This window comes from Neorhizobium tunisiense, assembly GCF_039631515.1.
Taxonomy (GTDB): Bacteria; Pseudomonadota; Alphaproteobacteria; order Rhizobiales; family Rhizobiaceae; genus Neorhizobium.
The window spans coordinates 1-56,758 of sequence record NZ_JBDIUU010000011.1 but is presented as its reverse complement, the minus strand read 5'-3'; the positions used below and the strand labels follow the sequence as shown (position 1 = coordinate 56,758).

Below are 56,758 nucleotides of genomic sequence, written 5' to 3'. Positions count from 1 at the left end.
TCCCAACAGAACGGCACGAGATCTTGCCACATCCGGCAGGCCGCACTCGAAATTCTTATAGAAGCCATACCAATCGGTGTTGTGGCCGATCCGCTCGCCGTTCTGGAAGACCACGGTATTGACGGCGCCTAACATCTCGGCATCCTCGGAAAGCCGCGTCAAGTGGACGATAACGGTCTGCTTGCAGGGATGAGTTATGTTGCTTCCGGCAAATCCCCGCCGCTCCTCTTCGTCGAGAAGTGCGGGGAGGGCGGATGCCGGCAGGCTGCGTTCCGTCAGATCGAGAAGCTCGTATCGGTAGTCGAGTCCCTGGTGCCGACCTTCCACTTCATGAAGCGCCGGCGATTTCGACATCTGGATATCCGCGCCTATAAGACCGACACGAAATTGCTGGTTGTTCATGGGGCATACTCTCTTCAGGCCGGCCTAATGATGAGCGAGAATTTCACCGAGGAAGGTCTTGGTGCGTTCATGCTTCGGCGATTTGAAGAAGATTTCCGGCTCCGCTTCTTCGATGATCTCGCCGGACGCCATGAAGATGACGCGGTCTGCCACCTGACGGGCGAAGCCCATTTCGTGGGTAACACAAATCATCGTCATCCCGTCGCGGGCCAGCGAGATCATCGTATCGAGCACCTCCTTGACCATTTCGGGATCAAGCGCGGAGGTCGGCTCGTCGAACAACATCACTTTCGGTTCCATGCAGAGCGCGCGGGCGATGGCGACGCGCTGTTGCTGGCCGCCCGAAAGCTGCGCCGGATATTTTTCCGCCTGATCGAGGATCCGGACCCGTTCGAGATATTTCCGCGCCAGTTTTTCGGCATCCGCCCGGCTTGTTCCCCTCACCCGCATCGGCGCCAGGGAGCAGTTCTGCAAAACTGTCATGTGCGGAAAGAGATTGAAGCTCTGAAACACCATGCCGACTTCGCGGCGGATCGCATCCACGGCCTTGCTGCTGCCGTCCAGCAACTGACCTTCAACGGTTACGCGACCATCCTGGATTGTCTCGAGCGCATTGATGCATCGGATCAAGGTCGATTTACCGGAGCCGGACGGTCCGCAAAGAACGATCTTCTCGCCTTTGCGGACCGACAGATCGATGGCCTTCAATGCATGAAAGGCGCCGTACCATTTCTCCACTTTTTCAAGTGAAATGAGCGTCGACTGGTCTATGACGGAATTGGCCACGGCACCCTCCTTACGATCTTCAGTTAACGGTGAACGGAATGTTCGGTACGGAATCCGGGAACTTCGGCAGTTCGATACCCATCCATTTTTTGGTAATCGCGGCCAGTTCGCCACTGGCCTTGATCTTGTCGATGAAGGCGTTGACCGTGGCGTTCCAGTCTTTTTCACCAAGCCGTGTTCCAACGCCGTTGTAGGTCGTCAGAAACTCGATCTTGCGCTCGTATTTCCCGGAGGCCGCCGCATCGAGCCGCTGGCCGTAGAACTGGTTGCCGCCGACTGCCTTGACCTGGCCGGAAATCAGGGCCTGGATCGTTGCGGCGTCGTCATCGAAACGACGAACGGTCGCGGTCGATCCGACGGCGTCGCTGACTGCCTTGTCCTGCGAACTCGACTTCGGCACGCCGATTTCCCAGCCCGCCAGATCGGCGACGGCCTGTGCCTTGTCGGCCTTTGCCGCGTAGAGAGCGATGGTGTTGGCGGCATAGGGCTTGCTGTACTGGATCGACTTGGCGCGCTCCTCGGTCATTGCCATCGTGGCGAACAGAATGTCCACCTTGCCGGTAGTCAGCGCCGGGATGCGGTTGGCGACTGCGAGCGGCTGGAACTGGACCTTGACGCCAAGCTCCTTGGCGAAAAGCGTTGCCACGTCGGCATCGAAGCCGTCCTGGGTGCCGCTCGAGTTGACGAAACCCCAGGGTGCGTTGTCGCCCTGGATGCCGACGACGATCGTGCCCTTGGACTTGATCTCCACCACGCTCGCGGCCGAGGCCGTCACCGTGCCAACCAAGGCGAAGGCCGCGGTTGCGAGCGTGATACCCATGAATTTCCTGCGATTGTATTGCATTTCATTCTCCTCCTCTTTGATATTGCTTCGTGGGAAGCTTCAGCGGACCGCCTTGGCCATCCGTTTCTCAAGGCCGGTCCCGAAATGGGAGAGGGGCCAGCAAATGATGAAGTAGATCACGCCGACGATCCCGAAGACGAGAAGCGGCCTGTAGGTCTGGTTGGATATGATCTGCCCGGCGCGGGCGAGTTCGATAAAGCCGACGATCGCTGCGAGCGACGTGCCTTTGATCAGTTGCACCAGGAAACCGATGGTCGCCGGCATGGAGATCTTGAGTGCCTGCGGCAGGATGACATCCTTCATCCGCGACACGTAGTGCAGTCCTAGCGCATTCGCGGCCTCGGCTTGCCCCTTCGGAACAGCCTCGATTGAACCGCGCCATATCTCGCCGAGAAACGCGCTGGCGTGGAGAGTGAAAGCGATCGCGACAGCAAGCCAGGCGCTAACATCGATGCCGATCAGCGCGACGCCGTAATAGACGACGAACAATTGCATCAGAAGCGGCGTACCCTGGAACAGGGCGATATAGGCAGCGGACGCGGCTCTCGCAGCGGCGTTTCGTGAAGTGCGGATCAGTGCGATCAGCATGCCGAAAATACCGCCACCGATGAAGCCGATGACCGCAAGTAAAGCCGTCCACTTGAGCCCTTGCAGAAGGAACAGGAATTCGTTGGCGCCGATAGGTCCCATGGTAGATTCTCCTATCGTGCCGGGTAGCTGAAATAGCGACGGGAAATCATGGCGAAAATGCCCATCATGACGCTCGATATGACGAGGTAGATCCCGGTGACCGAGAAATAGACTTCGAAGCTTCTGAACGTATCGGACTCGATCCGCTGGGCCGCCGAGGTCAGTTCATAAGCTGCAATAGAAGTGCAGACCGATGTCGTGAGCGTCAGCATGATGAACTGGCTTGTCAGCGACGGATAGATTGCGCGCAGCGCCGGCTTAAGCACGATGAGGCGGAATACATCAGCCTTGTGCAAGCCAAGCGCGTAGCCTGCCTCGACCTGACCCTTGCTGATGCTTTCGACGCCGCCCCGGATAATCTCGATCGCATAGGCGCCGCCATTGATGCCGAGCGCGATGATCGCCGTTGTCGTCGGATTGAGGCGGATGCCCATCAGGGGCAGGGCAAAATAGATATAAAAGATCTGCACCAGAAACGGCGTGTTGCGCACGATTTCGACAAAGGCGATGACGGGAGCCCGCGCGATTTTGTTATGCGACGTCCGGGCGATGACACCCAGAATACCGATCAGCAGGGCGAGCGCCATGCCGGCAAATGCAAGGCCGAATGTTCCTAACATCGCCCACAGCAATTCGGGGGCGCGCTCGAAGACCGCACCGAAGTCGAACTTATAATTCATGGAAAAGCTTTCCTCCTCCCGGTACGGCCTCCACCGCGCCAGACCAAGAACGTCCTAGTTTCCTGATTGCAGAATTTTCCGCGCCTTCAGATTGAGATTTGTTAGATGCGCCAGCGGAGCCACGTCTCCGACCAACGGAACCTCCACCGATATCGCGGCCTTGTCGGCAAGTTTGCTCAGCAGTTCTTTCAGCGCCAGCTTACCGTCACCTGGAGCCAATCGTCCGGCCCGCGCTTCATTGATCATATCTTCGGGGCGCTTGGGTGCCGGCCCCATCACGTCGCAAAGCTGGACATGCCGCACGATATCCACGTTGATGTCGTCAACGTTTCCACCGTTTCTGAAGAAATGGATGGCGTCGATCAAGGCACCTGCATTGTCCTGGCGACAGACCTCGACGAGTGACGCACTCTCGCTGTAGGTCTTGACTGCACGCCAGCCCATGTTCTCAAGGTCGACGGCCATGCCGTAGCGTCCGGCAAGTTGGCAAAACTCGATGAAATTGCCGATCAGGTGGTCGCGATCGTCGTCATCGCCGCAGGTGGACAGGCGTCTGGCTCCGATATCTGCCGCCGCCGCAACGATGTGTTCAACCGAGGCCGCATTGAAATCCGGACCGATGATGAAGAACTCGATATCGAAGACCTTCATGCCTTCACTGTCGAGCAGGGTTCGAAATTCCGATGCTGCCTTACTGCCCTGCGGCAGTTCGTAGTAAGGCGCGCCCGCGAAGGCGGGATGCAGCCGAAGTCCAACGGAATTGAATCCCGCTGTTGCGGCATCCTTTACGAATTGCGCCGGTGGCAACTGGATTGCGGAGAAATGCGCAACGCCGACCGGGATGTCTTTCATCTGGGTGGCATGTGTCATCTCACGACCCCCGTGCGGGTCAGGTGACCAAGCAGATTGGTCCCTGTGCGATGGATGTGTTGACGGAGCTGCTCTGCGGCGTAATCACTATCTCTGGCAACCGCCCCCTGCGCGATCTCACTGTGCTCCTGGTTTACGTTTCGGTCGCCAGACGTTTGCGTCAGGAATGTTCTGCGATAACGGTCATTGAGATTGAGCAGCGTTTTGCAAAAATGAAGCAGGAGCGGTTTCCCGCAGCCTGAAATAAGTGTGAGATGGAAGTCCCGATGGACCGCTTCCCAATGCTCCAGCGTTTCCGGCTTATTCGCATCTCGTTCCGCGCGGTTGAGCTTGTGAAGCATGCGCATGACATTGCTTTCCCATTCCACATCGCCAACCCTGATGGACTCCTTCAGGGCGAAAACCTCGAATTCTTCACGCAGGCTGGTAATTTCCTCGAGATTTGCGAGCGAAACGGGTGAAACGCGATAGCCGCGATTGTCCTCGAACTCCACCAAACCATCGGAGATCAGGCGCGCAAGCCCTTCGCGCAAGGGGCTCAGGCTCACGTTGAAGGACTGCCGTGCCCTGTCGAGATTGATCTTGCTGCCAGCCTCAAGATCTCCCGAGATAATCGCTTCACGCAGCCGGGATGCCAACTGGCTGCCGATCGTGTTCTTCCCGTCATCGGAAAATCCGCTGTTTCCAGCTTGCTCGTTGGACAGGTTATGGGCTTCCGGCTGGTGCTTCATAAAACCTCCCAGGCAAAAGTCGCCTGCTGTCGATGATCGATAAGATAAACGATTATTCTTGTCAACAGGATCAAGGTAAAACGCCTATGGCCTGCGTAACTTTTGTATCATTTTACGATATAATCTTTATATATCAATGATATATGCGTACTTAAGCCATTCTCGGCGGCGCCTTCAGCATTTTCTGCGTCAATGGCAGCTTGACAAATAATCGATTATTCTTGTAACGGTCCCCTATCGGGAGGTGACAAATGATCATTAAAACTGAAAGCGACGTAACGCCCGCCGTGGTTGCAGCGATGGGGCAGACTTCCGATCCCAGGGCTCGGGAAATCCTGATGGCGCTGGTGAAGCACCTTCATGCTTTCGTTCGGGAAGTGCGGCTGACAGAAGTGGAATTCCGGGAGGCGACGGCGATCTTGAACGAGATCGGCCAAATGCAAACAGACAGTCACAACGAGTTCGTCCTCATGGCGGGCTCCCTGGGTGTGTCGTCCCTCGTCTGCCTGCTCAATAATGGTGACAAGGGGCAGACCGAAACGTCCCAGTCGCTTCTCGGCCCCTTCTGGCGCCTGAATTCCCCAAGGGTTGAAAACGGCGGCACCATCATTCGGTCCGACACACCCGGCACGCCGCTTTTCGTTGAGGCTCGAGTCGTTGACCGTAAAGGCAAGCCGATCTCAGGCGCCGAGGTCGATGTATGGCACGCGTCCCCGGTCGGCCTCTACGAGAATCAGGATCCCGACCAGGCGGAGATGAACCTGCGTGGCAAATTTATGACCGATGAGGACGGGCGCTTCTGGTTCCGAACCGTGAAGATGGTTGGCTATCCGATCCCCGTCGACGGCGTGGCCGGACGCTTGCTCAAAGCCCAGGGCCGCCATCCCTATCGGCCGGCGCATCTGCATGCGCTGATCTTCAAGCATGGCTACAAGACCCTGATCTCGCAGGTCTTCGATCCCAGCGATCCTAATATCGAATCCGATGTGCAGTTTGGCGTGACTGCGGCACTGACCGGCGACTTCGTTCGCCATGATGAACCGCACCCGACCGACAGGGACGTTCAAAGGCCCTGGTTCTCGCTTGCTTATACCTATGTCATGGAGCCTGGCGTCGCCGTCTTGCCGCGCCCGCCGATCAAGTAACGCCATTTCCGGAGCCGGATCATGATTATCGAGGAACAACGCCAGGCGGCGGCAGATGCCATATTGAAGGCGGAGACCGAGCGGAAGCCGATCGTCCAGCCAAGCAAGACCTACCCCGCTCTCGATATCGAGGACGCCTATCGCATCCAGGCGCTCTGGGCGCAGTCGCGTGTATCCCGTGGGGCGCGGATCGTCGGTCACAAGATAGGCCTGACATCTCGCGCCATGCAGATGGCGTCCAAGATGACCGAGCCCGACTATGGCGTCATTCTGGACGATGCGCTTTACAACGACGGAGCGCAGATCAAGGCGGATTTGTTCATCAAGCCGCGTCTGGAAGTCGAGCTGGCTTTCATCATGGGGGAGGACCTCGAAGGAACGGGCACCCGGATCTACGACGTCATGCGCGCCACCGAGTTCATCGTGCCCGCGCTCGAGATCATCGATTACCGGACCGAAGTTCCGCGCGCGATCACCGACACGATTGCCGACAATGCAGCCTTCGGGGCGATCGTTGTCGGCGGACGGGTCGTTCGTCCCATGGATATCGATATCCGCTGGGTGGGTGCGACGCTTTCGAAGAACGGAATTATCGAGGAGTCGGGCGTTTCGGCAGCGATCATGGGCCATCCGGCGGCTGGTGTCGCCTGGCTTGTCAACAAGCTGCATGCCGTCGGTGGCGGTTTGAAAAAGGGGCAGATCGTCCTTGCGGGCTCTTTCACGAGACCGGTCGATATCGTCAAGGGCGACGTCATCCAGGCTGACTACGGGCCGGTCGGCTCGATCGGCGTCTCCTTCGTGTGAGGTTGGTGATGGATCTTCCTGTCAACAAATTCAAAGCGAAACTGCGCGCCGGGCAAAGCCAGATCGGGCTTTGGTGCGGGCTCCCGGGAAGCTATGCAGCGGAGATCGTAGCGCCAGCCGGTTTCGACTGGCTGCTGTTCGATACGGAGCATTCCCCGAGCGACGTGTTGACGGTATTGCCGCAATTGCAGGCGGTGGCGCCCTATGAGGTCGCGCCGGTCGTGCGGCCGGCGGTCAACGACCCGGTGCTGATCAAGCGTTTTCTGGATATCGGCGTTCAATCGCTGCTGATACCCTATGTTCAGAACGCCGACGAAGCGAAAGCCGCAGTGGACGCCACCCGGTATCCGCCCGACGGTATTCGAGGCGTTTCCGCTCTTACGCGTGCCACGCGTTTCGGCAGGGTTAAGAATTACGCGCAGCTGGCGGAGCGGGAACTCTGCGTTCTCGTTCAAGTCGAAACGCGGGCGGCCATGGCTCACATAGAAGCGATCGCATCGGTCGAAGGTGTGGATGGCATATTCATCGGTCCGGCCGACCTCGCCGCCAGTTTCGGATATCCGGGACAGCCCGGCCACCCGGAGGTGGTCGAAGCCATTGAAAAAGCAGTTGTTCTGCTCAAGTGCCTCGGGAAGCCGGTGGGAATTCTCACACCGGACGAGAAGTTCGCGGCCCGTTGCATAGAATTGGGAACGCTGTTCACGGCCGTTGGTGTCGATGTAGCCTTGCTGGCGCGCGGCGCTGAAGCCCTGGCAGGCAGGTTTGCGGAACGGGTGTGAACCATGGCGGTCCCGGACAAGGTTGTTTTCGAACTTGCACCAACGGGCCTAATCCGCGCTGCCGTGAATGTCGCAAATGCCGCACTTGCGCGTGTGGACAAGCGCACGGGTGCGCTTGTCGGGCCAAGTGTCGATCTGGCGAACGCATTGGCGGCAGAAACGGGCTGCGTCCTTTCGATACTGAAGTATCAATCGGCGGCGGCGATATTGGCGGCGGCGGATCGAAACGAATGGGACGTCGCCTTTATCGCAGCAGACCCCTCGCGCGCAGATCGCCTTGCGTTCTCGGCCCCCTATGCGTTCGTCACCGCGACCTATCTCGTTCCGGTAAAGTCAGATGTCTTCCGCGTAGCGGATATGGACCTCTCTGGCCGCCGGATAGCGACCGCACAAGGGGCCGCCTATACCAAACAACTCGAACGTCAGCTCAAGAACGCGACGATCGTCTATGCCGACAATCCATCCGCAGCGATAGAAATGCTGAAAGCTGGTCTCTGCGATGCGGCAGCGGGGTTGAAGGAATCTCTTGGACTGGCTGCGGAGAATAATCCGCAATTCCGGAAATTGGATGACGCATTTTCCGAAATCGCGCAGACCCTCGCCGTCATGAAAACGATGAAAGCTGCGGCGGCGTTTATAAGAAATTTTGTTGAACGTTACGTCGCAGCCGGTTGTGGCGGGCCGGCTACTTAAAGGCTTACGCCGATGCACCGGTGGATACTTGATATCTCCCGACATAGCTTCCTGATCATTCCACCTCAAACCGTCTACGTCATCGACGGCGGGTCGCCCTCACAAAGGCCATCCGCTCGTTGAGCGGAGCACGCCCTATGCCGATGACACGGAGCCGGCTTAAGCGGCTCGCCGTCCGGTCTCTTCAAATAATGACGCCCATATTCTTGATTATTGCTACCGCGCCGGCTGAAAAAGCTCGATGAGATTGCCGGCGGGATCGACGAGCAGAATCTGCGAGCCGCCCGGCCCGGTGACCACGTCATTGCGAAAGCTGACGCCTCTTGCGCGTAAACGCGCCACCTCGGCGGCCAAGTCATCGACGACAAGATGAATGCGGTTCCAGCCGCCCGGCGCCGGTTGTTCGCCATCGGGCATCGGCCGACCCGCCGAACTCATTGGACCGCTTAGGAGTAGCCGCAATGCGCCGCGCCTGACGTCTGCGAACGCCGGCGCCTGCTTTGAGATGAGGGAGAAGCCGAGATGGCCTACATACCATTCCACGGCGGCTTCCACGTTGTCGACCATATAACGGACGTTGACTGTTTCCTCGGCCATCTCTGCCTCACAAGGTTTGGAAGAAGCTCAGGGAGAATAGCAAAACGGTCGTGATTGAAAACGGGTAGACGCTCTCATGTTGGGAAGGTGATTCATCTCAATTGGGATATCACTGTCGCAAAACCGTAATGTCGCGTCTCTAGGTTTAGAACGGCTCTAAAGCGGGATGATTTTAGACCGTTTCAACCAGTGGAGGCATTCGATGGACAACCATATTTCGCAAAAGATTTTTCCGACGACCCAGCTCGAGGACGCCGATGGCGAAGGTCATAACACGAGCGCCAACCCGACGATGGGCGAAATCGTCAGCAAGCGTTTCTCGCGCCGGGATTTCCTGCAGGGCTCGCTCGCCGTCTCTGCCATCGCGGCTACGGTCAGCCCCTTCGCTCTGATGAGCGCCGACGAGGCGCGTGCACAAGGCAAGAGTGGTTCTGCATTCAAGTTCACCGAGGTGGAAGCCGGCGTCGATGCCAACCATCACGTCGCCGAAGGTTATAATGCCGATATCCTGCTGCGCTGGGGCGATGCTGTCCTGCCGGGCGCCCCGGAGTTCAGTCCGACCAAGCAGACCGCCGACGCCCAGAGCAAGCAGTTCGGCTACAATAACGACTATGTCGGTTACATTCCGTTCGAAGGTTCCAGCGAGCACGGCCTGCTCGTCGTCAATCACGAGTACACCAATCCGCACCTGATGTTCCCTGGCCTCGTCAAGGTCGTCGATGGCAAGATCAAGCAGGGCGCCCTCAGCAAGGAGCAGGTGGATGTCGAAATGGCCGCCCATGGCGGCACCATCGTCGAAATTCGCAAGCAGGGCGGCAAGTGGCAGGTCGTCACCGACGGCAAGTACAATCGCCGCATCACCGCCAATACGCCGATGGAGATCACCGGCCCGGCTGCCGGGAATGATCGCCTGAAGACCAATGCCGATGCGACCGGCACCCGCTCCATCGGCACGATCAACAACTGTGCCGGCGGCGTCACGCCCTGGGGCACCTACATCATGGCGGAAGAGAATTTCCACGGCTATTTCTCCGGAAAGCTGCCGGAAGGTCATGGGGAAGCCGCCAACTACAAGCGTTACGGCGTTCCGGAAGGCGGCTACGAATGGGCCAATTTCTACGATCGCTTCGATCTCGCCAAGGAACCGAATGAGCCGAACCGCTTCGGCTGGATCGTCGAGGTCGATGTCATGGATCCGACCTCCACGCCGAAGAAGCGCACCGCGCTCGGTCGCACGAAGCATGAAGGTGCGGAGTCGATTGTGGCCAAGAATGGCAAGGTCGTCTTCTATCTCGGAGACGACGAGCGTTTCGATTATGTCTACAAATTCGTGACCGACGGCACCTTCAATCCGAACGACCGCGCGGCTAATATGAACCTGCTCGATCGGGGCACGCTTTATGTCGCCAAGTTCAACGAAGATGGCAACATGCAGTGGCTGCCGATGGTTCACGGCCAGGGCCCGCTGACGGCCGCCAACGGCTTTGCCAGCCAGGCCGACGTGCTGATCGAGTGTCGCCGCGCGGGCGATGTGCTCGGCGCCACCAAGATGGACCGTCCGGAAGACGTCCAGCCGAACGGCGTCAACGGCAAGGTCTATGTCATGCTGACCAACAACACCCGCCGCAAGGCAGACCAGGTGAATGCCGCCAATCCCCGCGCGGAAAACGCCTTCGGGCACATCATCGAGATCGCTGAAAACGACGGCGATTTCACCGCGACCTCCGGCAAGTGGGAAGTGCTCCTGAAATGCGGCGACCCGTCGGTCGCGGCGGTGGGTGCGACATTCTCGACCGAAACCACCAAGAACGGCTGGTTCGGCATGCCGGATAACTGCGCTGTCGATTCCGCCGGTCGCCTCTGGGTCTCGACGGACGGCAACAACAACAAGCAGACCGGACGCACCGATGGCCTATGGGCAGTCGATACGGAGGGTGATGCCCGCGCAACATCGAAATTGTTCTTCCGCGTGCCGGTTGGAGCAGAAATGTGCGGCCCGCTCTTCGCACCGGATGACGAGACCGCCTTCGTGGCCGTCCAGCATCCGGCTGATGGCGGCGAGGACTGGCCAGGCCATGGCCGTCCGTCCTACTACGAAGACCTCTCCACCCGCTGGCCGGATTTCAAGCCCGACATGCCGGTGCGACCTGCAGTCGTTGCGATTACTAAGGTGGGCGGCGGCAAGATTGCCGTCTGACACTATCAACGCGGCGTCGAGCCGCAACAAGGGTGGGAGCGAGGCTGCCGCCTGGCTAATGCCGGCCGGGGTGAGTGCATCATCCCGGCCCCCATTTAATGAAACGCTCCCTGCGCCTGCTGGAGCGGCAGCCACCGCTTTGGTTTTCGACTAGACAGCGGCGAGGCCGACCGCCCCAAGCCCCATGCCGAGTACCACCAGCCAGGGCGGAACCTTCCAGACGACCAGCAGGAGGAAGCCTGTCAGCGCCAGCGCGAAGTCGTGGGCACTGAGGATTGCGCTTGTCCAGACCGGGTTGTAGAGAGCCGCCCCGAGAATTCCGACGACGGCAGCGTTGGCGCCGCGCATCGACGCCTGGGCCATAGGCTGTTTCCGGAAGCCGTCCCAGAACGGTAGAGCGCCGAGGAGCAACAGGAACCCGGGCACAAAAATTGCGGCAAGGCATATGGCGGCGCCAAGGATGCCATTCGGAGCAAGGCTCATGACCGCACCGAGATAGGCGGCAAAGGTGAACAACGGACCGGGGACCGCCTGAGCCGCACCATAACCCGCCAGAAAGGCGTCATTCGTTACCCAGCCAGAACTGACGACCTCAGCCTGTAGCAAGGGCAGCACGACATGGCCGCCGCCAAAGACCAGCGATCCGGAGCGATAGAAGGAATCGAACAGGGCGAGACCTTGAGAACCGACCGCCGACGCGACGATGGGCAGTCCGCCGAGCAGCAGGAAAAACGCAACAAGGCATCCGGTTCCGACAGTCCGTGAAACCCGGAAGGAAAGATGGGTTGTCCCCGTGACCGGACCGTTGCGGCACAGCGCAAGACCTGCCAGAGCACCGACCGAGATGGCCGCGATCTGGCCGACCGCACCGGCCGCAAACACGACGATAAGGACGGCGACGAGCGCGATGCCCGCCCGTTCTCGATCAGGAGTGAGGCTCTTTGCCATACCCCATACCGCCTGCGCCACGACCGCGGCAGCCACAACCTTCAGCCCATGCAGCAAGCCCGCGCCGACTGGCCCCTCAAATGCCGTTGCCGCCATTGCGAATATCACCAGCAAGATTGCCGACGGCAGTGTAAAGGCGGTCCAGGCGGCCAAGGCGCCAAGCGGGCCGCCGCGCAGCAGGCCGAGGGCAAAGCCGACCTGACTTGAGGCAGGACCGGGAAGAAACTGGCAAAGCGCCACGAGGTCGGCATAACCTGCTTCGTCGATCCATTTGCGGCGCACGACCAATTCGTCGCGGAAATAACCGAGATGAGCGATCGGGCCGCCGAAGGATGTCAGACCGAGCTTCAGGAATGCCGAAAAGACTTCACCCGGGGTGCCATGCGGATGCGGCCCGACTGTCTCCTCATGAATTGCTACCGCCGATGACCTCACGAAACAACTCCTTTGCCTTTTACCTGGCCAGTTCGAGAGCTGCTACTCCGTACGGTGTTGCGTTGTAAATCCTGCGATGCGTGCGGCCCACCCGCTCCGTCCGCGAGGTGAGATAGCCCTTCTTCTCCATGGAGTGCAGCATCGGATAGAGTGTTCCGGCCGAGACCTTGTAGCCATGATGCGCCAGTTCCTCGATCATCCACAGACCGTGCAGATCGCCTTCGGCCGCATGATGCAGGACGTGAAGCCGGATAAAGCCGCAAAGAAGATCCTGATGTTCCATCCACCATCATCAAATACCCCCACTCTCGAAAAACGATATCGGGAACCGATACTGGAGGTAAAGAGTTTGGCCTGCAACCGCCAAACGGATGGCGGTTCATCGAAACACTGAAGGCCATGTTCGAAACCGCAGCCGAGGTGCTGGGGGCACTGCAATTGTCATACTCGCAAGCCGGTTCTGGCCAAAACACGGCTCGTATCGAGGCCACGCATGCGGTCTTCGGTTCACATCCTATCAGAACCTTCAATCGTTCTTCATATCAACACCGTTATCAAGCGCGTTCAGGCAGCAGCAGTCCTAGATGGTTTGAGGCCAAGAATCCGCACCGCGTTATCGTAGAAGATCTTCTGCTTGGTCTCGGCACTCATCTCGATCTCATCGAGAAGCGTCAGGCACACGGCCGGATCCCAGCAGGGATAGTCGGTGCCGTACATGACATTGTCGGCGCCGAAATATTCGATCGCGAATTTCTGGCCGGCCGAATGCGGCGAAACCGTATCGGTGAACATCTGGTGCAGATAATGGCTGACCGGCTTCGCCAGGCCCGCGGTCTTGGAGTTCTTGTCCATGCGGCCAGACTGGTATGGCAGCGCGCCGCCCGTATGCGACATGACGATCTTGAGGCCCGGATGACGCTCCATCATGCCGGAAAGGATGAGCCGCGACGCTGCTGCGCTCACTTCAACGACGCGGCCGAGGCTCAAGTGCAGGGCATCATTATAGCCCTGCATGACATCGGCGAAAACCGCATCGGTCGGATGCAGAAACATCGGCAGGCCGAGTTCCGCGACCCGTTCGTAGAAGGGTTCCAGCCGGACGTCGTCGATCATGCCTTCCTTGCCGACGCTGCCGGGCAGGTTGACGCCCATCAGGCCAAGCCGGTTGACGGCATCGTCGAGCACTTCGATCGCAACCTTCGTATCGACGAGGGGAATCGCAGCCGATGCCCACACGCGGCCCGGATAACGGCGCTGTGCCCAGGCCATTTCCTCGTTCCAGGCAAGTGCCGCATCGCGACCTTCCTCGACAGGAAGCTCGGAAAAATAGATCGACAGCGGACCGATCGAGCAGACCACGGAAATATCGTGGCCGAGGCTGTCCATGTAGGCGAGCTGCTCGTCGAGGTCGAACCATTCCTTCCAGCTCGCCACCGTGCCACGGCGCCCGTTGGCGCCGTGATAGGTATAACCGCCGCGCGCATTCACCACCGCCTTCGGAAAGCCTTCGCGCTTCAGGAGCGGTTCGAAAATCGACCGCGGCCACCAATGGAAATGGGAATCGATGATCTTCATGGCATTGTCCTTAGATGTTCTTCAGCGGCTGCTATCGACACGCCAGGAATCGGTCTTGGTTTCCAGGAACGACAGGATCTGGGTCAGAACCACGCCGAGCACGATGACGATGACGATCGACACCATCATCTTGGTCGTCTGCATCAGCTGGCCGTAATAGGTAATCGCATAGCCGAGGCCGGCATTGGCGCCGAACAGTTCGGCCACCACGACACCGGTCAGCGCCCGGCCGACACCGAGGCGAAGGCCGGCGATCATCACCGGCACGGATCCCGGCAGCGCGACACGCAGGAAGATGTCGAGCGGCCTGGCACCGAAGGAGCGCGCGGCGCGGGCAAGGTCGCGATCGGTATTCTTGATGCCGGACAGCGTGTTCGCATAGATCGGCGTCAGCGCGAAAAGGAAGGCGATCGCGATGATCGTCGGCGTTCCATAGCCGAGCCAGGCGACGAAAAGCGGATAGAAGGCGACAGTGGGGGCCGAATATTTGAACCAGATGAACGGCTCCAGCGCCGATTCCACATCCGCGAACCAGCCGGCCAGCATGCCGAGGATGATGCCGACCACGGTGGCCAGACCGAGAGACCAGGCAAAGCAATAGAGCGTCGCCGCCACATTGGTGGCAACAGAACCGTCTTCGAACTGAGTGATGAATTCGGCGGCGACCTGGCTTGGCGTCGAGATGAAGAACGGATTGATGAAACCTGTATCGACGGCGATCTGCCAGAAAACCACGATGCCGATCATCGACAGGGTGCCGAGCACGAGCGCCTGGCGGCGATAGAAAAGTTCGGCGATCATTTCGACCTCCAGTCGCGGACCTTGTTCTCTACCGAGCGGACCAGGACGGTCAGCGTGTAGCCGAAGGCGCTGACGATCAGCGCATAGACGAGCAGGCGGTCGATGCGCATGGCGGAACCATAGAGATTGAGCTGGTAACCGATGCCCGCCTGCGACACGAACAGCTCGCCGACGATGACGCCGAGCACGGCACGCCCAACGGCGAGCCTCAAGCCGGTCAGCAGCGCCGGCAGCGAGCCGGGCACGAGGACGCGCGTAAAGATGTCGAACTTGCTTGCGCCGAACGAGCGCGCCATCCGCAGAAACCGCGGATCCGCCTCGCTCATGCCGGCCATGGTGTTGAGAACGATCGGGAAAACCGCCCCCAAGAAGACGACCGCGATCTTCGGCGCCATGTCGATGCCGAGCCAGATGACCATGATCGGCAGCAGCACCAGCGTCGGGGCGATATAAAGCGCCATCAGCGGCGGATCGATCAGGTAGCGGGCGATCTTCGAGGTGCCGAGCAGCACGCCGAGCGGAATGGACACCACGATCGCAAGGATGAAACCCGCAAAGAATTCCGTCAGGCTGATGCGCGCGTGAAAGAGGAAGTTGTCGTTCTTGAAGACGTCGATAGCCGCGAGGAACACTTCGGTCGGTCGGCTGGTGAAGCGACCGTTCACCCAGCCCATGCCGGGGGCGATCTGCCAAAGGACGAGGAATGCGATGACGGCCACCGTGCCGATTGCCGCCGAGCGGGACGGACGCAGGAAAGAAAAGGAAAGCTGCCGGGCTTCCGCCGGTTCGGCGGTCATTTCTGCGGATCTCATGCGACCTCCTGCACCAGCTGCATGCTGGACATGTCTTCGGCCAGATGGGCGCGCAGCCGCTTGCGCAGTTCGTGGAAATCCTCGCTGTCAAGGATCGCCTCATTGCGTGGGCGCGGCAGGTCGACCTTGATCACTTCCTTGATATGACCCGGATTGCGGCCCATGACGACGATCTTGTCGGCCAGGAAGATCGCCTCGTCGATATCATGGGTGACGAACAGCGCCGTCTTCTTGTCGCGCTCCCAGATGCGCAAAAGTTCGGTGCCCATGATCTCGCGAGTCTGGGCGTCGAGCGCCCCGAACGGCTCGTCCATCAGCAGCACTTGCGGATCGACGGCGAGCGCCCGGGCGATGTTGACGCGCTGGCGCATGCCGCCCGAAAGCTGGTGCGGGTGATAGTCTGAGAAGCGGCCGAGACCGACGAGGCGGATCATCTGCATGGCCCGCTCGTTGAGATCGCCGCCGTTCCAGCGCTGCATTTCGAGCCCGAACTTGACATTGCCGCGCACCGAACGCCAGGGAAGAAGCGAGGCCTCCTGAAACACGACGGCGCGATCGGGACCGGGACCACTGATCTGTTTGCCATCGATCTGGATCGAACCACGCGTCAGGCTGACGAGCCCCGCGACTGCCATCAGAAGCGTGCTCTTGCCGCAACCGCTCGAGCCGACGATAGTGACGAACTCGCCCTTTTCGACCGACAGTGCGACATTGTCGACGGCGGAAAACACCTCGTTGCTCTTCGGCTTGCGGTAATCGATCCCGAGATCGCGGATTTCAATCTGCGCCACTTTCATTTCCTCCTGGAGCGGGCCTCCGCCCGCTCTCGTTATATTCTCATACAAAGGCGAGCCTTATGGCTTCCATTCGTTGTAGGTGTCGTGGAACGTGCTGACCCAATACTTCTCGACCGGCATGGGTGCCTTGTAGGTGCCGTTCATGATGCCGACGTCCCAGAAGGCCTTCATGCCCGCGTCGCTCGCCAAGCGGCCGTCTTCGAAGATTTCATCGATGAAGTCGTCGTAACCGCGGTTGAGATAGGTCTCCTCGAGACCGAGCTTGGAGGCCAGAAGCTTGACCGATTCCTCCTTGTGGGCCTTGGACCACCGAACTGCCTTGGCAAAGCCGCGAAGCACTGCCTTGATGGCATTCGGATCGTTCTTGATGAAGTCCTCGCGCGCGTAGAAGCAGTGGAACGGGAAATCGGGGGCGATCGACTTCTGTTGCAGGATCAGGTTGAAGCCGCGGTCGGCCGCCATGAACTTTTCCGGCGTCGCGAAGATGTTGACCTCGAGCTGGCCGGCTTCCATCGCAGCGAGGCGTGGCACGGAGCCGCCGCCCTGGACGATCTGCACTTCGCTCTTCGGATCGATGCCTTTGGTCTTCAGCGCATAACGCGTCAGGAAGTCGGTCGACGAGCCGAAGGTCGAGATGCCGAAGCGCTTGCCCTTGGCTTCTTCGAGCGTCTTGATCGACGGCACCGAATACCAGTCGAAAACGGCCATGTTGAAGCCGCCGTAGAAGATCTTGACGCCCTGGCCGGTTTCGACGCCGACGAGCGCTTCCGAGAAAGCGCCGACGCCGATATCGACTGCGCCGGCGACCATGCCGCGCACCAGATCCGTGCCGCCCTTGAAAGCGACGATCTTCACGTTGATGCCCTCTTCCTTGAAGAAACCCTGGGCATCGGCGACATAGATCGGCAGCAGGGTCGAGGTATTCAGCGGAAGGCCGATCGTGATGTCCTTCTTCTCGATCGCCTGGGCGTTCGCCGCCTGAAAGGACAGCGCGACAAAAGCCGCCGCCGTCGCCATGGTTTTCAGAAATTTCAGCATTCTCTCCTCCTTGTGATGCCGGCACTCCCTGCGGCATCTGTTTTTCGTAAGTTCCAGTGTCCCTTCAGGCCGCCTCGCTCCTTGGGAAAGAGGCATCCGTAAGCTTCATGAGGAGGCTGCGGGCCTCCTGCACTGCAGCCGCATCGGCATCGGCAAGCGCGGCTTCCACCCGCTGCAATTGTCGCGCCGTCTTGGCGGGAAGGCTTTCGATCTTGCCGCCGAGCATGGTCTGTGCGTCCTCGCCATCAGCTTGAGGCCAGATGCCCTCGCGTGTCTGTCCCTTTTCAGTCACGACAACACGCGCCGGCCAGCCTTCACCGACGAGCGTGTCATCGGCCGTGATCGCGACGCGCTTGGCAAAGGCCAGGACTTCCACATTGAAGGGACGAGCGCGGTCCACATCCATCAACCTCGCTGGCTCGAAGGCGGCAATGCCGAGCTGCAGGCCCAGATGAGCAATGGTCGACAAACGATCTTCGGGAACAAGCGGACGGCTGGCGACGGGTGCTGCCACGGGTGGCAGAAAAACTTCGATACCGTCGAGGGCATCGGGATCGACGCCCTTTTCCAGCAGATGACGGAAAGCCTGGATCGCGTTGACGCCCTGGCGGGCAGAGACGAAAGGCTTCATGCCCACTCGCGCAATTGCCAGCGGATCGACATGGCCTGGCTCCAGGGCGACGGCCGCTGCCGCCTGCCCCTTCATCCAGCCTGGAGAGAGGAGTTCGAGGTCGCCTTTGATACCCGCTTTTGCGGCGAGCGCCGCCCGAATGCCCTTCAACGTGGCTTCGCCGATCACCAGCCAGCGGGCCGAGGGCATGCCGGAAGGACGGCCGTTGCGGCCCGAACTGCCAACCATCGATAACACCAGCGCCTGCGCAACCTGTTCGTCCGAAAGACCGAGCGCTATTGCCGCACTCACTGCGGCTACAGCAGGTGCCGCAAACAAGCCCGGCCAGGTTTCCGGCAGGGCCGAAACGCCGCCGACAGCCTCCGAAAGCGCCACACCGACGGCGTGACCGGCGGTTACCGCCTTCACATAGGCCGCATGATCCTGCGCGAAAATCAGCGCCGCCGGTACCGCCATGGCATCGGGCGTTGCGCAGGAGGGCACATGGATCGCGTCCCATTCCGTAAAACGGATAACCGCCGACGCGCCCGCAGCAGAGGAGACTGGGTCGCCGGCACCGATCTCGCGATAGAAGGCGAGGAGTGAGGAGCCTTCGATCGCACCGGCGCCGGCCGCCAGACATGCAAGCGCATCGACGGTATGGAGGTAAACGAGATCGCGGAGTTTCCGGTCTCCGCCATCGATCGCCAGAAGAATGGAAACGAGATCGCGTGCGTTCATTACTCAGCCGCCTCCCGTATGGAACCGCCGCCGAGCCCGATCGGCCGCGAGGCAACGATCGTCTCGCCGTCGAGAGTAAACGCGGTCGTGAGGATGCCGTAGGGGACCGGCGCGGCAAGCGGCATTTCGGCATCTGCCACGACCTTCAGCGGCCGGGTGCCGTGGGGCGCTTCGAGATGCCAGTCGATCAGCTTGGCGCCATCAGGCAGATAGAAAGCCGAAACCGAGCCGTCGGCCGGCAGGGCGGGAGACGCCCGATCCAGCTCAGCGCCCACGGAGGAGAGGCGCGCGGCGATTTCGGAAACAGCCGAGAAGGTTTCGATCCGGCGCACCCAGACGCCGTTATAGGCGATCGACAGGCGCACCGCGAACGTGCGGCTGAGCGCGTCCTTGCCGGTGCGGATAAAACGGCGATCCCTCGAAAGATCGGGGGCGACGGCGACGTAACATTCCTCGGCGCCGGCAAGCCGCACGGTCCGCTCGACCGGACCGGTGAAATCACCGGCGAACTTGGACGTCACGTCACCGGCCTTGAACGCCTCGCGGGCAATATTGTCCGTGTGGCGCACGAGATCGAGCTCGGCGCGATCCGCCTGACCGCGGACATTCGTGAAGAGTTCCGTCGCATCGGAGAGTTCAACCGGCAGGACGGACAGGATCTCGTCCACCACGCCGCCCGGCATGCGATCGAGTTCGACGACGCCGAGACGCTTCGCCCCAACCTTCGCCAGCCGCTCGCCCGCAAGCTTGCCAGGGAACGGCGAATGGGCGACTTCGAAGGTGGGAGCAACGGACTTCACCCATTCCCCGACACGCTTCGACAGCGCCGTCAGAAAGATCGGCAGGCCTTCGCGCAGCACCAGCACCAAGCCGTCCGACCAGTAGGGCGTAAAACCGGAAACCCAGGTGACACCAGCGGAGCGCACGTGGTTGGTATAGATCAACACACCATCGAGACCGGCGGCGGCTATCGCCTGCTGCAGGCGGACCTGCCGGGCTTTTACGTCCGCGAGGGAGAGTTCATTTTCGCGCCACTGGATTAGGCCGTGTCTCATGCCGCTACCCTCCGTGCGCCGACCGAGAAAAGCTCGCGCGGCGTCGTCGTCAGGATTTCCGGGCCATCGGCGCGCACGATCAGCGAGTCGCCGTGCACGAAATAGCCGATCTCGGGATTATAGGTGTTCGGATGCACGATCAGCGACATGCCTTCTTCGATCACCGTGTTCACATCTTCGAGAATATGCGGCTTGGTATCCGGGAAGAGGCCAAGGCCGTGGCCGCGCACGCGGGTATATTCGCTGGTCACATACTCACCGAGACCGTGGGCGCGAAAAATGTCGTTTTCGGCGCGGGCGATATCGGCTGCGGTCACGCCGGGTTTTACCACTGCGAGGCCGGCCTCCAGCGCATCATTGTAGATGCCGAAAACCTTGCGCTGCGCCTCGTTCGGCTCGCCGATGACGAGCGTGCGGCAGATCTGGACGTAATAGCCGTTGACGCAAGGGGTAAGCTCGGTCGTCACCAGATCGCCGGGCTTCAGGATCTTTCCGAGCGGCGGCGCCATGCCGCGCACTTCCGGACCGCCGACGCCGATGATCATGAAATTGTCGTCGACGCCTTCGTTGCGGAAGAAGGACTCGATCTCGGCGATCAGCTCGTAGTCCTTCTTGCCGACGGCGGCGGCATTACGGAACACCGCATAACCTTCGTCAGCAAGTCGTGCAGCGCTGCGCACGGCGTTCAGCTCGCCGGCGGATTTTACCATCAGCAGGCGATCGACCAGCGCGGTCGCGTCTTCGAAACGAAGGTCGCCACGCTGGGCGGCAAGCCCGTAGGGCAGATGCCGCTTGGGGCCAGCGGCGATGCGGCTGTTACCGAGCCGGGCGATGACGCCGGACACCGTGCCGATCAGGTCGTCTGCAACGACGGTCTTCACCTCCGGGCATTCGACTGCGGCGCGCTCGCCTTCCAGCTCGTCGTCGAGATAGAGGGTGACGTCGCCGTCACGGGTGACAACCGCCAGCCCCTCGCCTTCGAGAATGCCAAAATCGGCGGCATAACGCAGGTAGTCGTTCTGCCAGGCATTGCCGTAGAGCACGAGGCCATCGAGCCCCGCCTCCAGCATCGCCTCGAGCAACCGTTTCTTGCGGATTTCGCCGATCATCGCCATGTCCTCAGCCGTTCACTGCGATGCGACGCGGCATCTGGGGTTCGGCATAACCGTAGTCTCGGACAGCCGCTTCCTTCGAGACGAGACCATTGGCGATATCCTCGTCCAGATCGGTGCGCGAGCGCTTCCTGGGATCGCCGTAACCACCGCCGCCGGCGGTGAGGAAGGTGATGCGATCGCCCGACGTGAAGTGAACGTCGGTCGCCTTGTTGACCCGCAGCTGGGTGCCGTCGGCGCGATCGATGATCGCCACGCTGACCTCGCCGGTATGGCCACCATGCAGGCCCCAGGGCGGGGTGACAGTGCGGTCGAAATTGATGTTGCCGCGGCAGGCACGCAGGCAGCGATAGGTGAGCTCGATGCCGAGACCGCCCCGATGTTCGCCGGCACCGCCGGAATCCGGGCGCAGGGCGTGTTTTTCGATGATGAACGGATATTTGATCTCCTGCAGCTCGACCGGCGTATTGCGCACGTCGCCCTGGCAGACCGAGACGGCCGCGGATTCGCCGTCCTCATGCGGACGACCGCCCCAGCCGCCGCCAAAGATGTTCATCAGCAGGAAGCGCGAACCGTCATCGTAGAAGCCGAAGAAGGAGCAACCGCCCATGTCGCCCTTGTGGGCGGCCGGGATGAGTTCCGGCACCGCCGGCGCCAGCGCCTTCAAAATCGTGTCGATGACGGTCGGCAGCGCAATGCTCCACTGGCCGAGCGCTGCCGGCGGACGGGCCGAGAGGATCGTACCGTCCGGCAGATCGACGTTGAGAGCGCGGAAGCAGCCTTCGTTGACGTCGAGTTCCGGCGAAGTCAGCGCCTTGAAGGCGACGCGGGCCGCCGCGATGCCGCCCGAGCGGCCGGAATTCAAGGGGCCGTTGACCTGCGGATGCATGCCGTGGAAATCGACGGTGATGGTCGAACCGGAGACGATCACCTTTACGGCGATACGCAGCGGCGTCGCGAGGTCGCGGCCGTCATTGTCGAGGAAGCTTTCGGCCGAATAGGTGCCGTCCGGAATACGCTCGATCACCTGACGGGCAGCCTTGTCGGTCTGGTCCCAAATGGTCTCGACGCAGCTTTCCACCACGCCGCGACCGTACCGGGCGACCAGTTCGGCATAACGCTTGGCGCCGATCTGGCAGGACGCGACCTGGGCACGCAAGTCGCCGAGGCTGGCATCCGGATAACGGATGTTATCCTGGATGATCTGATAGAGCGTGTCGTTGAGCGCGCCTGCCTTGTAGATCTTCAGGGACCGCATCTGCAGGCCTTCGGAGTAGATGTCGGTCGTCGCGTTGGAGCCAAAACCCTGCCGGCCGCCGCCGATATCCACCCAATGGGCGCGGTTGGCCGCAAAGCCGATCAATTCACCGTCATGGAAGCAGGGTGCGTAGACGACGACGTTGTTCAGGTGCTGGCCGCAGATATGGCCATGGTTCATGACGAGGACGTCGCCCTCTTCAAAACCCTTCAAGCCGTATTTCTTGATCCCGTCCTCGACGGCGATGCCGAGGTCGGCGAGGAAGATCGGCAGACCGCCGCGGTTCTGGGAGATCATCCGGCCGGTCGTGTCGATCAGGCCGCAGCAATAGTCGCGGACTTCATAGATCATCATGTTGTAGGCGGATTTGCAGAGCGCCTCGGCCATTTCGTCGGCATAGGCGACGATCGCATTGCGGACGACTTCAACGGTGATCGGATCGTTCTTCATCGGGGTCATGTCTTATTCCTCGCTCTGCGTGGCGAGCGTTACCAGCAGATGGCCTGCCTCATGGACGACGACTTCGTCGCCGGGATGGATCAGGATGGTGGAATTCGGTTCTTCGATGACGGCGGGGCCGGTGAGCTTGAAGCCGGCCGGCAGCGCGGGGCGCCAGTAAATGGCGGTCTTCAGCGGCTTTGCCGGATCGTTGAAAACCACATCGCGGCTGCCGACCTCGGCGTCCGCTTCCGGCTCCCACGGGCGGGACAGCCATTCCTCCGCGACATTGTCGGTGCGGGCGGCGGTCAGGACCAGGCGCAGGCTGACGATTTCGAGTGCTTCGGTCGGCGCCGACTGGCTGTAACGGCGGTCGTGCTCGGTATCGAAACGCTTGCGGACTTCGCTGGTATCGCCGGAGAGCATGCCGGTATTTTCGATCGGGATCGAGATCGCATGCTCCTGGCCGACGTAACGCAGATCGGCGAAAAAGCGATGATCCGCCTCGTTCTCGGCAATCCCGTCGCGCTTCATCTGCTCGCGGCCGCTGGCGACGAGTTCGGCATAGACCTTTTCGACGCCGGCCTCGGAAAGTTCGCCGACGCGGCCGATGAAGGTCTGCACGAAATCCTGCCGCCAGGAGGCCATCAGCATGCCGAGCGCCGAGAACGTACCGGGCAGTTTCGGGATGATGACCAGCGGAATGTAGATTTCGCGGGCAATCGCGATCGCATGCAGCGGGCCGGCGCCGCCGAAGGCGATCATTGCCGTATCGCGCGGGTCGATGCCCTTGTTGATCGAAACCGCGCGAACCGAGAGCGACATGGAACTGTCGGCGATCTTCGCCACACCAAGCGCTGCCTCGACCGGATTGAGCTTCAGCGCGTTGCCGACCTTGCTCAGCATCGCCTGTTCGGAGGCCGCCTTGTCGAGCGGCATGCCGCCGTTGAGGAAGCGCTGCGGATTGATACGGCCGAGGATCAAGTCGGCGTCGGTGACAACGGGCAAGTCCGCTCCCTTGCCATAACAGGCCGGGCCCGGATCGGCGCCGACGCTCTGGGGACCCACGTGCAGACCGCCCGCGTTGTCGACCCAGGCGATCGAACCGCCGCCGGCGCCGACTTCGACGATATTGACGACCGGCAGCTGCATCGGCTGGCCGTCGGCCTCCTCGCCGATCACGTAACCGGTTTCGATAGCCGGCGCTCCATCGGTGATCAGGCTCGACTTGGCGGTCGTACCGCCCATGTCGAAACCGATGCAGCGCTTGAGGCCAAGCAGCCTTGCAAGGCGCCCCGCGCCGATCATGCCGGCGACCGGGCCAGATTCCATCATCGACACCGGCTGTTCCTGCGCCTGGCCGATCGACATCACGCCGCCATTCGATCGCATGATATGGATCTTGCCGTCGAAGGCGCCGGAGCGCAGATAGGTTTCGAGGCGCTTCAGATAACCTTCGACGCGGGGGCCGACAAAGGCGTTGAGTGCGGTGGTCGACGACCGCTCGTATTCGCGGTATTCGCGCAAGATCTCGTGCGACAGCGTCACGAAAATGTTCGGCAGCGCCTTGCGCAGCATGTCGCCGACGCGGCGCTCGTGATCGGGATTGGCCCAGGCGTGCAGCAGGCACACCGCGACGGATTCGGCACCGGCCGCTTCGATCTCGGCGATCACCGCGCTGACCGTCTTTTCGTCGAGCGCTTCCAGGACTTCGCCGGATGCCAGGATACGCTCCGGAATTTCGAAGGTCAGGCTGCGCGGCACCAAGGGCTGCGGGCGCTTGAAGAACAGGTTGAAGGCCTGGATGCGGTTCGAGCGACCGATCGCATAAACGTCGCGGAAGCCACTCGTGGTGATCAGCGCGGTACGGGCGCCCTTGCGCTCCAGCACCGTGTTGATGGCGATCGTCGAACCGTGAAGGATCTCGTTCAGTTCGTTGGGATCGCAATTCGCAAGCTCGAGGCTGCGGGCGATGCCCTGGGTCGGATCGGCCGGCACGGTCGAGGTCTTCGACGTCACGATCTTGCCGTCGACATAACCGACGAGATCGGTAAACGTACCGCCAATATCAATTCCGACAATATTCATGCGTCCTCCTGTCCGCATGGAGCCCATGCGGAATACTTATTCTTTGCGGATTGGGCCGAGACCTCGGCAAACGGTGGCAGGAACGCTCCGGCTGACGATTAAAGCGTCAGCTCCCATTGAGATCGTTCATGTCATTCCTCATCCTCGAACAGCATTTGATCCATTCGAACGATAACTAGCAACGGGTTTGGGGGCTTTAGGTTTGATAGCCTATAGGCTATAGGTTATCACCATGTTCAATATCACGCTCCGGCGTATGGAAGTCCTGGTTGCAGTGGTCGAGGAAGGAAGCTTCGCGGCCGCCGCCGACCGTTTCGGCATCGCACAGCCATCGGTCAGCGCCCATATCATGGCGATCGAGAAGGAAATCGGCGGCCAGATCTTCGTGCGGCGCCGGGGCCGCAAGCCGCTGCTGACCGAGATCGGTCAAAGCGTGCTGCAACATGCGCGCGAGTTCCTGGCCGAGGCCGACGACATGCGCGCAGATGTCGTGAAAATCCGAGGCGAGACCGGTCAGCAGGTCGTTCTATCGTGCCAGAGAAGCCTCGCCAATTTTGTTCTGCGAAAGGATCTGACAGACTTTGCGATAGCGCGGCCGGATATCCAGCTCGTCCTAAGAATCGGCAAACAGGAGGATGTTTTTTCCGAGGTCCGCGACGGCGTGGCAGACGTGGGCTGTTTTCTGGGCAACGAAGACCTGCGAGGCGTCCGGGCTGAAACCATCGGCCGGGAGAAGCTGGTTCTCATTGCCTCGCCAAACCACCCCCTTGCCCACCGCAAGCGCGTCAAGCCGCAGGACGTGGCGCGCTACGACTTCGTAGGTCCTCCGCCCTCTTCGCTGTTTGGACGCGGTGTCTCAAAGCTTCTGGCGAATGCTGGTATCAGCCACGTAAAGGTCGCGGCGCAGGCGACGGAGTACCAGTTCCTGCGCGAGTTCGTGGTTGCTGGTGTAGGCATTGCCTGTTCGCTGGAACGGAGCGTAGCGGCTGATCTCGAGCGGGGTGATCTGGTTAAGGTCGATTTCGCAGGAGATGAATTGGGCTTCGATGTACGGCAGATTGCATCAACCCGCCGCGCTTTGTCCAAGCCAGCCAGTGACTTGATGGAATTTCTCCGCTCCAGACACCAAATGCCCGGTTAACGGGAGATGTCGTGTGAGACCCCTCCTCAGTCGGGGAGATCGCTGGCGGATCGGCCGCAGGCCTTGCCCTTCATCCACAACTGCGCGCAGTTCGTTTAGGTGACGACAGATCCTCTCCGGCACTTGAGGGGTCGAGGCGACGAAGATATCGACCAGGTGTTCGAAATGGTCGGCAAGCGGGCCGCCGCCATCATGCGGGCCGAACACGGCCTTTCCGTTGGAGGGGCGGCGGATATCGTCGTCCTCGATGCAGCAGACTAGCGCAGCGCAATCCGTACGGTCGCTTCGCCTCTTGCCGGCTGGAAGGCCGGCAGGAAGACATTCGTCCGCCCCAAAGCGCATATTCTGGAACACGGAGGTCTGGCCGGTCGATAGGGGTGACCGAGCGAGGTGATGCCAAAGCGGAAACCAGGGCCGAGCGCTGCGAGACAAGCTGATTCGGCAATGCCGAATCCCCGCATAGACGAGACGTTGCTCAAATTAGATATACCACGTAGTATATTTCTGGCCTGGGTTGTGTCAAAGCATGTTTGGTCAAGATTGGCGGAATCGAATTCCGTGTTAGAAGTCATGACTCATCTCGGCGCTGGAGACAAAATCCGGGGTCAGGCAGAGACGTCGGGGCCTCGCGGGGGGTACGGAGAGAGATGTGAACAGGACTGACAAGTCGGTGGTTTCATTGGAAAAGCGTGGGAAATCGCTGACGGAGCAGGCCTATGCGATATTACGTGAACGCGTCATAATGGGTGAACTTCCGCCCGGTGTGGACGTTTCGGAGCCGGAATTGGCCGATCAGTTGCAGATGAGCAAGACGCCGGTGCGGGAAGCGCTCGCGCGTCTTTGCGTCGAGGGCTTGATGGAGGCTTTTCCTCGTCGCGGCTATCGTGTCACTCCGGTGACTTTGAAGGATATGAACGACCTTTTTGCAGTTCGAGGCGTGCTCGAAGGGACCGCGGCGGCTCTGGCCGCCCAAAGCCTGACCGAAGATGAACTCGATGCGCTCGACGGGTTGGCGGATGCCAGCTACATCGTTGGTGAAGATGTCAGCACCAAAACGTTCGTGACGTCGAACGAGACGTTCCATTCCGCGATTGCTCGGGGATCGCGCAATCCGCGCCTGCATTCGCTGGTGATGAGGCACCTGGAAGAATGCGCCCGGCTTTTCTACATGGGCACACGAATCCGCGACATCAATCCGGAGACGATGAACGACCACCATCGTATCGTGGCGGTTCTCCGGCAGCGTGACAGCGAGAAGGCCCGGCTTGCGATGATCGAGCACAACGAGAATACCCGCAAGGGGCTGTTTGCGGCGATGGTCGCCTATCCGCAGTCAGGTATCTCGCTTTAACGGGCTGTTCCGGCCTTTGCGGTATCAGTTCTGCTTCACCAGATGCCCCCGGGGGGCGATGCTACTGCGCTGGCGTTGGCCGCCAGAGAATTCGTGCGGGAAACGGTGGGCCATCTCAGCCGTCAGGCCCCACCCGCTCGAGGAGATCGACCGCCTTTGCCCGCGCCTCGGTTTTTTTTCGCGAGCCCATGCGCGATCATCGGTCCGGCGATCGCGTCACCTATGCGCATGCGCCGACCGCGTAAGATATTACGTAAGATATTTCATCTTGCCAAGAAGGTTCCAGTGAACGAGGATGATTTCACGGAGTGATCGTTTCCGGGAGAGGGTGTCATGGCCGATGACGTTCGCAAATCAGTTCTTGTTACGCCGCTCGACCTGAATGGGCTGCGCAATTCAGGCGCGGATGTGACGGTTCTGGCGGTCCACTCGATCAATCCCTATACCGGCCAGCCGTCCTTCAGGGGACAGCGGATCGAAGGCGCGGTCGATACGGAAGCCTACTCTGATTTTCAATCGCCGCCATCCGTGGAAGGCGGTCAGCGCCCGCTTCCCGAGATCGGTGTCCTGCAGGAAAAGGCGCGCCGATGGGGGCTGCGGCCGGAAAGCACGATCGTCATCTATGACGGGGACCGCAGCATGACAGCCGCCCGCGCGTGGTGGGTGCTGAAATGGGCGGGTCTGCCGGATGTCCGCGTACTGGACGGCGGGTTTTCTGCCTGGGTATCGGCTGGTCTTCCAACGACGGACGCCATCACCATTGTGCAGCCAAGCACGATTGGCTTGTCGCCGGGGCATATGCCTGCGTTTGACGCGAGCGATGCTCTTCGCTTCGGGAAAGAGGGAATCCTTCTCGATGCGCGCATTCGGCCCAATTACATCGGTGGTCCTGTTGCGGAGGGCCAACCCGCGCGTGGCCATATTCCTCGTGCGATCAGCGCGCCTGCGCCGGATAACGTTACCGACTATGGCAACTTCACCGACAGCGCCACGCTGAGAGAGATGTACCGTGCGCTGGGCGTCGATGGCTCTTGCGACGTTGGCGTTTATTGCGGCGCCGGCATGTCGGCCGCACACACCGTGCTTGCGCTTGCCGCCATCGGAATACCGGCGGCGATGTATCCGGGATCGTGGTCCGCATGGGTTTCAGATACGACCCGTCCCGTGATTACGGGTGCCGATCCTTTTTGATTGATGGACGATCAAAGGACAACCATCCTCAGGGTGAAATTCTCTTGTTGCGGTGGATGGTAGGTAGGGATTGCCTATCCAGCACAAAAAATGTGCGTAAGCACTCTTTGTCTAAAACAGGGTCACTTCGACTTTATATGTCTTGCCGCGGACTTTATCGAGGAACCCATGTTGACGGGTGGAGGCACAGCTTAATTGCTACCACGGCGCGAGAGATGTTGTGAACAATTATGATATAAATCTCATCTTTGAGATTTCTCTTGCCGACATGGAGATACTGTGAAAGCTTGGCCGCTTTCCGAGGCGGGACAGGTAGGGTGCGGGCGTAAACCCCCGCAATGCCAATAGTTCTCCCATTAACAGACATGGAGTTATCGGTGGGTCAATCGGAGCGGATGATCGATATCACGAGTGTTCACAAAACATTCGTTGCGGACCATGGAACGGTCACGGCACTGGAGCCGGTCAGCATCACGATCAGGGAAGGCGAGTTCATCTCGATCGTCGGCCCATCCGGATGCGGCAAGTCGACCCTTCTGCGGTTGATCTCCGGTCTCGATCAGGCAAGCGGCGGTACGATTACCCTCGACGTAGCGGGCGCCGTGCGTCCGGTCGGTTTCGTCTTCCAGGAACCGGTGCTGCTGCCCTGGAAGACCGTCCTCGAAAATGTCCGCTTCCCCCTCGATACATCCGGGGTCCGTCGCGCCCAAGGTGACAAGACCGCGCTCGACCTGATCAAGATGGTCGGGCTCTCAGGTTTCGAAAAGGCCCTGCCGCGCCAGCTATCCGGCGGCATGCGCCAGCGCGCCGCCATTGCCCGCGCGCTGTCCGACGACCCACCGATCCTTCTGATGGACGAACCCTTCTCGGCCGTCGATCTTCTGACCCGCGACAACCTTAACGACGAACTGCTTCGGATCTGGCAGTCGACCGGAAAGACCATCCTGCTCGTGACCCACAGCGTCGAGGAAGCCGCTTACCTCGCTGACCGGGTGATGGTGATGACGGCGCGGCCCGGCAGGCTGAAATGCGTGCATGATGTCGATCTTGCGCGCCCGCGGGGCGAAGACACCAAGCTCGATCCTGCCTATCATGCGCTGGTAGCCCAGTTGCGGCGTGACTTGAGAACGCCCGCCGGGGAGGCGCATTGATGAAACGTCGCCTTTCCGCGGCGGTCGACTACGCTCTGGCGCTGCTCATGCTTCTGGCCGCCTGGTGGTACGCAACCGGCCCGATGGCCATGCCGACCTATTTACTGCCATCGCCGCTTCGGACCTGGAACGCGCTCGCCGGCATCGCCATGACCGGCGAATTGTGGATGCATCTCGGCTTCACACTGCAGAACATCATCGTCGGCCTCATTCTCGGCTGTATTGCGGGCACCGCCATCGCCTATGTCATGACGCGTTTCCCGAAGCTTGCCACCTGGCTCGATGGCCCGCTGGTCATTCTTCAGACGGCACCGAAGATCGCGCTCGCGCCGCTTTTCGTGGTCTGGTTCGGCTTCGGCATCATGGCGAAAATCGTTCTGGTCTTTTCGCTGGTATTCTTCCCTGTCTTCATCGGCGCTGTCGCCGGTTTCCGCACGCTCGACCCGAAGATGAAGGATCTTGCGAAGCTGCTCGGGTTGAGCGCGCTGCAGCGGTTTCGCCGGATCGAATTGCCGGCGGCCATGCCGGAGGTCTTCGTCGGGTTGAAGATCGGCGCGGTACAGGCGCTGGTGGGCGCCGTATTGGCGGAATGGATGGCGGGCAAGGTCGGGCTCGGTTACCTGATGACCTTTGCATCCGCGACATACAAGACACCGCTTCTGTTTGCGGCCGTGCTGACGACCGTGGCGCTCGGGCTGCTTCTGCATGTGGCGCTGACTTTCCTTGAGCGTCGGCTGCTGTCGTGGAAGGGCGTTGCAAATGGCTAAGACCAGCGCAGCCTTTCCCTGGAAAAATGGCCGTCCCCCGCATCTGCCCTGCGGCCCCGGTGACATTGCCGAAAACGTGCTGACGCCCGGCGATCCGGACCGCGTCCGCCTGCTGGCCGGCATGCTGGAAGACGTCACGGATTTCGGCCGCAAGCGCGAATTCGCCGTCATTACCGGCACCTATGAAGGCAAGCGCCTGACGATCTGTTCGACCGGCATCGGCGGCCCCTCGACGGAAATAGCCCTGGTCGAACTCGCCATGCTCGGCGCCCGGCGCGTCGTGCGCATCGGCGGCATGTCGGCGCTGGTGGCAGAGTATAATGTCGGCAGTTTCGTCGCCGTCGACCGGGCGATCGGCGACACCGGTACGGCGCTTACCTATCGTGCTGCCGGCGGTAAAGCACAGGCATCTGCTCGCATCACGCAAGGCCTCGTGGATGCGGCGGCCGGCCTCGATCTCGTTTGCCGGCCCGGCATGGTCGCATCGACCGACAGCTATTATTTCGGTCAGGACCGCCGCTATCGCCCGCTCGAGGGCGCGGATCATGGTCACGGCAATTTCATTGATACTTTCCAGGCCAGGGGCGCCATCGGCGTCGAAATGGAAAGCGAGATCATTCTGACGGTTGGAAGCGCCATTGGCCTCGAAACCAGCTGCCTACTTGGTGTCCATGGAAATCGCGTCACAGACGACTGGCTCGACGACTATGAGGCAACCCAACGAAACCTTCTGCGGATAGCCGGAAGGGCATTTTCCTCCACTGAATGGGAACTCAGGAGCCAACCATGATACAGTTTCGCGTCATGACCGCAGCAAGCCTTATGGCCCTGCTCACTTCACCGCTGTTCGACTCCGCCGCTCTGGCCGCCGACAAGGTCGTAATGCAGATCGACGGCGCCGCCGTTCCGTTCTATGCACCGCTTTATGCCGGGGTTGAGAAGGGCATCTTTGAAAAGAACGGCATCGAGGTCGAATTCATCTATGCCGGCGCTGCCGACATCCTGACCAATATCGCTGCAGGGAACGTCGATTTCGGCTTCCCCAACGGTGACGCAGTCGTGGCCGCCGCTGCCAACGGCTTGCCGGTCAAGGTCGTACATACGACCTACCAGCGCGGCATCGGGGCGCTGCTCGCCAAAGAAGCGAGCGGTATCAAGACCTACAAGGACCTGAAGGGAAAAAAGATCGCAGTTACGAGCCTGGCCAGCCCTAACTACCTGCAGCTGCAGGTGGGCCTGAAACAGGCAGGTCTGTCGCTCGGCGATGTTACGGTCGAGGTGGTCGCCACGGGCGCGATCATGCAGTCGTTGCAATCCGGCCAGGTCGATGCGATCGTCTTCTCCGAACTGCGTAAGTACAACCTGGAAGCCGACGGTACGAAGGTTACGATGATCCTGTCGAACGACTTCCTGCCGTCTTTCGGCAACGTCGTCGTCACGAGCGCCAAGAGCGTTTCGCAGAGGGCAGATCTGGTCAAACGTTTCACCACCGCAGTGACCCAGTCCTACGAATGGGTCATCGACGGCCATGTCGGCGATGCGATTGATATCTCGCTGAACAAATACACGCCCACCTGGCCGAAGGAGCAGAAGGCGATCCTGGAGACAGCCTTCCAAAAGACGTTCGTGCCGTCCGTCTGGCAGAGTCCGCTCACCAAGAACAAGGGCCTTGGCGCCGCTGATCTTGCCGGCTGGCAGAAAAACGCCGATATTCTGGCGGAATACAAGGTGATCGACGCGGCCCCCAAGGCTGCTGATTTTGTTGTCGATCCGTCCACGATCGGTAAGTAAGCATGATCCTGCGTGGCATAGCAGGCCTGATCGCGACCCTCGTCCTTTGGACGGCGGTCGTCCATCTCTTCAATGTTCCCGCGTATCTTCTTCCGGGGCCGGTTGAAGTCCTTTCGCGTATCGCTTTCCTGTACGAGAATGCCAAGCTGCTTCGGCATATCGGCGTCACGCTTTCGGAAATCGTTGCGGGATTCGTGTTCGGAACGATCGCCGGAATCCTCTCCGGCGTCGTTTTCGCGCGTCTCCCGCGCGTCGAACGTTTTTCCACGCCGCTGATCCTGCTTCTCCAGACCGCGCCGAAAATCGCGATCGCGCCTCTGCTGCTTCTCTGGCTGGGCATTGGCCCGACGCCAAAGATCGTGCTGATCGCGATCGTCACCTTCTTCCCTGTCATGCAGGGCATGGTTACGGGGCTGCGATATGGAGAGGGTAGCTTTCGCGATCTCGCAAAGGTGCTGAAGCTCAGCCCATGGCAGAGTTTCTGGCATATCGAATTGCCATCCGCGCACCCGGCGGTTCTGGCCGGCATGGCGGTTGCGACCACGCTTGCCATGACGGCTGCCGTCATCGGAGAACTGATGGGGGCCAACGAGGGGCTCGGCTATCTCCTGTCATCGGGCCAGGAAAACAGCGATACCGCCGTGGTCATTGGCATGGTTGTGTTGCTGTCCCTGATCGGGTGGGCCTTCTACGAGGTCATAGAACTGATCCGTCGCTGTTCAATCGGCCGTTTCCAGCTCAACTGAAACAATTGCCATGGCCCGTGTTTTCCTCTGCGTCCTTGATTCAGTCGGCTGCGGCGGCGCGCCGGATGCTGGCCGCTACGGCGATGAAGGATCCAATACTCTCCTGAATATCGCAAAAGCCTGTGCCGAAGGGCGGGCCGAGGAGGGCAGGAGTGGACCGCTGACGCTGCCTAACCTCGATGCTCTCGGCTTGGGCGCTGCTATCCTGCTTTCCGGCGGCCAGCAGGCGCCAGGACTGGCGGCCGCGCCAAGTGCCACCGATGTCCGCTGGGGTGCGGCGCAGGAAAGTTCCGCCGGCAAAGATACCCAATCCGGCCACTGGGAGCTCGCCGGCGTTCCGGTGATCCGCGACTGGCATTATTTTCCCCGCACGGTGCCCGCCTTTCCGCCTGACCTTATCGGTGACCTGATCACCCGGTCCGGCATTCCCGGGACGCTCGCCAATTGCCATGCCTCCGGCACCGAGGTGCTGGACCGGGTCGGTCAGGAGCATATCGCGACAGGAAAGCCGATCGTCTATACGTCCGCCGATAGCGTCGTGCAGATCGCCGCGCATGAAACGCATTTCGGCCTTGAGAGACTGCTCGATCTGTGCCGGATTGCAGCGGATATCTTTCATCCGCTCAATGTCGGTCGCATTATTGCCCGTCCATTCGTTGGTGAGATGCCCGGCGAGTTCGTCCGCACCGCCAATCGCAAGGATTTTGCGATTGCCCCGCCGGCGGCCACGATCTGTGACAGGGTAGTCTCGGCGGGTGGTGCGGTGCATGCGGTCGGCAAGATTGGCGATATATTCGCCTACAAAGGCATTACCGACGTCTCGAAGGGCGCTGACGACATGGCGCTGTTCGACCACGTTCTCGGCTGGTGTGATCGCGCGGCAGAAGGCGATCTGGTATTTGCCAATTTCATCGAATTCGACAGTCTCTGGGGCCACCGGCGCAATGTCGCCGGCTACGCGCGGGCGCTCGAAACGTTCGATGCACGCCTGCCTGAGCTAACCGCGCGGCTTCGCGAAGGCGATCTGCTGATCATCACGGCGGATCATGGCAATGATCCGACCTGGACCGGAACAGACCACACCCGCGAACGGGTGCCGGTCCTTGCAACCGGGCGGGGGATCGCTCCCGCCGAGCTCGGCATCTGCGCCTTTACCGATGTTGCAGCAATGGTGGCGTCACATTTGGCGCTCGGCTGAACAAAGCACCGTTCAGCCGCCGATACCGAAAGTCGCGCCGCGCGTCGCCCAGCCCGTCATGCGTTTCTCGACAAAGGCAAACATCATGTACATGACGATGCCCATCAGCGCGATCACCACAAGGCCGGCAAACACCAGTGGTATATTGAAGTTGGCGGAGGCCTGGGTCATCAGCGTGCCGATGCCGCGGTTGGAGGCAAGCGTCTCCGAGATGACCGAGCCAACAAAGGCCAAGGTGATCGATATTTTGAGCGACGCAAACAGATACGGCATCGAGCGCGGAATGCCGATCTTGCGGACGATATCCAACTGGCTGGCACCGAGCGACCGCAACACGTCGCGCAGGTCCGGCTCGATCGTGGCAAGCCCGGTCGCCACATTGACGGCAATCGGAAAGAAGCTGAGCATGAATGCGGTGACGATTGCCGGCACGGTCCCGATGCCGAACCAGACGACGAGAATCGGCACGATCGCGACCTTTGGAACCGAGTTGAAGCCGACCAGCATCGGATAAAGACTGGTATAGGCAAGTCGTGAGGAGCCGACCAGGATACCCAAAAAGGCGCCGAATGCGACGGCGACGGCAAAGCCGACCACCGTGGTATAGAGCGTCTGACTGGAATGAAACCAGATGACAAAGGCGTTGTTGTAAAGTGCCACCATCACCATCGACGGCGACGGCAGCACGAAGGGCGGGATGTCGAAAGCCTTGCAGGCCAGTTCCCAGAGGATGAGCAAGGCCAAAGGCAGGACGATCGGACCGGCGCGTTCCATCATGTTCATCGCGCTGCCCCTGCAGGTGTTGTGGGTGCACCGGTTGCCGCCATTTCGATCGGCATTCTCTGGGCACGAATGTCGGCGCGCAGCTCCATTACGTTTTCGTTGAACGCGGGGTCGATGAAGGTCTGCTCACCCCGCGGGCGGCTGAAGGCGCCTGTATTGACCGTGCGAGCGACGCAGCCCGGGCGGTTGGACATCACATGCACGTCATCGGCGAGATAAAGCGCCTCGCGCAAATCGTGAGTGACCAGGATCGCGGTGAAGCGCCGTTCCAGCCAAATCGTCTGCAGAACATCCCATAGCTCCTCACGGGTAAACGCGTCGAGCGCGCCGAATGGCTCGTCGAGCATCAGAAGGCGCGGCTGATGGATCAGCGACCGGCACAGCGAGGCGCGCTGCTGCATGCCGCCGGAAAGCTGCCAGGGATAATGATTGGCGAAACTCTCAAGACCGACGATCCGCAGAAGGTCCATCGCCCGCTCGGTGAATTCCTTTTTCTTCGCCCGCAGTTGGTGGCGCTCGGGACGGACCACCTCCAGCGGCAGCATCACGTTTTCCAGCGTCGTACGCCACGGCAGGAGGTTCGGGTTCTGGAACGCCATGCCGACGATGCTGACCGGGCCGGAGATTTCATGGCCATCGACCACGACAGCGCCGGTGGTGGCGAGCATCAAGCCCGTCACCAGTTTCATCAACGAGGATTTCCCGCAGCCGGATGGGCCAACCACCGCGGCGAAGGAGCCCTCCGGTACTTTCATATTCAGGTTCGATACCGCCAGCGTCTTTCCATAGGAAAGGCTGACGTCAATCAACTCGACGAGATTTTTCATCCAGGCCGCCAGAACTGTGGTTTTGCTAAGATTGCGAGAGACTTACTTCGGCGGAATCCGCTCGGCGGCCGGCGGCAGGAATGCCGTCGTGTAGATCTTTTCCGGAGCCGGCGCTGCGATCTTGTAGGCATCGGCATTGGTCTTGATGGTCAGGGCCATACGGGCAGGATCGACGAAACCGAGGCCATTCTTTTCGAACAGGGGCGATTTCAGAACGCCCTTGTCGATCAGGAACTGCAGGCGCGCCGTTTCCAGCTTGATGTCGTAGAGCGGCTCTATTTCCTTCATCGCCTGCATGCCCGCTTGCGGGTTCTTCAAAAGTGAGATTGTGCCGGCTATCGATGCCTTGACGAAGCCCTTGATGATCTCGGGGTTCTTGGCGATGTAGGCGGGCGTGGCAACCAGTGCACTGCCGTAGAGGTCGAGACCGTTATCGGCATAACCGAGCACGGTGATATCCTTTTCAGGCACGCCTGCGGATATCAAGTTGAACACGGATGTCGAGGAAAAGCCGGAGATCGCATCGACCTGGCCCTGGACCAGCATGGTTTCGCGCAGGTTCGGTGCCATGGTAACCCAGCTGACCGAGGCCGGGTCGATCTTGTTGGCCCCGGCGAAGGCGCCGAACATCAAGCGGCTGGAATCGGCCTCCGGCGCGCCAAGCTTCTTGCCGGCAAGATCCGCCGGTGTCTTGATGCCGGATTTCGCCAGCGCAATGACCGAGTTCGGGGTTTTGTCGAACACCTGGTAGAAGGCGATCAGGGCACGCTCCGGGTTCTCGGCATTAAACTTGATCAGCGAATTGATGTCGGTGAAGCCGATGTCGTAGGCGCCTGACGCTACCTTGACGATCGTGTCGCCCGAGCCATAGCCGCGGTCCATCGTGACCTTAAGGCCGTTGGCCTCAAAGCTCTTTTCCTTCAGCGCCAGGCCCCAGATGGCGTGGTTGCCTTGCAGCGTCCAATCCAGCGAAAATTTGACGGGCGTCAGGGTCTGTGCGGCGGCTGAGATTGCGGAGCCGATCAAGATTGAAGCGGCAACCGACAGCGCTAAAACTGCTCTTTTCATTATGTTCCCTCAATTTTATGGTGAAGACGAAGTGTGTATCGCATAAATTAGACGACGTCTAGAAAATTTTCCGAATTCTCGTAAAATGAAAAGAAGCAGAGTTGCATTTACGGCGAAGACGGAGGTATCCAGGCAGTGATTTAAGCCTCGGTTGTTTTGGATACGCCAAATGGCGTGGTTTGAGCAACCGGCAGAAGCGTGAAGCTTGGTCTGGAATTGCATCGGAGCCGATTGCGGATGAGCGTCGGCAGTTACCACGGCGACCGCACACCCGATGCTCCATGCTTGATGGCAAGGCTCGGGAATCGTGATGAACGGTGGATCAACCTGCAGTACGTCTCGTGCAAAAGCGGGCTTCACGCGCGAAAGGCCGGACATTTAAGCGCCCTCAAGCGCCCCCGCCTCCGACACATACAAGATCTGATGCCTGTAACAGGTCCTTATTGAGCGGACTCCGTGATCGCTTCGCGCAGCACGGCAACGCCCTCTAGAAAGTCGGCAAGGTCCATGTCCTCTTCCGGGTTGTGGGAGCCGTTGCGGTTGCGCACGAAAATCATGGCGCTCGGTACCCCGGCAGTGGCAAAGACGGCTGCATCGTGCCCCGCACCGCTTGGCATTTCCTCGGCCGGGATGCCCAATGATTTCGCAGCGTTTCCCAGGCGTTCGATCCATTTTCTATCCATAATGGCAGGGCCGGAATCGACCCGGCGATCGAAATTGAAGGCGACACCGCGCTCCTCACAGATCGACGCGCACTCGGAAAGAAAGAGGTTGTAAAACTCCTCCAGGGTGTCGTGGCTTTGGCTGCGGGCCTCGAAACTGAAACGCACGTGGCCTGGAATGCGGGCAATTGCATGCTCCTCGGGCACGGTGCCGAACAAGCCAGACGTCACAACAAGATCTCTGCCGCATTCCAGTAATGTGCGCCAGTGGTGGTCGATGCGCGTCATCAACTCGGCAGTGGCAAAGACCGCATCATGCCGCAACCAGCGTGGTATCGCACCTGAATGACCAGCCTCGCCGACGCATTCGATGGCACGATGCCTTATATTGCCGCGAATGCCCGTGACGATGCCGATCGACTGCCCGCGGGCGATCAAGACCGGTCCCTGTTCGATGTGCAGTTCGAGCCAGACGAAAATTCTACTGGCGTCGAGCAGGCGTTCTCCGCGCCTTATGCGTTCGACATCGGCACCGACATCGCGCATGCAGTCGCCAAGGCTCCGTTGCGTATCGCTAGACTTGGCAGAAAGATCGACCTCTGTGAGTTCCCCGAAAAGCGCTCTGGAGCCGATGTAAGCCTTACCGAAACGGGCGCTTTCCTCGCCGCGCAGACCAAACAGCTTGATCGAGCGGCGGGGCACAAAGCCCTCCGCCTTGAGCCGACCGAGGACTAGTAATCCCGCGACGACGCCAGCGGCGCCGTCGAAATTTCCGCCTTGGGGCACCGAATCCAAGTGCGATCCGCAAGCGACATAGGGAAGCTCCGGCTCGCTCCCGGGGAGTGTGACGACAAGGTTGGCGCCGTGATCGCGATCCGTGGCGAGGCCCAGCTCCCTGGCGACGGTTTCGACCGCATCAAGCGCGAGGCTCTCACCGTTTCCATAGCTTGCCCTCGTGATCCCGATGCCGTCTCCCGTCAGTTCCGCAAGCCGCTCGAAGAGCCGCTGGCCAACGTGGCGCTCGTCAAAGCTGTCTGCTGAAGCCATATGGGCATTGGGTGCGGTCATCACTGCGGATCCAGCCAGGAGAGGTCACTCTCGTCGGCCTCCTCGATCAACAGTGCTCCGGTCAGGGCCGAAGCCCGGTTGATCTGTCGGTGATAACAAAACGCCTGCAGGTCTTCTATGATCCGGGGCATGATGTTGGGTTGAAGGAAGGTAGCCGTTCCCACTTGCACTGCGCGTGCGCCGGCCAGCATGTATTCGATTACGTCCTCGGCAGATGAAATGCCACCGCAGCCGATGATCGGAATATCGACCGCATTCGCACACTGGAAAACCTGCCGCAGAACGATCGGCTTGACCGCCGGGCCGGACAGTCCCCCCATGACATTGCCGAGGCTCGGTTTGAACGTCTTGAGATCGATTGCCATCGACAGGATCGTGTTGGCGACGACCAGAGCATCCGCTCCCTCGGCTTCCCCCGCACGTGCAACTGCCGGCATATCTCCGGTATTCGGGGTAAGCTTGATCCACAGCGGAAGATCGGTGGCGGCGCGCAACGCGCGCGTCACCGTGGCGGTCGAGTCCGCGTTCATGGCAAACGCCCTGCCGTCCTCCTCGATATTAGGACAGGAAATGTTCGCTTCGATGGCGGCGACGCCGGGGAGCGAAAGATCGCGGGCCAGGCAGGCAAAACCGTCTGCAGTAGGCGCCGAGATGCTGACGACGAGCGGCGTGGATAAATGGGCATAAAGCGGGATAATCTTCTCGACGAAATGCGCAACGCCTTTCGATGGTATGCCGATCGCATTGATCATGCTGTTTGGGCGCTCGACGACACGGGGTGTCGGGTTGCCGGCCCGGACTTCTCTGGTGACAGTCTTGGTGACGATCGCGCCCAGACGGTCGAAATCCATCACCTGCGACAGGCCTTCAGCGAAGGTTCCCGACGCGGGCATGATTGGATTCTTCAGCGTCAGTTCGCCGATCTTCACCGACATATCGATATCGGTCTCAAGCTTCATGGCAGCGTCTCTAGAAGATCGAACACCGGACCGTCCCAGCAGACCCGGCGATTGATGATAGTGCCGCCGACATTGAAGTCCCTGACGCAGCAAAAACAAAGTCCGATACCGCAGGCCATCTGTTGCTCGATCGCCACTTGGCCCGGCAGCGAAAACTCCGCCGCGAGGCGCTGCTGGACCCGCATCAGACGGCTGGAGCCACAGGTGAAAAAGGCCTGGCAGCGACCGTCCGTGATCAACTCGCGCAGGATACGCTCCACATTGGCCGGGCCGCTCGTCGCCTCCTGATCCGTCACCTGTATGACGGTCGCCCCTTGCTCTTCGAAAAGCCCGACAGAGACCATGAGGTCAGGTCTGCGAGCGCTGAAGACGGCCGTGACGCGCGTGCCGTTACGCCTTGCGGCCTTCGCCAGCGGTGCAAGCGTGGCAAGTCCCGCGCCGCGTCCGACTGCGACAATATCCGTCAAGCCTGGGTCGAGCGCGAACCCGCGTCCGAGAGGCCCCATTATGTCAAGCAGGTCGCCACGTTTCAGGGTCGCAAGGCCACGCGTTCCCGAGCCGACGACCTTGTAGAGAAACTCGATCCGTCCCTGGTGCGGATTCGTGCCGTAAAGGCTCATCGGGCGTCGTAGGAAAGGCTCTTCACCCGGCAATTTTGGGCAAAGCAGGCTAAAAAACTGCCCAGGTTCGGCAGCCGTGGCCACGGGGCCGCACTCGACGACCAGATGATAATATTCCGCATTGACCGCGTCATTCGAAACGACACGGGACATTTCCGCCACCACCGTGGGCTTGAACGGACGCGGGACGCTTTCGCGGACCAAGCCAATCGAACAGTGGTCATCGCGGCAAAAATCGCTCAACGGCAATGGCTCAACCGTCATGGGGGACCATTCGGACGCCCCGCGACGTCAACAGGCCGCTGTCTGACGAAAGTGCCCGCAGGGGCAATGACCATCCAGGAATCAACATCGATATCTCCTTCTGCATGGGACGCTCCATAAACAGATAAAAAGCAGCATTGCATATCGACTTCTCATTTACAAGACAAAATCTCAAATTTGCGACGATCCTGATATACACTTTTCTTGATCGGCTCGGCCCGCTTGTCATGTCGGCGTCGGACCAAGATCGGAGGTCCAGCCGGCATTGATAAGGACGACGCCCGCCACGATGGACGCCATGCCGAGCATCTTCTTCATCGTCAGGTTCTCTTTGAAAAAGAGATTGGCGAGAATGACCGAAACCGGAAGGCTTGAACGCCTCAATATGGCGACGATGGACGGCATGCTGTCCGGAAAGGAAACGGCGTAAAACGAAAAAATCTCCCCAAAGGCTATCAGCAGGGATGCAAGGCCCAGATAGAGAAGCGGCAGATGCCCGCCGTCAGGCCTTCGCCAATTCCATTTTAGCGAGCGGGCGAGGACCGGTCGCGTGGAGAATGCCAGAAGAAGAGTGAGAAGGCCCATGCGATAGGCGTCGGACAGCGCTTGCAGAACCAACGGATTGGCCGGGACTGTCGACAACAGGTGTTTGTCATAGATCGACATCAAACCAGAGCAAGTCGCTGCAATGACGGTAAGCGCCATATTTGCCAACCAGAGCCGATCGAATGCCGGTGCCACGATGCTGGAGTGAGCTGCAGGTTTGCGCTCCCAGACCACCAGCACGACACCAGTCAAAATGGCCCCGATCCCCAGATATTCCGGGGCGCTCGGACGATCACCGTAGAAGATTGTGCCAGCAACGACCGAAAGTGCCGGCGACAGTGCACGCAGGGCCGCATAGGTTCCCAGGGGTAGATTACGCAGGACGATGAATATCGGCGCATAGGCGCCGAATTGCAGCAGGGATCGACCGATAACCATTCCATGCGCCGCTGGTGACAGTTGCACCGCCTCAAGGGCGGCTGGCGCGAGACCGAGGATGAGAAATATCGGGATCCATAGAATTAGACCGAGGAAATACAGCGTGAAACAGGCAATGCGCGGCTGAAGATTGGGCAGCGCCATCTTTAGAGCCAGGTCGCCACAGCCAAGTGTTGCGCCCGCGAGCGTGGCAAAGGTGACCCACATCGTGTCGTTCCTCCGGAGCTTCGATTCCGCCGTTACGGCTATGCCCCGGATTCTTTCCGAACGAATGAAGGGGGGCGCTGCCGGCTTGGTGCAGTTCTCCGATAGCGCACAGCGCCGTCCACATGTGTTGGCCGGAGCCATGGGATGGTGCGTTCGGCCCCCTATATGCGGCGAAACAGGGCTCAATGGGTGTCAAAGGTCTTCCGATAACGGTCGAGATGTTGCTCTGTCGCACGTCTCTCTGCTTCAGACGGCTTTTCCGCATCCGTGGCGGGCGGCAGCATCCCGAACTTCATGATGCAGAGCATCAGCAGCATTCGGGCTTTCGTTGCGGTCAAGTTCGATCCGCCGATAAAACTACGGCTGTGACGGGCAAAACCTTCCGTATTGCCGCGGCCGACGCATACTATCGGGAGACCGCAGTAGACCGCGCGTTCGAGTGCCGCCAGTTTCGAAGCGGACGCAGGCTTGCCGTAGGGCGAGAGCCCTTCGAGAACGAAGCCGGCAAGCGGATGAGACGTCAGGCATTTCCGCAGAATTGCGACGATATCCACCTCGTTTTCCGGATGGATGCCGAAGTCGTCCTCGGAGTAGCTGTAGTCCTTGACGATGGACACATAGGGAATGGCGTCGTCGCGTAGGTCGCCGGAAGGGGTTTTGATCGGAATTTCGATGCGTCCTATCGTGCCATCGCGTTGCGCAATCCCGCAGACGGATGCCGGCAGCCGGCTGATATTCAACTCGGACTGATAGGTGTGTTTGGCGTTGGGGGTAAAGCAAAGCCGAGAACGGCCTTCTGCGGCTGCGCCGACGATGCCGCCATGCCCGCCGCTGGCGGCGAAGCCGCCGGGTCGCGCATCTACTTTCACAACCTCCCTTGCGGCGAACACGCGTTGGTCCTGTACCAGAACGGCTCCCACCCGGTTGCGCCCTTCCGCATCGGCCCAGCAGCCGGAAGAGATGTAGTGCACGGAGTCAATGAGGTTGCGCGGACCGTCATTGCTCGTTTCGCCGTGATAGCGCTGCGATGCGTTTCCGCAAACGGGTACCGTCACGTCGAGGACGAGATTTAACCAGTAAATCGTTTCCTCGATGCGAGGACTGCCCTGTGTCCAGATCGCTCCGTCATAATGACCGTCACGCAGGATTTTCTGGGTGGCGTTGGCAATTCGGGCCAGGGACGTTCGCGGCGGTGACTTGCTCAAATGCGGGGGTCTGTAGGGGAAGAAGTCCCTCCCTGAAACCTCGACCGCAATGGTGCCATCGGCGTGATCGCTGCTTTCGCCGGCCGGAACGCCGTTCATGTAGCCACCGGATGGGGCGACACGGAAAAACTCCACATCTGCAATGTCGTGGATTGCGCTGCCGCGTCCTCTCGGGTCCACGCCCAGCCTGTCCACTTCCTCGAAGGTGCGGCTACCGTCCGGCATGAAAGGTTGGCGGCTCATTTCCCGCGCGGCGAAGGATGACACGCCATCCGTTTCCCAGGCGCTTCCGTCCCGCTGTCGCGCCATATAGGGTAGGGGATAATAACCGTCCTCCGGCCGCAGCTCTACACGATAGACAGGCCGATTGGCCGTGGCAGTCTCCGTTGCACTGAAATTGCCCTGGCTATCGACGTAACCGTCCGGCGGTGCATAGAGATGAGCAGCGTCGGCCTCGAGCGGATGCGCGGAAAACTGCTCGACATAGACGTGGACGGGTACAGCCAGTTTCTGCGGGCGCAAGCTGTCGTAACGTGACGGGTTTCCGTCGACATCGGTAAGCAAGGGGAGGGCGTGAAGGGCTCGAGCCTTGTTGGATGTCACCAGTGGCGGAGTGTTGTGGATCGTCGCGTTCGGCCCGGCCAGATGGGCTATCCGGACCTTGTTGGTGCCCTGCCGGACGTCACGCATGCTCGGCGGCCCTTGCGGAAGCGGCAACGTCCTGGCCGAGTCGAATGTCGTGCCGCGCCAGACGGGCCTTCAATCCGGGATAAATTTGCCTGCCGAAATCCTTCAGGTCGTCGATGAAGTCGATGAAGGTGAGTTGAATGGCATCGAATTTTGCGTCTGTTGCGACGTGAGCGAGTTGCTCGGCAATCGTGTCGTAGGATCCGATGATCGGTGCTCCGGTGCCGAAGCCGATCATGCGCGGATTGCGCAAAAAGGACGTCCGACCTTCGGAAGAGCCCCGATTGTCCCTCTCGAACGAGGCGATGAGGTTGTCGAAAGCCTCGTTGTCCCGGCCGTCGAGCAGGCGCTCGAAACGATCGTGAGCGGCCTGATCGGAGCTGCCGGCCACGATCAGCATGTTGGCTGAAACCTTCAAGTCGCGCCCCTCTTCGGCAGCAAAGGCTTTTACATGGTCCACTTTTTCTGGACGGGCGCCGACAAATTGATAGTTCGAATGCTTGGCTCCGAAACGGAGGCCTTCATCGGACAGTCCGGCTGAGATGATCGGCGGATAGGGCTTTTGGATCGGCTTCGGATCGCAGACGCAGTTGGTAAGTTGAAAGAAGCGACCGTCGTGGGTGAGGCGCTGTTGCGTCCACAATTGCTTGACAACAGTCAGCCATTCGTCGGCATATTCATAGCGGAAGGTCTCATATCCTTCGGGCACGACTCCCATCTGCTCGAGTTCTTCAAGCGTGTTTCCGGTGACGATGTTGACGCCGAAGCGGCCACCGCTGATTTCGTCGATCGTGGCAATCATTTTCGCCGCGACGACGGGGTGAAAGAGCAGCGGGTTGATGGTTGCGAACAGCTTGATCCTGTTCGTCACGCTGGCCAGCGCTGCGCTCATGACGACCGGCTCGATCGTCTGCTCCCAAAAGCCGCTCCTGCCGCCAAACCCCATCCATTTTCCCATTGAAAAGAGGAAGTCGAAGCCGGCCTCTTCAGCAAGCGTCGCGATGGTCCTCTCAAGTGCGAAGGTCGGCTGATACCTTGGTGCCGTTGTGGACATCAGAAAGCCATTCGTGCCGACCGGCATGAAAACGCCAAGTTCCAGGGTGCGCATGGGATTCCTTTCAACAGGTGAGAGAGGGTTGAGGAGGTATCAATTGCCTTCATCATAAAGCCGGGTCACCGCAGCGGCCGCCGTCTGGAGACCGACAAGACCTGCCCTCCTCACTGCGGCGGCGGCGCGTTCTCTTGCCTTTTGCTTTATGTCGGCTTCGGCCAATGAGGTAATCCTACCGCCCCTATAGAGAGGGCGTCCGGCGACCCAGGTCTCGGCGATGGAGTTTATAGATGCGGAATAGACGAGCGTCTGAAGCGGGTCGTGATAAGGCGTCCACTCGATGTGGTCGGTATCGAAGAGAATGAAGTCGGCCTGCTTGCCGATCTCGATGGAGCCGATCTCGTCGTCCCAAAGCAGGGCGCCTGCCGCCTCGATGGTCGCCATTCTCAGGGCCTTGCGCGCGCCCACTGCGTCCGGATCGATATGGGCATCCTTGAAGAGGCCGGAAACGATGTGCATCTGGCGCATCAGATTCAGGTTGCCCGCCGCAGAAACACCGTCTGTTCCAAGGCCGACCGTTATTCCCCTGCCCAGCATCTCTTTGTAGCGGCCTATGGCGCCGGCGCCCTTTCCCAACTTGAGGGAAGAGCAGGGGCAGAAGGCGACCTTGACGTTCCCGGCGGACAGAGCGTCCAGGTCGTCGTCGTTGACTGCGACGCAATGAGCGATCACCAGGTTGCTTCCCAACCCCCCCGCCGCCCGAATTCTTGATACCGGCCAGGCACCGTGGTTTTTCTCGCATATACGCGCCTCCTCGATGGAGGTCGCCAGATGATAGGTCGTGCCGACACCCAGGCGCTCCGCCAGCGCCCTCGCGCCGACATGCAGCTCCAGCGAACAGGGTTCCTTTCCCTCGATGTTGACCCAGCAACGGATGCGCCCGTCGGCCCGGCCATTGAAGCGACGCACGCAATCTTCAAGGGCAGCCAGGGCCGTTTCGGCATCGTCGAAGAAATGATGCCGCATCATTTCTTCCGACCAGCCCGCGGGAATGTCCTTGGGGCGGTTGTCGGCGGCGTGCCGGCCGGTGATGCCGCGGATCCCGGATTGCTCGATCGCGTCCACCACGTGGGCCGGATCGAATTGCGAGCCCATATCGAGGAAGCATGTCGTCCCGCTGCGCAACATCTCACAAATGCCGAGCAGAGCACCCCAATATTCATCCTCACGATCGATATGTGCGTAGAAGGGTTTTGCCCAATTGAAAACCCAGGCCCGAGTGTTCAGGTTGTCCGGGAATACCCCCCGCGAAAGCGTCTCCGACAGGTGCACATGCGTATCGACGAAGCCTGGACAAAGCGCTCGCTGCCGTCCATCCATGATCGTGTCGAAGGATGCGCGGTCATGGCGGCATGCCACTTCGGCAACCGGGCCGACATCGGCGATATGCTTGCCTTCGAGCACGACGCTGGCATTGCGAAGAATGGTGTCCTCTTTGTCGACCTGAAACAACGCGTCCAGGTTTTCGATCAATGTCCGCATGACAGACCTCATGCCTGCAGCGCAGGAACCCGGAAGGTCCTGAGTTTGTGTCCCACATTGTCGCACCGTATCTCCGACACGCTCCCGCCGTCGTAGTCATTCATGACCTGCTGGATGGCGGCGGCAATTCCGGTCCGGAAAGCCGGATCATCCATTTCCGGACCCATAGCGAGCACGGAGGAGCCCCAGCTGCTCATGGCAACCCCGCTGACGCCCATTTCACGCAGCTTTTCCATGACGACGGGAACCACTTCGGCCTGGCACTCGATCTGGTGAGACTTCCATCGGCATTTCTGTAGCTCGTTGATGCCGCGGGCGAAGATCTTTGGATCGTCCTCGATCACGGCCGGAATGAGCATCATCATCGTGATGTGGCTCACCGCCCGGACGTCTTCCATCGGGATGGGGCAGACCTGGGCAAAGAGCTGCTGCTCCAGCGCGCCATGGATCTTGCGGGCAATGGGGGTGACCAGCAGCATCGGCCAATCGGGCATGTCGTAACGCGCGAGCAGGGGCCCGGGCGGTATGTCGGTGGCCCAGCCAGACGTCATGAACGCACCGGCCTTGACTTCCGCCCGGTGGCCGCAGTCGACAACAAAGCCTCCCTGGTCGAAGCAGTTGGAGCCAATCCCGGATGTTCCGCCGCGTCCCACAAAGCGGGCGAGTTCGCGACCGGGAAACTCATAGCCGTAAAGCGTCGTATAGGCTTTCGCGATCCCAAGCAGCAGAGCCGTCTTCGAGCCAAGCCCGGCGTGTGACGATACGGGTGACTTCACGAAAATGTCGACTTCGGGCAGGCGCAGCTTCTGGTGCAGCGCCCCGAGTGCGGCCTCAATGGCGTTTTCAGCCTCAGCGCGGTCTTCGGGGTCATCGATATCGCAGGTGATGGCGTTGCGACCCGTCGCTTGCGTCGCCGTGATCTCGAATCTTGGACTCGAAAGCGCGAAGCCCACTCCCCCGTCCACGCGATCGGAAAAAGAGCCATTCAAATCTGCCAACGTCAGATGGAAGCGGCTTGGCGCACTAACGCTTACACGATGATACAACATAATGGAAAATTCCCTCTTGCTGTCGGCTTGTTGCTGTCCGCGACCCTTGATTGAGCGGTGCGGCATGCCGCTGCCGGTTTGTTGGCCCGGGAACCATATTAATAAAATGAAATTGTGTCTATATAAATAGATTTTATTTATATAATGGTCTGTCGGCCTGGCACGTGGTTTTGAGGCCGGGCCGATGTGGTGTCCTGCCGCGACCGCGACGACGTGACTTCGCCGAAACCGGAGGGAGCGGCGCTCAGAACTTTTCCATCTGGCTGCGCACCTTGGAGAGAAATTTCCGGCGTGTCGCGTCGGTTGAACGGTTCATGCCGTAGTGCGCAAGGTAGACGGTCTTGGCCAAGGGGTGGATCTGGGCTCGGATGACGCGCGTAACCACCTTGCGTGGTGGATCCCCGACAAGAAATGCTTTCGAGCGATCCGCCCCATATGTTGTCACGGCGGCCAGCTTTCTGATGTGCTGGAGAACGTAACGCATGCGCTCGTCGTGCAGTTCAAAGGATACGCCCGGCAGAAAGACCCGGTCAAAGAATCCCTTGAGCATGGCGGGAAAGCCGAAGTGCCAGATCGGTGTCACCAGAACCAGCGCCTCGGCATTCTTCAGGCGTTCCACATAGGATTCCACGTTTTGGCGATTGATGGGAACATCGTGGTATATCAATCGTTCATGCCGGGTCAGAACCGGCGTGAAGCCCTCTGCATAAAGATCGCAGCAGTCTACCTGGTGCCCGGCCTGCTGCAGGCCAAGTCTCGTTTGCTCGCAAAGGGAGGCGCCGTAGCTTGATTCAACGGGATGAGAATACAGGAGAAGGGTTCGCATTTTTCGGTCCGTGTTGTTGTGTACTGCCTTCACGGCAGAAACAGAAAACCAAGGGTGTTCACAGCAATTCCAAAATTTGTGCGTAGCCGATTTCCGTCCGAAATCGCATGAAGCCAAAGGGCGGACGATGGCGGCAGTTGTGCTGTCGCCGGACGTCTAGCCGGCGCGCAGGTGCTGCTGTCGCCGTAGCCTTGGAAAAAGCGTGTAGGCGTTCTCGACCGAGATCTTCAGGCAGTCCTCTGGCGAAAGACCGCTCGTCTCGAGCGTTTGCAGGGGGGTCATGTCGGCAGGAGGAAAGGAGTAGTCGGTTCCCAGAACGATTCTGTCCGAGGATACGCTTTCAGCCAGGAAGTGAAGGATTTTCGGGCTATGGACAACTGTGTCGAAGAAGAAATTCTTCACATAGTAAGACGTTTCTCGCTCCGCGACATATTGCTGCTGTGCCTTGTTCATCCGCACATAGAGCCGATCAAAACGCCCCAGGAGGAATGGCAGCAGACCGCCCCCGTGCGAAATCAGGATTCGCAATCCCGGAAAGCGATCGAGTACGCCCGAGCCCACCAGCGACCCGATCGCCAAAGTCGTGTCATATGGATATTGGACGACCTGCGTGAGCGCATATTTCTTGATCCGCGCCCCTGGCACTGCCTGTACGGGGTGGATCATGACCGGCACGTCCATTTGTTCGAGTTTCGACCACAAGGGATCCAGATCGATATCGCCCAGGTTGACGTCATCCACATTGGCAGCGAGGCATATGCCGACAGCTCCCATCGAAAGCACCGCATGTTCGACTTCGGACGCTGCAAGCTCGGGCTCATTCAGCGGAATGGATGCAATAAACGAGAACCTGTCGGGATATTGGGCGCAAAGATGCCGATAGGCATTGTTCATGAGCCTGTGCCACGCCGTCGCCTTTTCCTTCGGCAGCGAATAGGCGAAGATATCCGTCCATTGACTGAGCACCTGATGGGAAACGCCCATCGCGGCCATGCCCTGCAATCTTTGCTCGACCGTCTCCACCAGTTGCGGAAAGAAGGGACGTACTTTGAGACCATAGTCAAAGTGCAGTGCGGGTATCGACCCGGGCGTGTCACGGTGCATGGTGATACCGAAATCCCGAGCCCGCTCGTCCAGGACATCCAGCACCTCTTTGGGAACGTAGTGGGCATGCGTATCAATGGCCATGTCTTTTCCTTTCATGAACAAATGTCGTTACCGCCGCAGGAGCGGGGAGGTGAGCCTGTCGTCTGTTTTGGACAGGAGGTCGAACAGGGCTCTCGGCGTTATCGGCAGCTGCCGTGGCGCTATTTTCGCGGCGAACGCATCTTCCACAGCCGCCGCGACTGCCGCACCGGCGGCATTGATGCCTCCCTCGCCCGCGCCCTTCAGTCCGAGCGGGTTCGTGGGGCTCGGCCAATCCTCGAGCAACAGAATTTCGAACGCCGGCACATCGACGATCCTCGGCGTCACGTAGTCGGCAAACGAGGTCGTCAGCGGCTGGCCGTCGCTGGAGAATGATATTTCCTCCATCAGGGCGCCGCCGATGCCTTGCACCGCACCTCCCAGCAGTTGGGCCTTGACGAGATCCGGATTGACGGCCCGGCCGATCTCGTAGGCAATGTGGTATTTCTCCACCGTGATACTCAAGTCGTCCGGATCGACCTTCACCTGGGCAATGTGCACGCCGTAGGGGCAGGCCATGGCTCCGGAGCTGAAATCTGCTTCGGCAACGAGCTGCGTGGAGGGAGCGGAGGCGTCGATCATCGCGCGCAGTTCGGAGAGACCCACATTCCGGCCGTTGATGCGGCAGCCCTCGCGGTGAAGGGTGGCCCTGTCGGTGGTTTCGTCGAGAAGCGCGGCGCATGTTTCGATCAGTTTTTGACGGAAAATGCGACAGGCCTCGTGGACGGCCGAGCCAGCCATGACGGTGGTGCGAGAGGCGAATGTCCCGCCACTTTGGGAGATGCGATCCGTTTGCCCACGCACGATACGGAAGACGTCAATCGGGAAACCAAGCCCATCCGCCGCGATCTGCGCCAAGGCCGTCTCCATGCCCTGCCCGAGCGAAGAGGTGCCGGTGACGATCTCTATCTTGCCGTCGGACGCCAGTTCGAGACGGGCGGTTTCGTGGAGCGCGGTATCGGTCTTCTCCACGAACATGGCCAGGCCGACGCCGATGCACTCACCACGCTGCCTCCGTTCCTCTGCGGTCCGTCTCAGTTCCGGAAGATCGAAGGCCCGTATCGCCGTATCCAGCGTTTGGAGATAATCTCCCGAGTCATACACGACCCTTTTGCCGGTGGCTTCGATTTGCCGGTCGAACGGCATTTCCGTAGCGCTGATGAGGTTCCTGCGGCGAACCTCCACAGGGTCCAGCTCGAGCGCCTTGGCAATCGCATCGATCATCCGCTCCATGGCGAAGGTTGCCTCGAAGCGGCCCGGTGCGCGGTATGTTCCGCAAGGGGTCTTGTTGGTCAGGTGCACCGTCGCTGTCGCCTGATAGGCTGGAATGCGATACGGTCCGGGCAGAAAGGCACAAGACAGGTCGGAGACCTTGATCTCATGGGTTCGAAGATAAGCGCCTTGATCCGTCGCAATTCGGGCACGCAAAGCCGCAATGACGCCTGTCTTGCTGACGGCCGCGTCGAGGTGGATAGTCTGATCGCGCGAGTGGTTGATGGCGAGGAAGTGCTCTGACCGGTCTTCGATCCATTTAACGGGACGGCGCAGCCGCAGCGCGGCAAAGGCCACCAGAACATCCTCCGGGTACAGTTCGCCCCTGACGCCAAATCCCCCACCGGCATGCCCCTCCCGCAAGACTACGCCGCCGATATCCAGCGACAACATCCTGGCGAGTTCCTGGCGATTGGCGTGTGGAACCTTTGCCGCACCATAAAGGTCGAAGCCGGCTGCACCCGGATGCGGCACCGCAATTGCGCCCCGTGTCTCCATCGGCACGGCCGTTTGCCGCGCAAGTCGGCATGAAATGGAGATTTTATGTTCGGCCGCCGCGAACGCCGCCTCGACGTCGCCGTAGCCTTTTTCAATCCGCGCGACTTCATTGCCGCCGCGCATGCGGGTCTCGGTCCGGGTGTCGGTTTCAGGTCCGCAGTCGAGAACGGGCGGTCGTATTTCGGCATCGATCGCGACCAACCGGCCTGCATCTTCGGCAAGGCAGGGATCGGTGGCCAACACGATCGCGACGGGTTCACCCACGTAGCGCAACTCGTCCGACGCCATAACCGGCTGCCGATGCTGCAGCAGGTCGCGGTCGGGTATGCGGCGGAACCCGATTGGGGGAAGTTCGCGTATGTCGTTTCCGGTCCATACCGCGACCACACCCGGGGCACTGGCGGCTTTGCCGACAATCACGCTCTTCAAACGGGCATGGGCATAGGGGGATCGAACGACATGCATATGCAGCATGTTTTCAAACGCCAGCGAGCCGACAAACCGGGTGCTGGCTTGCAGCAGGTCGTCGTCTTCCACCCTGTCGACAGACTGGCCTATCATGTTCATGGTCCGAATCCGCGTTCGGCGCGCGATGCCAGAAGATCGGCGACCGCCGACACGATCGGACTATATCCGGTGCACCGGCACAGGTTAGCGGACAGCGTCTGAATGGCCTGATCGAGCGACAATTCGTTCCGCAGTATGTAGTCGGCCAGGACCATGAAGCCCGGCGTGCAATAGCCGCACTGTATCGCCCGATGTTTTTTGAAGGCGTTTCGGATCGCAGCAAGCGAATCGGGATCGGCCAAAGCCTCTGCCGTTCGAATATCGGCACCGTCGGCTTGAACGGCGAAAAGCAGGCATCCTCTGATCGGTACGCCGTCGACGCTGACCGTGCAGGACCCGCAATCGCCCTGGCCGCAGCCCACGCGAGCACTTTTTATGTCGCATTCCTGACCGAGAGCATCGGTCAACGATCGCCGGGCCGCTACTCGCAGAAGCTGCGTGGCGCCATTCAACGTGAAGGAGACGGTGTGAAGCTCGGTGTCCTCCATCAGCACTCCAACGCCTGCGCGATTGCACGCGTCGTCGCCACGACAGCGAGGTGTTCGATATAGGGCTGGTTTTCGCCGCCCTGTTGTCGAACTGCTGCTGCGGCGATTTCGACAAGGTCATCACTGCCGCTGGCGGAGGCTCGGCGACCGGACAGCCAGTCTTCCAACGCGTGCAGCCGGCAAGGAACGGGCGTGCACGCGCCAATGGCAATACGGCAATCGCGTACGCGAGCATCTTCCAAGGTGATGGCGGCCAGGGCGAATGCGGAAGCGGGCCGGCTTGGCTGCGGAGCGAGTTGAGCAAACCCATACCGCCAATCTTCCGGGGGAACCTTGATTCTGACACTGGTAATAATGTCGTCTGGTTTCAGCGTCGTTCTGCCGTCCCCTTTTACGAACTGTATACAGCGCTCGCAGCGCATGCCTTCGGCATTCTCGACTACGATGTCGGCATCCAACAGAAACGACAGCAAGGCCCACTGCGCTTTCGGACTGGCATTGGCGAGGCTGCCGCCGATGGTTCCTCTCAGTCTGACCGGCAGGTTTCCGATTGCTCCTGCCATTCGGCCAAGAAGTTCCGCAAAGCCGGACGGCAGTGAAAGATGGCCGATCGCAGCTTCACAACAGAAGCTCTGATGGCGGACCATCGCTCCGATCTCCAGAACGTCATTCACGACGGCGAGCTTCGACAGGTCGGCAATCCTGTTGAGATCGACGATATTTTTCGGAGTTGCCTGACGCAGGTTCATGCGCGGGACCAGACTCTGCCCGCCGGCGATGATTGCTGCATCTGCCTTATGCCGAGAGAGAAGCTCCAGGGCATGATGAAGTCCGGACGGTCTGTGATACCGGAACGATGCGGGATACATTGTGCCACCGAGAGTTCTGCATGTTGCGCGCGAGCGGGGGTCGGCAAGTAGGAGCTGTCTCAATGAAGAGGCGGGCTTGCGAAGTGTTGAGAGCGGGGCTGCGTCGTCGACTGGCGTCCAGGTTCGGGGCCGCTTTCCGAAAGCGGCGTTCGGTCCGTTGGTTGTCGAAGAGCGCTGCCATCACGGCAACGCCGCCGGAGAATTCCAATTTGCGCGCACTTCGTAGATCGCAGAATTTCCCGCGTGCTCCCGGATTTCCACGGACTCGAGCGATACGCGTCCCTTGGTCATCTCATCGGTAACCTGAGACACATGATCGTGGACATGCTTGGCCAGCGCCTCGCAACCCACTGCCGGCAGAATGCGGAGGTCCACCAGTCCGGCGGCCGCAAGATCTTGAAGTCGGGGCAGTTCGGGGTCGTCGTCGGCAGCGATCATCGTGTGGTCGAGAAGGTCATGCAGCCACGCTTTCACGGGCTTCAGAGAACCGAAGTCGAGGCACCAATTGCGGTGATCGAGATGCGGGGTTGCAAATACCAGCTTCACCGCCAGGGCATAGCCGTGGACAAGCCTGCAATGCGAGTCTGCGCGCCATTGACGAAAACAGCATGACAACCCTTCATTGTGATCGTAGCTCTTGGTCGATCTGTAGATTTCCATCGGCCCGGCACCGGCTCGGGCAGGGCGGAGAGTGGGATCGGCGATTGTGTCCATCGTTGATCAAGACCTCTCCAGCGCTTTGCATTCCTGAAGGAAATCAGACTTTGCCGCCTGGTCGGTCTCGAATTTCCCGTAATAGGCAGTCGTTATCATACGGCTGGCCTGCGATGCTCTGATGCCGCGGTGCGTTTTGCACATGTGAACGGCACTGATGCGGACGGCAACGCCCTCTGGCTGTGTTTTCTCGTAAACGAAGTCGCCGATCTGCCTTACCAGTTCCTCCTGGATTTGTAGCCGGGACGCGAAATAGTGGACGATGCGGTCGTATTTGGACAGGCCAATGATCTTGCCGTTGGTCGACGGCAGCACGCCGATATAGACGCTGCCGTGAATTGGCATGAGGTGGTGCGCGCATGTGGAGCGAAGTTCGATCGGACCGGTGACGATAAGACCGTCGAAGGCGCCGACATTTTCGAACTCGGTGATCTTTGGCGGAAGGGAATAGCGACCGTCCAGCGTTTCGCACACGAGCATCTTGGCAAAGCGCCTGGGTGTGTCCCGTGTATTGTGATCGTTGACGTGGTCGATTTTCAGGACATCGAAGAGCTCTCGGATCTTGGCGGAGGCTGACTCGATCATCTCCTGCCTGTCCTCTTCATCGAGGACCCCTTCAATTGTCTGGTTTCCGAGACGGGAAAGTCTGTTGAGCTGAAGCACCGCTTTCTCCTTAAACTCAGGCAAATGCCCAATGTCATGTTTTGCGAATTAGTCCATTTATTAAAATCAAGTCTCTTTCTATAGACGACAATCGTCAAGCGGTTTTTTTGAAGGATTTGTGACGGGGTGCCGCTGAGCATGTGGCTCGCGTTGATTGTGTCGGCGAAATTTCGTTCCGAGCGACGACTTTTGAGAGGCCTTCTGCGCAGCAAGGCTGCCTAAAACTCCGTACTCCGATCACTCCCGGGCACCGGACTGACGGCGGCGGAACGGGAGGGCGGGATCTGGATTCGGAGGATGGTGGCCGATAAGTCGATAACGGCCGTCATCTCGGGCGCTTGGTCATGTCGACGAGGTGAATGAGGATAGTTCGGCGGACCGGTTGTTTTCGTGGAAGTGTGCTGTCTTCCGGAAGGCTCCAACATGACGCGCATTTGGGGTCTCTCTGACACGACATGAAAAAGTTCTCATTTTTGAGAATGTCCTTGACACATCTCGCGTTACGGCTTTAGCCTCTGTTTTTAGCATCCTTAAGTAGGAGATGCCCGATGGTGCAGACAGAGAGTCGGTCGCATAACTTCAAGACGATCGGCATCGTCGCTGCGCGCTTTTAAGCCCAGACATTGTGACGTTTACAGGTGGTCGGTGGTACCGGCCGCCGGCCTGAGTTGTTTTTCGAGACCCGATGTTTATGGCTGCTGCTACCAACGATGAATTGTCACCGCCCTTTTTCTCCACTCGCCGACAGCTGAGCCGGCCTTTGAGCAAGGCTGCGAGTGAGACGGGTCTCCCTCTGAAGACGACGGCGTCTGGTCGAAGCCGCGGGGCGATGGCTTCGATTGTCTGCGTGATCTGCGTACGAAAAGGCGAGGGCTTGCACCATGCGCGCCGTGCCAAGACAACAAGTGCACTTATCGCCAGGCATGTGTCTTGCCCCTCTTTTCTCAAGGCCCTGATGAGTGGGGCCGAAATCGTTCGAACGTTTTTCCGAAGGAGGTTGTTTCCATGTTCAGCAGCATGATCAAGGTCATTGACGACAAGGGTAGGGCGGTGAAAGCCTTTAGCTGCGTCGCCAAGGACGCTTATGAAAAGGCCGTCTCAGATCCGGAGCACGCGGCTGCCTATCTGATGCTTGCTATCGTGGCCGATAAACTCGCGGATCAATACTATGAGTGTATTCTGCTGGATAGCCACGTCGACAAGGAGTTTAAAAGGCTCCTGACCTTCGCCGACAACCTCGACAAAGCTTACGCTTCGGCCGACGTGAACGAAACGCTGAAGGCTGTCTCGGACGTAGCCCGGCAGATCGCGAGCAACCGTTAGCGAAGTGTTCGAAATTATGGAAATGGGTGGCGCGGTGCCTTATGGAGATGATGCCACCCATGTCTCGACCTTTTCCGACTGACCGGGCGTGCGGCATCGACGTCTGTCCCGATGGAGAGATGGCTCGGTTTGTTTGAACAGTTTCGGGCGTTTCGTTAAGTGGATTTCCGCCTCGATTATGCTGCCACCATCATTGGTGCCAGCGCGTTGAAGTAGGCCTGATCCGGCGTCTGCCGGTCAAGGGATGAATGTGGGCGTCGGCTGTTGTAGAAGGTCAGATATCTGCCGATGGCAGCGCGGGCCTCGGACACGGTCTTGTAGGCGTGAAGGTAGACTTCCTCGTATTTGATCGACCGCCAGAGCCGCTCGACGAAGACATTGTCCCGCCACGCCCCCTTGCCGTCCATCGAGATGGCAATCTCTACTTTCTTCAGCACCGCCGTGAAGTCGATGGAGGTGAACTGCGATCCCTGGTCCGTATTGAGGATTTCCGGCTTGCCACAGCGGGCAAGTGCTTCCTCCACCGCTTCGATGCAGAAGGCTGCTTCCATCGTGATCGACAGCCGCCATGACAGAACCCTCCGGCTGAACCAGTCGACGACAGCGCAGAGATAGACGAATCCCCGCGCCATGGGGATGTAGGTCAGGTCCATCGCCCAGACCTGGTTAGGCCGGGTGACCGCCAGCTTGCGCAGGAGGTAGGGATAGATTTTGTGCCCAGGCGCTGGTTTTGAGGTGTTTGGGCGGCGATAGATCGCCTCGATGCCCATCTTCTTCATCAGCGTGGCGACATGCAGCCGCCCAGCTTCCAGCCCTTCTCCTCTCAAGAGCCCTTGCAACATCCGACTTCCGGCAAAGGGGTAGTCGAGATGCAACTCGTCAATCCGGCGCATCAGGGCAGGATCGCCGTCAGGCACTGGACGAGGAAGATAATAGACCGTGCCACGGCTGAAGCCGAGAAGCTTCGCCTGGCGCGCGACCGACAGTTCGTGCTCGCGGTCGATCATTTTTTTCCGTCCAGCAAGCCCGCTTTGCCGAGCGCTCCGGCTAAAAAATCGTTTTCCAGCGTCAGCTCCCCGATTTTGGCATGCAGCGTTTTGACGTCGACGGTTGGA

The 56,758-nt window shown here is 60.0% G+C and carries 54 protein-coding genes and 2 pseudogenes (1 of these 56 cut by a window edge); 16 read left to right on the top strand and 40 right to left on the bottom strand.

Annotated elements, in window-relative coordinates; translation table 11 throughout:
* The 7 genes in view from ABCW43_RS26290 to ABCW43_RS26260 are tightly spaced (at most 54 nt apart) and all read right to left on the bottom strand, a layout consistent with a single transcriptional unit that may run on beyond the window.
* Positions 1–402, bottom strand: the beginning of a protein-coding gene (locus ABCW43_RS26290) for a shikimate dehydrogenase (RefSeq protein WP_345930001.1). Its footprint begins 459 nt before the window's first position; 402 of the gene's 861 nt are visible here — the first part of the coding sequence; the start codon lies at positions 400–402; its stop codon lies beyond the left edge, outside the window.
* A 24-nt stretch (positions 403–426) separates the two neighbouring features.
* Positions 427–1,188, bottom strand: a complete 762-nt coding sequence (locus ABCW43_RS26285) for an amino acid ABC transporter ATP-binding protein (protein WP_345930286.1) — start codon at positions 1,186–1,188, stop codon at positions 427–429.
* Positions 1,189–1,207: 19 nt separating this feature from the next.
* Positions 1,208–2,032 carry a transporter substrate-binding domain-containing protein gene (locus ABCW43_RS26280; RefSeq protein ID WP_345929999.1) on the bottom strand — a complete coding sequence of 275 codons (825 nt, stop codon included), beginning with the start codon at positions 2,030–2,032 and terminating at the stop codon, positions 1,208–1,210.
* A 39-nt stretch (positions 2,033–2,071) separates the two neighbouring features.
* A complete protein-coding gene (locus ABCW43_RS26275; protein ID WP_345929997.1) occupies positions 2,072–2,722 on the bottom strand; it encodes an amino acid ABC transporter permease in 651 nt (216 codons plus the stop codon).
* A gap of 11 nt (positions 2,723–2,733) precedes the next feature.
* A complete protein-coding gene (locus tag ABCW43_RS26270; protein ID WP_345929995.1) occupies positions 2,734–3,402 on the bottom strand; it encodes an amino acid ABC transporter permease in 669 nt (222 codons plus the stop codon).
* A gap of 54 nt (positions 3,403–3,456) precedes the next feature.
* Positions 3,457–4,272, bottom strand: a complete 816-nt coding sequence (locus tag ABCW43_RS26265; RefSeq protein ID WP_345929993.1) for a sugar phosphate isomerase/epimerase family protein — start codon at positions 4,270–4,272, stop codon at positions 3,457–3,459.
* Positions 4,269–5,003 carry a GntR family transcriptional regulator gene (locus ABCW43_RS26260; protein WP_345929991.1) on the bottom strand — a complete coding sequence of 245 codons (735 nt, stop codon included), beginning with the start codon at positions 5,001–5,003 and terminating at the stop codon, positions 4,269–4,271. Before ABCW43_RS26260 ends, ABCW43_RS26265 begins: the two co-directional genes overlap by 4 nt.
* Positions 5,004–5,254: 251 nt before the next feature.
* On the opposite strand from ABCW43_RS26260, the gene ABCW43_RS26255 reads away from it, so the two are divergent.
* Genes ABCW43_RS26255 through ABCW43_RS26240 form a run of 4 tightly spaced genes read left to right on the top strand, consistent with a single transcriptional unit; the run spans position 5,255 to position 8,424 of the window.
* Positions 5,255–6,148 (top strand): intradiol ring-cleavage dioxygenase, encoded by an 894-nt coding sequence (locus ABCW43_RS26255; RefSeq protein WP_345929988.1) that lies wholly within the window; start codon positions 5,255–5,257, stop codon positions 6,146–6,148.
* Between the two features lie 21 nt (positions 6,149–6,169).
* On the top strand, positions 6,170–6,952 hold the full coding sequence (gene hpaH, locus ABCW43_RS26250; RefSeq protein WP_345929986.1) for a 2-oxo-hept-4-ene-1,7-dioate hydratase: 783 nt from the start codon (positions 6,170–6,172) through the stop codon (positions 6,950–6,952).
* 8 nt (positions 6,953–6,960) lie between these two features.
* Positions 6,961–7,731, top strand: coding sequence for a 4-hydroxy-2-oxoheptanedioate aldolase (gene hpaI / locus ABCW43_RS26245; RefSeq protein WP_345929984.1), 771 nt, complete (start codon positions 6,961–6,963; stop codon positions 7,729–7,731).
* Between the two features lie 3 nt (positions 7,732–7,734).
* Positions 7,735–8,424 (top strand): transporter substrate-binding domain-containing protein, encoded by a 690-nt coding sequence (locus ABCW43_RS26240; protein ID WP_345929982.1) that lies wholly within the window; start codon positions 7,735–7,737, stop codon positions 8,422–8,424.
* A 216-nt stretch (positions 8,425–8,640) separates the two neighbouring features.
* Here the strand turns inward: ABCW43_RS26240 and ABCW43_RS26235 are convergent, their stop codons facing one another.
* On the bottom strand, positions 8,641–9,021 hold the full coding sequence (locus tag ABCW43_RS26235; protein WP_345929980.1) for a VOC family protein: 381 nt from the start codon (positions 9,019–9,021) through the stop codon (positions 8,641–8,643).
* A 202-nt stretch (positions 9,022–9,223) separates the two neighbouring features.
* On the opposite strand from ABCW43_RS26235, the gene ABCW43_RS26230 reads away from it, so the two are divergent.
* Positions 9,224–11,218, top strand: a complete 1,995-nt coding sequence (locus ABCW43_RS26230) for a PhoX family protein (protein WP_345929978.1) — start codon at positions 9,224–9,226, stop codon at positions 11,216–11,218.
* Positions 11,219–11,368: 150 nt separating this feature from the next.
* Here ABCW43_RS26230 and chrA read toward each other — a convergent pair whose 3' ends face one another.
* From chrA to ABCW43_RS26170, 12 genes are all read right to left on the bottom strand, one after another.
* Complete coding sequence (gene chrA, locus ABCW43_RS26225) at positions 11,369–12,601, bottom strand: chromate efflux transporter (RefSeq protein WP_345929976.1); 1,233 nt, start codon at positions 12,599–12,601, stop codon at positions 11,369–11,371.
* Between the two features lie 19 nt (positions 12,602–12,620).
* Positions 12,621–12,884 carry a PadR family transcriptional regulator gene (locus ABCW43_RS26220; protein ID WP_345929974.1) on the bottom strand — a complete coding sequence of 88 codons (264 nt, stop codon included), beginning with the start codon at positions 12,882–12,884 and terminating at the stop codon, positions 12,621–12,623.
* A gap of 281 nt (positions 12,885–13,165) precedes the next feature.
* Complete coding sequence (locus tag ABCW43_RS26215) at positions 13,166–14,176, bottom strand: amidohydrolase family protein (protein ID WP_345929972.1); 1,011 nt, start codon at positions 14,174–14,176, stop codon at positions 13,166–13,168.
* 21 nt (positions 14,177–14,197) lie between these two features.
* The gene (locus ABCW43_RS26210; RefSeq protein WP_345929970.1) at positions 14,198–14,977 is read right to left on the bottom strand and encodes an ABC transporter permease; all 780 of its coding nucleotides are present in this window, start codon (positions 14,975–14,977) and stop codon (positions 14,198–14,200) included.
* Positions 14,974–15,789, bottom strand: coding sequence for an ABC transporter permease (locus ABCW43_RS26205; RefSeq protein WP_345929968.1), 816 nt, complete (start codon positions 15,787–15,789; stop codon positions 14,974–14,976). The genes ABCW43_RS26210 and ABCW43_RS26205 overlap by 4 nt, the downstream gene beginning before the upstream one ends.
* Positions 15,786–16,586 carry an ABC transporter ATP-binding protein gene (locus ABCW43_RS26200; protein ID WP_345929966.1) on the bottom strand — a complete coding sequence of 267 codons (801 nt, stop codon included), beginning with the start codon at positions 16,584–16,586 and terminating at the stop codon, positions 15,786–15,788. The genes ABCW43_RS26205 and ABCW43_RS26200 overlap by 4 nt, the downstream gene beginning before the upstream one ends.
* A 57-nt stretch (positions 16,587–16,643) precedes the next feature.
* Complete coding sequence (locus ABCW43_RS26195) at positions 16,644–17,624, bottom strand: ABC transporter substrate-binding protein (RefSeq protein WP_345929964.1); 981 nt, start codon at positions 17,622–17,624, stop codon at positions 16,644–16,646.
* 64 nt (positions 17,625–17,688) lie between these two features.
* Positions 17,689–18,975, bottom strand: a complete 1,287-nt coding sequence (locus ABCW43_RS26190) for an MmgE/PrpD family protein (RefSeq protein ID WP_345929962.1) — start codon at positions 18,973–18,975, stop codon at positions 17,689–17,691.
* On the bottom strand, positions 18,975–20,030 hold the full coding sequence (locus ABCW43_RS26185) for an aminopeptidase P family N-terminal domain-containing protein (RefSeq protein ID WP_345929960.1): 1,056 nt from the start codon (positions 20,028–20,030) through the stop codon (positions 18,975–18,977). Before ABCW43_RS26185 ends, ABCW43_RS26190 begins: the two co-directional genes overlap by 1 nt.
* A complete protein-coding gene (locus ABCW43_RS26180; RefSeq protein ID WP_345929958.1) occupies positions 20,027–21,139 on the bottom strand; it encodes a M24 family metallopeptidase in 1,113 nt (370 codons plus the stop codon). The genes ABCW43_RS26185 and ABCW43_RS26180 overlap by 4 nt, the downstream gene beginning before the upstream one ends.
* A gap of 10 nt (positions 21,140–21,149) precedes the next feature.
* Positions 21,150–22,859 (bottom strand): hydantoinase B/oxoprolinase family protein, encoded by a 1,710-nt coding sequence (locus ABCW43_RS26175; RefSeq protein WP_345929956.1) that lies wholly within the window; start codon positions 22,857–22,859, stop codon positions 21,150–21,152.
* A gap of 3 nt (positions 22,860–22,862) precedes the next feature.
* Positions 22,863–24,926 carry a hydantoinase/oxoprolinase family protein gene (locus ABCW43_RS26170; RefSeq protein WP_345929954.1) on the bottom strand — a complete coding sequence of 688 codons (2,064 nt, stop codon included), beginning with the start codon at positions 24,924–24,926 and terminating at the stop codon, positions 22,863–22,865.
* A gap of 232 nt (positions 24,927–25,158) precedes the next feature.
* Here ABCW43_RS26170 and ABCW43_RS26165 point away from each other — a divergent pair, with 232 nt between their 5' ends.
* The 3 genes from ABCW43_RS26165 to ABCW43_RS26155 all read left to right on the top strand — a co-directional run bounded on the left by ABCW43_RS26165 (position 25,159) and on the right by ABCW43_RS26155 (position 27,418).
* The gene (locus ABCW43_RS26165; protein ID WP_345929953.1) at positions 25,159–26,067 is read left to right on the top strand and encodes a LysR family transcriptional regulator; all 909 of its coding nucleotides are present in this window, start codon (positions 25,159–25,161) and stop codon (positions 26,065–26,067) included.
* Positions 26,068–26,166: 99 nt separating this feature from the next.
* On the top strand, positions 26,167–26,328 hold the full coding sequence (locus ABCW43_RS26160; RefSeq protein WP_345929951.1) for a hypothetical protein: 162 nt from the start codon (positions 26,167–26,169) through the stop codon (positions 26,326–26,328).
* Between the two features lie 388 nt (positions 26,329–26,716).
* A complete protein-coding gene (locus ABCW43_RS26155; RefSeq protein WP_345929949.1) occupies positions 26,717–27,418 on the top strand; it encodes a GntR family transcriptional regulator in 702 nt (233 codons plus the stop codon).
* Between the two features lie 54 nt (positions 27,419–27,472).
* On the opposite strand, the pseudogene ABCW43_RS28880 reads toward ABCW43_RS26155, so the two are convergent.
* A pseudogene (locus ABCW43_RS28880) lies at positions 27,473–27,651 on the bottom strand (ABC transporter ATP-binding protein); the annotation flags it as partial.
* Between the two features lie 100 nt (positions 27,652–27,751).
* Between ABCW43_RS28880 and ABCW43_RS26150 the strand changes: the two are divergent.
* From ABCW43_RS26150 to ABCW43_RS26120, 7 genes are all read left to right on the top strand, one after another.
* Positions 27,752–28,609 carry a sulfurtransferase gene (locus ABCW43_RS26150; RefSeq protein WP_345929946.1) on the top strand — a complete coding sequence of 286 codons (858 nt, stop codon included), beginning with the start codon at positions 27,752–27,754 and terminating at the stop codon, positions 28,607–28,609.
* 395 nt (positions 28,610–29,004) lie between these two features.
* Complete coding sequence (locus ABCW43_RS26145; protein ID WP_345929944.1) at positions 29,005–29,760, top strand: ABC transporter ATP-binding protein; 756 nt, start codon at positions 29,005–29,007, stop codon at positions 29,758–29,760.
* Entirely contained in the window at positions 29,760–30,527 is a 768-nt protein-coding gene (locus ABCW43_RS26140; RefSeq protein WP_345929942.1) for an ABC transporter permease, read from the top strand. The genes ABCW43_RS26145 and ABCW43_RS26140 overlap by 1 nt, the downstream gene beginning before the upstream one ends.
* Complete coding sequence (locus ABCW43_RS26135; RefSeq protein ID WP_345929940.1) at positions 30,520–31,317, top strand: nucleoside phosphorylase; 798 nt, start codon at positions 30,520–30,522, stop codon at positions 31,315–31,317. The genes ABCW43_RS26140 and ABCW43_RS26135 overlap by 8 nt, the downstream gene beginning before the upstream one ends.
* Positions 31,314–32,318: an ABC transporter substrate-binding protein gene (locus ABCW43_RS26130; RefSeq protein WP_345929938.1), complete on the top strand. Its 1,005-nt coding sequence runs from the start codon at positions 31,314–31,316 to the stop codon at positions 32,316–32,318. Before ABCW43_RS26135 ends, ABCW43_RS26130 begins: the two co-directional genes overlap by 4 nt.
* Before the next feature lie 2 nt (positions 32,319–32,320).
* On the top strand, positions 32,321–33,064 hold the full coding sequence (locus ABCW43_RS26125; RefSeq protein WP_345929936.1) for an ABC transporter permease: 744 nt from the start codon (positions 32,321–32,323) through the stop codon (positions 33,062–33,064).
* A gap of 10 nt (positions 33,065–33,074) precedes the next feature.
* The gene (locus ABCW43_RS26120; RefSeq protein ID WP_345929934.1) at positions 33,075–34,262 is read left to right on the top strand and encodes a phosphopentomutase; all 1,188 of its coding nucleotides are present in this window, start codon (positions 33,075–33,077) and stop codon (positions 34,260–34,262) included.
* 12 nt (positions 34,263–34,274) lie between these two features.
* Here the strand turns inward: ABCW43_RS26120 and ABCW43_RS26115 are convergent, their stop codons facing one another.
* The 18 genes from ABCW43_RS26115 to folE form a co-directional block, all read right to left on the bottom strand.
* Entirely contained in the window at positions 34,275–35,045 is a 771-nt protein-coding gene (locus ABCW43_RS26115) for an ABC transporter permease (protein ID WP_445739007.1), read from the bottom strand.
* A complete protein-coding gene (locus tag ABCW43_RS26110; RefSeq protein ID WP_345929932.1) occupies positions 35,042–35,872 on the bottom strand; it encodes an ABC transporter ATP-binding protein in 831 nt (276 codons plus the stop codon). The genes ABCW43_RS26115 and ABCW43_RS26110 overlap by 4 nt, the downstream gene beginning before the upstream one ends.
* Before the next feature lie 42 nt (positions 35,873–35,914).
* Positions 35,915–36,940, bottom strand: coding sequence for an ABC transporter substrate-binding protein (locus tag ABCW43_RS26105; RefSeq protein ID WP_345929930.1), 1,026 nt, complete (start codon positions 36,938–36,940; stop codon positions 35,915–35,917).
* Between the two features lie 440 nt (positions 36,941–37,380).
* Entirely contained in the window at positions 37,381–38,670 is a 1,290-nt protein-coding gene (locus ABCW43_RS26100) for a hydantoinase/carbamoylase family amidase (protein WP_345929928.1), read from the bottom strand.
* On the bottom strand, positions 38,670–39,722 hold the full coding sequence (locus ABCW43_RS26095) for a dihydroorotate dehydrogenase (RefSeq protein WP_345929926.1): 1,053 nt from the start codon (positions 39,720–39,722) through the stop codon (positions 38,670–38,672). The genes ABCW43_RS26100 and ABCW43_RS26095 overlap by 1 nt, the downstream gene beginning before the upstream one ends.
* Complete coding sequence (locus ABCW43_RS26090; RefSeq protein WP_345929924.1) at positions 39,626–40,402, bottom strand: dihydroorotate dehydrogenase electron transfer subunit; 777 nt, start codon at positions 40,400–40,402, stop codon at positions 39,626–39,628. The genes ABCW43_RS26095 and ABCW43_RS26090 overlap by 97 nt, the downstream gene beginning before the upstream one ends.
* Positions 40,403–40,738: 336 nt before the next feature.
* A complete protein-coding gene (locus tag ABCW43_RS26085; RefSeq protein WP_345929922.1) occupies positions 40,739–41,704 on the bottom strand; it encodes a DMT family transporter in 966 nt (321 codons plus the stop codon).
* Between the two features lie 182 nt (positions 41,705–41,886).
* Entirely contained in the window at positions 41,887–43,473 is a 1,587-nt protein-coding gene (locus ABCW43_RS26080; protein WP_345929919.1) for an asparaginase domain-containing protein, read from the bottom strand.
* 118 nt (positions 43,474–43,591) lie between these two features.
* The gene (locus ABCW43_RS26075) at positions 43,592–44,704 is read right to left on the bottom strand and encodes an LLM class flavin-dependent oxidoreductase (protein ID WP_345929917.1); all 1,113 of its coding nucleotides are present in this window, start codon (positions 44,702–44,704) and stop codon (positions 43,592–43,594) included.
* Positions 44,705–44,743: 39 nt separating this feature from the next.
* Positions 44,744–46,189 carry an amidohydrolase family protein gene (locus ABCW43_RS26070; protein ID WP_345929915.1) on the bottom strand — a complete coding sequence of 482 codons (1,446 nt, stop codon included), beginning with the start codon at positions 46,187–46,189 and terminating at the stop codon, positions 44,744–44,746.
* 8 nt (positions 46,190–46,197) lie between these two features.
* The gene (locus tag ABCW43_RS26065) at positions 46,198–47,304 is read right to left on the bottom strand and encodes a beta-ribofuranosylaminobenzene 5'-phosphate synthase family protein (RefSeq protein WP_345929913.1); all 1,107 of its coding nucleotides are present in this window, start codon (positions 47,302–47,304) and stop codon (positions 46,198–46,200) included.
* Positions 47,305–47,482: 178 nt separating this feature from the next.
* On the bottom strand, positions 47,483–48,064 hold the full coding sequence (locus ABCW43_RS26060; RefSeq protein WP_345929911.1) for an NAD(P)H-dependent oxidoreductase: 582 nt from the start codon (positions 48,062–48,064) through the stop codon (positions 47,483–47,485).
* 156 nt (positions 48,065–48,220) lie between these two features.
* On the bottom strand, positions 48,221–49,252 hold the full coding sequence (locus ABCW43_RS26055) for an amidohydrolase family protein (protein WP_345929909.1): 1,032 nt from the start codon (positions 49,250–49,252) through the stop codon (positions 48,221–48,223).
* 27 nt (positions 49,253–49,279) lie between these two features.
* Positions 49,280–51,586 carry a xanthine dehydrogenase family protein molybdopterin-binding subunit gene (locus ABCW43_RS26050; RefSeq protein ID WP_345929907.1) on the bottom strand — a complete coding sequence of 769 codons (2,307 nt, stop codon included), beginning with the start codon at positions 51,584–51,586 and terminating at the stop codon, positions 49,280–49,282.
* Entirely contained in the window at positions 51,583–52,074 is a 492-nt protein-coding gene (locus tag ABCW43_RS26045; RefSeq protein ID WP_345929905.1) for a (2Fe-2S)-binding protein, read from the bottom strand. Before ABCW43_RS26045 ends, ABCW43_RS26050 begins: the two co-directional genes overlap by 4 nt.
* The gene (locus tag ABCW43_RS26040) at positions 52,074–52,943 is read right to left on the bottom strand and encodes an FAD binding domain-containing protein (protein WP_345929903.1); all 870 of its coding nucleotides are present in this window, start codon (positions 52,941–52,943) and stop codon (positions 52,074–52,076) included. Before ABCW43_RS26040 ends, ABCW43_RS26045 begins: the two co-directional genes overlap by 1 nt.
* A gap of 180 nt (positions 52,944–53,123) precedes the next feature.
* On the bottom strand, positions 53,124–53,657 hold the full coding sequence (locus tag ABCW43_RS26035) for a 6-pyruvoyl trahydropterin synthase family protein (protein ID WP_345929901.1): 534 nt from the start codon (positions 53,655–53,657) through the stop codon (positions 53,124–53,126).
* Positions 53,658–53,663: 6 nt separating this feature from the next.
* Positions 53,664–54,320: a GTP cyclohydrolase I gene (folE, locus tag ABCW43_RS26030; protein ID WP_345929899.1), complete on the bottom strand. Its 657-nt coding sequence runs from the start codon at positions 54,318–54,320 to the stop codon at positions 53,664–53,666.
* A 1,005-nt stretch (positions 54,321–55,325) separates the two neighbouring features.
* Between folE and ABCW43_RS26025 the strand changes: the two genes are divergently transcribed.
* Positions 55,326–55,643 carry a hypothetical protein gene (locus ABCW43_RS26025; protein WP_345929897.1) on the top strand — a complete coding sequence of 106 codons (318 nt, stop codon included), beginning with the start codon at positions 55,326–55,328 and terminating at the stop codon, positions 55,641–55,643.
* Positions 55,644–55,819: 176 nt separating this feature from the next.
* On the opposite strand, the pseudogene ABCW43_RS26020 reads toward ABCW43_RS26025, so the two are convergent.
* Positions 55,820–56,758, bottom strand: a pseudogene (locus ABCW43_RS26020) (IS3 family transposase); the annotation flags it as partial.

Excerpts from the sequence above, each read along its gene's own strand:
- ABCW43_RS26040 (WP_345929903.1), bottom strand. The coding sequence starts at position 52,943 with ATGTATCCCGCATCGTTCCGGTATCACAGACCGTCCGGACTTCATCAT.
- ABCW43_RS26150 (WP_345929946.1), top strand. The coding sequence starts at position 27,752 with ATGGCCGATGACGTTCGCAAATCAGTTCTTGTTACGCCGCTCGACCTG.
- ABCW43_RS26230 (WP_345929978.1), top strand. The coding sequence starts at position 9,224 with ATGGACAACCATATTTCGCAAAAGATTTTTCCGACGACCCAGCTCGAG.
- ABCW43_RS26190 (WP_345929962.1), bottom strand. The coding sequence starts at position 18,975 with ATGAACGCACGCGATCTCGTTTCCATTCTTCTGGCGATCGATGGCGGA.
- ABCW43_RS26035 (WP_345929901.1), bottom strand. The coding sequence starts at position 53,657 with ATGGACACAATCGCCGATCCCACTCTCCGCCCTGCCCGAGCCGGTGCC.
- ABCW43_RS26025 (WP_345929897.1), top strand. The coding sequence starts at position 55,326 with ATGTTCAGCAGCATGATCAAGGTCATTGACGACAAGGGTAGGGCGGTG.
- ABCW43_RS26240 (WP_345929982.1), top strand. The coding sequence starts at position 7,735 with ATGGCGGTCCCGGACAAGGTTGTTTTCGAACTTGCACCAACGGGCCTA.
- ABCW43_RS26105 (WP_345929930.1), bottom strand. The coding sequence starts at position 36,940 with ATGAAAAGAGCAGTTTTAGCGCTGTCGGTTGCCGCTTCAATCTTGATC.
- ABCW43_RS26120 (WP_345929934.1), top strand. The coding sequence starts at position 33,075 with ATGGCCCGTGTTTTCCTCTGCGTCCTTGATTCAGTCGGCTGCGGCGGC.
- ABCW43_RS26255 (WP_345929988.1), top strand. The coding sequence starts at position 5,255 with ATGATCATTAAAACTGAAAGCGACGTAACGCCCGCCGTGGTTGCAGCG.
- ABCW43_RS26280 (WP_345929999.1), bottom strand. The coding sequence starts at position 2,032 with ATGCAATACAATCGCAGGAAATTCATGGGTATCACGCTCGCAACCGCG.
- ABCW43_RS26140 (WP_345929942.1), top strand. The coding sequence starts at position 29,760 with ATGAAACGTCGCCTTTCCGCGGCGGTCGACTACGCTCTGGCGCTGCTC.
- ABCW43_RS26115 (WP_445739007.1), bottom strand. The coding sequence starts at position 35,045 with ATGAACATGATGGAACGCGCCGGTCCGATCGTCCTGCCTTTGGCCTTG.
- ABCW43_RS26265 (WP_345929993.1), bottom strand. The coding sequence starts at position 4,272 with ATGACACATGCCACCCAGATGAAAGACATCCCGGTCGGCGTTGCGCAT.
- ABCW43_RS26235 (WP_345929980.1), bottom strand. The coding sequence starts at position 9,021 with ATGGCCGAGGAAACAGTCAACGTCCGTTATATGGTCGACAACGTGGAA.
- hpaH (WP_345929986.1), top strand. The coding sequence starts at position 6,170 with ATGATTATCGAGGAACAACGCCAGGCGGCGGCAGATGCCATATTGAAG.
- ABCW43_RS26130 (WP_345929938.1), top strand. The coding sequence starts at position 31,314 with ATGATACAGTTTCGCGTCATGACCGCAGCAAGCCTTATGGCCCTGCTC.
- ABCW43_RS26175 (WP_345929956.1), bottom strand. The coding sequence starts at position 22,859 with ATGACCCCGATGAAGAACGATCCGATCACCGTTGAAGTCGTCCGCAAT.
- ABCW43_RS26100 (WP_345929928.1), bottom strand. The coding sequence starts at position 38,670 with ATGACCGCACCCAATGCCCATATGGCTTCAGCAGACAGCTTTGACGAG.
- ABCW43_RS26060 (WP_345929911.1), bottom strand. The coding sequence starts at position 48,064 with ATGCGAACCCTTCTCCTGTATTCTCATCCCGTTGAATCAAGCTACGGC.
- ABCW43_RS26050 (WP_345929907.1), bottom strand. The coding sequence starts at position 51,586 with ATGAACATGATAGGCCAGTCTGTCGACAGGGTGGAAGACGACGACCTG.
- ABCW43_RS26135 (WP_345929940.1), top strand. The coding sequence starts at position 30,520 with ATGGCTAAGACCAGCGCAGCCTTTCCCTGGAAAAATGGCCGTCCCCCG.
- ABCW43_RS26185 (WP_345929960.1), bottom strand. The coding sequence starts at position 20,030 with ATGAGACACGGCCTAATCCAGTGGCGCGAAAATGAACTCTCCCTCGCG.
- ABCW43_RS26195 (WP_345929964.1), bottom strand. The coding sequence starts at position 17,624 with ATGCTGAAATTTCTGAAAACCATGGCGACGGCGGCGGCTTTTGTCGCG.
- ABCW43_RS26165 (WP_345929953.1), top strand. The coding sequence starts at position 25,159 with ATGTTCAATATCACGCTCCGGCGTATGGAAGTCCTGGTTGCAGTGGTC.
- ABCW43_RS26145 (WP_345929944.1), top strand. The coding sequence starts at position 29,005 with ATGATCGATATCACGAGTGTTCACAAAACATTCGTTGCGGACCATGGA.
- hpaI (WP_345929984.1), top strand. The coding sequence starts at position 6,961 with ATGGATCTTCCTGTCAACAAATTCAAAGCGAAACTGCGCGCCGGGCAA.
- ABCW43_RS26270 (WP_345929995.1), bottom strand. The coding sequence starts at position 3,402 with ATGAATTATAAGTTCGACTTCGGTGCGGTCTTCGAGCGCGCCCCCGAA.
- ABCW43_RS26070 (WP_345929915.1), bottom strand. The coding sequence starts at position 46,189 with ATGCGGACATTGATCGAAAACCTGGACGCGTTGTTTCAGGTCGACAAA.
- ABCW43_RS26075 (WP_345929917.1), bottom strand. The coding sequence starts at position 44,704 with ATGCGCACCCTGGAACTTGGCGTTTTCATGCCGGTCGGCACGAATGGC.
- ABCW43_RS26125 (WP_345929936.1), top strand. The coding sequence starts at position 32,321 with ATGATCCTGCGTGGCATAGCAGGCCTGATCGCGACCCTCGTCCTTTGG.
- ABCW43_RS26260 (WP_345929991.1), bottom strand. The coding sequence starts at position 5,003 with ATGAAGCACCAGCCGGAAGCCCATAACCTGTCCAACGAGCAAGCTGGA.
- ABCW43_RS26220 (WP_345929974.1), bottom strand. The coding sequence starts at position 12,884 with ATGGAACATCAGGATCTTCTTTGCGGCTTTATCCGGCTTCACGTCCTG.
- ABCW43_RS26110 (WP_345929932.1), bottom strand. The coding sequence starts at position 35,872 with ATGAAAAATCTCGTCGAGTTGATTGACGTCAGCCTTTCCTATGGAAAG.
- ABCW43_RS26090 (WP_345929924.1), bottom strand. The coding sequence starts at position 40,402 with ATGTCCCGTGTCGTTTCGAATGACGCGGTCAATGCGGAATATTATCAT.
- ABCW43_RS26085 (WP_345929922.1), bottom strand. The coding sequence starts at position 41,704 with ATGTGGGTCACCTTTGCCACGCTCGCGGGCGCAACACTTGGCTGTGGC.
- ABCW43_RS26200 (WP_345929966.1), bottom strand. The coding sequence starts at position 16,586 with ATGAAAGTGGCGCAGATTGAAATCCGCGATCTCGGGATCGATTACCGC.
- ABCW43_RS26210 (WP_345929970.1), bottom strand. The coding sequence starts at position 14,977 with ATGATCGCCGAACTTTTCTATCGCCGCCAGGCGCTCGTGCTCGGCACC.
- ABCW43_RS26180 (WP_345929958.1), bottom strand. The coding sequence starts at position 21,139 with ATGATCGGCGAAATCCGCAAGAAACGGTTGCTCGAGGCGATGCTGGAG.
- ABCW43_RS26055 (WP_345929909.1), bottom strand. The coding sequence starts at position 49,252 with ATGGCCATTGATACGCATGCCCACTACGTTCCCAAAGAGGTGCTGGAT.
- ABCW43_RS26215 (WP_345929972.1), bottom strand. The coding sequence starts at position 14,176 with ATGAAGATCATCGATTCCCATTTCCATTGGTGGCCGCGGTCGATTTTC.
- ABCW43_RS26045 (WP_345929905.1), bottom strand. The coding sequence starts at position 52,074 with ATGGAGGACACCGAGCTTCACACCGTCTCCTTCACGTTGAATGGCGCC.
- ABCW43_RS26170 (WP_345929954.1), bottom strand. The coding sequence starts at position 24,926 with ATGAATATTGTCGGAATTGATATTGGCGGTACGTTTACCGATCTCGTC.
- ABCW43_RS26205 (WP_345929968.1), bottom strand. The coding sequence starts at position 15,789 with ATGAGATCCGCAGAAATGACCGCCGAACCGGCGGAAGCCCGGCAGCTT.
- ABCW43_RS26275 (WP_345929997.1), bottom strand. The coding sequence starts at position 2,722 with ATGGGACCTATCGGCGCCAACGAATTCCTGTTCCTTCTGCAAGGGCTC.
- ABCW43_RS26065 (WP_345929913.1), bottom strand. The coding sequence starts at position 47,304 with ATGCCGCACCGCTCAATCAAGGGTCGCGGACAGCAACAAGCCGACAGC.